Origin of the sequence: Mycetohabitans sp. B2 (assembly GCF_021733735.1) — a bacterium.
Lineage (GTDB): Bacteria > Pseudomonadota > Gammaproteobacteria > Burkholderiales > Burkholderiaceae > Mycetohabitans > Mycetohabitans rhizoxinica.
The window spans coordinates 1-57,671 of sequence record NZ_JAHKSP010000005.1 but is presented as its reverse complement, the minus strand read 5'-3'; the positions used below and the strand labels follow the sequence as shown (position 1 = coordinate 57,671).

The 57,671-nt window shown below is 62.8% G+C and carries 48 protein-coding genes and 1 tRNA gene (1 of these 49 running past the window's edge); 16 read left to right on the top strand and 33 right to left on the bottom strand.

Going from position 1 to position 57,671, the window contains the following annotated elements:
* The 4 genes from KPG66_RS01340 to KPG66_RS01325 all read right to left on the bottom strand — a co-directional run.
* On the bottom strand, positions 1 to 2,921 hold the 5' portion of the coding sequence (locus KPG66_RS01340) for a ribonucleoside-diphosphate reductase subunit alpha (RefSeq protein WP_237069792.1). The gene continues 58 nt to the left of window position 1, outside the view; 2,921 of the gene's 2,979 nt are visible here — the first part of the coding sequence; its start codon is at positions 2,919 to 2,921; its stop codon lies beyond the left edge, outside the window.
* A gap of 346 nt (positions 2,922 to 3,267) precedes the next feature.
* On the bottom strand, positions 3,268 to 3,870 hold the full coding sequence (gene ampD, locus KPG66_RS01335; protein ID WP_237069822.1) for a 1,6-anhydro-N-acetylmuramyl-L-alanine amidase AmpD: 603 nt from the start codon (positions 3,868 to 3,870) through the stop codon (positions 3,268 to 3,270).
* 115 nt (positions 3,871 to 3,985) lie between these two features.
* Positions 3,986 to 4,327, bottom strand: a complete 342-nt coding sequence (locus KPG66_RS01330) for a PP0621 family protein (protein WP_237069791.1) — start codon at positions 4,325 to 4,327, stop codon at positions 3,986 to 3,988.
* Positions 4,328 to 4,387: 60 nt separating this feature from the next.
* Positions 4,388 to 5,317, bottom strand: coding sequence for a cytochrome C assembly family protein (locus KPG66_RS01325; protein WP_237069790.1), 930 nt, complete (start codon positions 5,315 to 5,317; stop codon positions 4,388 to 4,390).
* 128 nt (positions 5,318 to 5,445) lie between these two features.
* Between KPG66_RS01325 and ffh the strand changes: the two genes are divergently transcribed.
* The gene (ffh, locus tag KPG66_RS01320) at positions 5,446 to 6,813 is read left to right on the top strand and encodes a signal recognition particle protein (protein WP_041753000.1); all 1,368 of its coding nucleotides are present in this window, start codon (positions 5,446 to 5,448) and stop codon (positions 6,811 to 6,813) included.
* Between the two features lie 100 nt (positions 6,814 to 6,913).
* Entirely contained in the window at positions 6,914 to 7,462 is a 549-nt protein-coding gene (locus KPG66_RS01315) for a hypoxanthine-guanine phosphoribosyltransferase (protein WP_237069789.1), read from the top strand.
* Between the two features lie 53 nt (positions 7,463 to 7,515).
* Here the strand turns inward: KPG66_RS01315 and KPG66_RS01310 are convergent, their stop codons facing one another.
* On the bottom strand, positions 7,516 to 8,112 hold the full coding sequence (locus tag KPG66_RS01310; RefSeq protein WP_237069788.1) for a MarC family protein: 597 nt from the start codon (positions 8,110 to 8,112) through the stop codon (positions 7,516 to 7,518).
* A 12-nt stretch (positions 8,113 to 8,124) separates the two neighbouring features.
* Positions 8,125 to 9,861: a proline--tRNA ligase gene (locus KPG66_RS01305; RefSeq protein ID WP_237069787.1), complete on the bottom strand. Its 1,737-nt coding sequence runs from the start codon at positions 9,859 to 9,861 to the stop codon at positions 8,125 to 8,127.
* A gap of 112 nt (positions 9,862 to 9,973) precedes the next feature.
* Here KPG66_RS01305 and KPG66_RS01300 point away from each other — a divergent pair, with 112 nt between their 5' ends.
* Complete coding sequence (locus KPG66_RS01300) at positions 9,974 to 10,654, top strand: RNA pyrophosphohydrolase (protein WP_041752996.1); 681 nt, start codon at positions 9,974 to 9,976, stop codon at positions 10,652 to 10,654.
* Between the two features lie 131 nt (positions 10,655 to 10,785).
* Positions 10,786 to 11,388, top strand: a complete 603-nt coding sequence (locus KPG66_RS01295) for a CNP1-like family protein (protein ID WP_237069786.1) — start codon at positions 10,786 to 10,788, stop codon at positions 11,386 to 11,388.
* 72 nt (positions 11,389 to 11,460) lie between these two features.
* Here the strand turns inward: KPG66_RS01295 and proB are convergent, their stop codons facing one another.
* The 4 genes from proB to rplU all read right to left on the bottom strand — a co-directional run bounded on the left by proB (position 11,461) and on the right by rplU (position 14,629).
* Positions 11,461 to 12,579: a glutamate 5-kinase gene (gene proB, locus KPG66_RS01290; RefSeq protein WP_237069785.1), complete on the bottom strand. Its 1,119-nt coding sequence runs from the start codon at positions 12,577 to 12,579 to the stop codon at positions 11,461 to 11,463.
* A gap of 53 nt (positions 12,580 to 12,632) precedes the next feature.
* Positions 12,633 to 13,769 carry an Obg family GTPase CgtA gene (cgtA, locus tag KPG66_RS01285; RefSeq protein WP_237069784.1) on the bottom strand — a complete coding sequence of 379 codons (1,137 nt, stop codon included), beginning with the start codon at positions 13,767 to 13,769 and terminating at the stop codon, positions 12,633 to 12,635.
* 269 nt (positions 13,770 to 14,038) lie between these two features.
* Entirely contained in the window at positions 14,039 to 14,299 is a 261-nt protein-coding gene (gene rpmA / locus KPG66_RS01280) for a 50S ribosomal protein L27 (protein ID WP_013434099.1), read from the bottom strand.
* A gap of 18 nt (positions 14,300 to 14,317) precedes the next feature.
* A complete protein-coding gene (rplU, locus tag KPG66_RS01275; protein WP_013434098.1) occupies positions 14,318 to 14,629 on the bottom strand; it encodes a 50S ribosomal protein L21 in 312 nt (103 codons plus the stop codon).
* A gap of 246 nt (positions 14,630 to 14,875) precedes the next feature.
* Between rplU and KPG66_RS01270 the strand changes: the two genes are divergently transcribed.
* From KPG66_RS01270 to KPG66_RS01225, 10 genes are all read left to right on the top strand, one after another.
* Positions 14,876 to 15,895, top strand: coding sequence for a polyprenyl synthetase family protein (locus KPG66_RS01270; RefSeq protein WP_041752995.1), 1,020 nt, complete (start codon positions 14,876 to 14,878; stop codon positions 15,893 to 15,895).
* A gap of 30 nt (positions 15,896 to 15,925) precedes the next feature.
* Positions 15,926 to 16,002, top strand: a tRNA-Pro gene (locus tag KPG66_RS01265).
* A 492-nt stretch (positions 16,003 to 16,494) separates the two neighbouring features.
* A complete protein-coding gene (locus KPG66_RS01260) occupies positions 16,495 to 16,746 on the top strand; it encodes a hypothetical protein (RefSeq protein ID WP_237069783.1) in 252 nt (83 codons plus the stop codon).
* A gap of 20 nt (positions 16,747 to 16,766) precedes the next feature.
* Positions 16,767 to 18,083, top strand: a complete 1,317-nt coding sequence (locus KPG66_RS01255; RefSeq protein WP_237069782.1) for an HlyC/CorC family transporter — start codon at positions 16,767 to 16,769, stop codon at positions 18,081 to 18,083.
* Positions 18,084 to 18,145: 62 nt separating this feature from the next.
* Entirely contained in the window at positions 18,146 to 19,636 is a 1,491-nt protein-coding gene (locus tag KPG66_RS01250) for a GspE/PulE family protein (protein WP_237069781.1), read from the top strand.
* Between the two features lie 14 nt (positions 19,637 to 19,650).
* Positions 19,651 to 20,877 (top strand): type II secretion system F family protein, encoded by a 1,227-nt coding sequence (locus tag KPG66_RS01245; RefSeq protein WP_041753999.1) that lies wholly within the window; start codon positions 19,651 to 19,653, stop codon positions 20,875 to 20,877.
* A gap of 45 nt (positions 20,878 to 20,922) precedes the next feature.
* Positions 20,923 to 21,915, top strand: a complete 993-nt coding sequence (locus tag KPG66_RS01240) for a prepilin peptidase (RefSeq protein WP_237069780.1) — start codon at positions 20,923 to 20,925, stop codon at positions 21,913 to 21,915.
* A 2-nt stretch (positions 21,916 to 21,917) separates the two neighbouring features.
* A complete protein-coding gene (gene coaE / locus KPG66_RS01235) occupies positions 21,918 to 22,532 on the top strand; it encodes a dephospho-CoA kinase (protein WP_237069779.1) in 615 nt (204 codons plus the stop codon).
* Between the two features lie 141 nt (positions 22,533 to 22,673).
* Positions 22,674 to 23,429, top strand: a complete 756-nt coding sequence (zapD, locus tag KPG66_RS01230; protein WP_237069778.1) for a cell division protein ZapD — start codon at positions 22,674 to 22,676, stop codon at positions 23,427 to 23,429.
* Positions 23,430 to 23,454: 25 nt separating this feature from the next.
* Positions 23,455 to 23,655, top strand: coding sequence for a DNA gyrase inhibitor YacG (locus tag KPG66_RS01225; RefSeq protein ID WP_237069777.1), 201 nt, complete (start codon positions 23,455 to 23,457; stop codon positions 23,653 to 23,655).
* A gap of 3 nt (positions 23,656 to 23,658) precedes the next feature.
* On the opposite strand, the gene KPG66_RS01220 is transcribed toward KPG66_RS01225, so the two are convergent.
* The 4 genes from KPG66_RS01220 to secA all read right to left on the bottom strand — a co-directional run bounded on the left by KPG66_RS01220 (position 23,659) and on the right by secA (position 29,219).
* Positions 23,659 to 24,120: an NUDIX domain-containing protein gene (locus tag KPG66_RS01220; protein WP_049786332.1), complete on the bottom strand. Its 462-nt coding sequence runs from the start codon at positions 24,118 to 24,120 to the stop codon at positions 23,659 to 23,661.
* A 17-nt stretch (positions 24,121 to 24,137) separates the two neighbouring features.
* The gene (locus KPG66_RS01215; RefSeq protein WP_013434086.1) at positions 24,138 to 25,010 is read right to left on the bottom strand and encodes an ATP-binding protein; all 873 of its coding nucleotides are present in this window, start codon (positions 25,008 to 25,010) and stop codon (positions 24,138 to 24,140) included.
* Between the two features lie 43 nt (positions 25,011 to 25,053).
* Positions 25,054 to 26,295 (bottom strand): bifunctional glutamate N-acetyltransferase/amino-acid acetyltransferase ArgJ, encoded by a 1,242-nt coding sequence (gene argJ, locus KPG66_RS01210; RefSeq protein WP_237069776.1) that lies wholly within the window; start codon positions 26,293 to 26,295, stop codon positions 25,054 to 25,056.
* An 89-nt stretch (positions 26,296 to 26,384) separates the two neighbouring features.
* Positions 26,385 to 29,219 carry a preprotein translocase subunit SecA gene (gene secA / locus KPG66_RS01205; RefSeq protein ID WP_041752990.1) on the bottom strand — a complete coding sequence of 945 codons (2,835 nt, stop codon included), beginning with the start codon at positions 29,217 to 29,219 and terminating at the stop codon, positions 26,385 to 26,387.
* A 282-nt stretch (positions 29,220 to 29,501) separates the two neighbouring features.
* Here secA and KPG66_RS01200 point away from each other — a divergent pair, with 282 nt between their 5' ends.
* Positions 29,502 to 29,981, top strand: a complete 480-nt coding sequence (locus KPG66_RS01200) for a DciA family protein (protein ID WP_013434083.1) — start codon at positions 29,502 to 29,504, stop codon at positions 29,979 to 29,981.
* A 7-nt stretch (positions 29,982 to 29,988) separates the two neighbouring features.
* Here KPG66_RS01200 and lpxC read toward each other — a convergent pair whose 3' ends face one another.
* The 17 genes from lpxC to coq7 all read right to left on the bottom strand — a co-directional run bounded on the left by lpxC (position 29,989) and on the right by coq7 (position 49,831).
* Complete coding sequence (gene lpxC / locus KPG66_RS01195; protein WP_013434082.1) at positions 29,989 to 30,906, bottom strand: UDP-3-O-acyl-N-acetylglucosamine deacetylase; 918 nt, start codon at positions 30,904 to 30,906, stop codon at positions 29,989 to 29,991.
* 500 nt (positions 30,907 to 31,406) lie between these two features.
* A complete protein-coding gene (ftsZ, locus tag KPG66_RS01190) occupies positions 31,407 to 32,597 on the bottom strand; it encodes a cell division protein FtsZ (RefSeq protein WP_041752989.1) in 1,191 nt (396 codons plus the stop codon).
* A 111-nt stretch (positions 32,598 to 32,708) separates the two neighbouring features.
* Positions 32,709 to 33,941 carry a cell division protein FtsA gene (ftsA, locus tag KPG66_RS01185; protein WP_013434079.1) on the bottom strand — a complete coding sequence of 411 codons (1,233 nt, stop codon included), beginning with the start codon at positions 33,939 to 33,941 and terminating at the stop codon, positions 32,709 to 32,711.
* Between the two features lie 36 nt (positions 33,942 to 33,977).
* Positions 33,978 to 34,739: a cell division protein FtsQ/DivIB gene (locus KPG66_RS01180; RefSeq protein ID WP_237069775.1), complete on the bottom strand. Its 762-nt coding sequence runs from the start codon at positions 34,737 to 34,739 to the stop codon at positions 33,978 to 33,980.
* A gap of 15 nt (positions 34,740 to 34,754) precedes the next feature.
* Positions 34,755 to 35,696: a D-alanine--D-alanine ligase gene (locus KPG66_RS01175; RefSeq protein WP_237069821.1), complete on the bottom strand. Its 942-nt coding sequence runs from the start codon at positions 35,694 to 35,696 to the stop codon at positions 34,755 to 34,757.
* Between the two features lie 2 nt (positions 35,697 to 35,698).
* A complete protein-coding gene (murC, locus tag KPG66_RS01170) occupies positions 35,699 to 37,090 on the bottom strand; it encodes a UDP-N-acetylmuramate--L-alanine ligase (RefSeq protein ID WP_237069774.1) in 1,392 nt (463 codons plus the stop codon).
* A complete protein-coding gene (gene murG / locus KPG66_RS01165) occupies positions 37,087 to 38,217 on the bottom strand; it encodes an undecaprenyldiphospho-muramoylpentapeptide beta-N-acetylglucosaminyltransferase (RefSeq protein ID WP_013434075.1) in 1,131 nt (376 codons plus the stop codon). Before murG ends, murC begins: the two co-directional genes overlap by 4 nt.
* Positions 38,214 to 39,488 (bottom strand): putative lipid II flippase FtsW, encoded by a 1,275-nt coding sequence (ftsW, locus tag KPG66_RS01160; RefSeq protein WP_013434074.1) that lies wholly within the window; start codon positions 39,486 to 39,488, stop codon positions 38,214 to 38,216. The genes murG and ftsW overlap by 4 nt, the downstream gene beginning before the upstream one ends.
* Positions 39,485 to 41,002, bottom strand: a complete 1,518-nt coding sequence (gene murD, locus KPG66_RS01155; RefSeq protein WP_237069773.1) for a UDP-N-acetylmuramoyl-L-alanine--D-glutamate ligase — start codon at positions 41,000 to 41,002, stop codon at positions 39,485 to 39,487. Before murD ends, ftsW begins: the two co-directional genes overlap by 4 nt.
* Before the next feature lie 23 nt (positions 41,003 to 41,025).
* Positions 41,026 to 42,195, bottom strand: coding sequence for a phospho-N-acetylmuramoyl-pentapeptide-transferase (gene mraY, locus KPG66_RS01150; protein ID WP_041752985.1), 1,170 nt, complete (start codon positions 42,193 to 42,195; stop codon positions 41,026 to 41,028).
* A gap of 11 nt (positions 42,196 to 42,206) precedes the next feature.
* Positions 42,207 to 43,637 carry a UDP-N-acetylmuramoyl-tripeptide--D-alanyl-D-alanine ligase gene (locus KPG66_RS01145; protein ID WP_237069772.1) on the bottom strand — a complete coding sequence of 477 codons (1,431 nt, stop codon included), beginning with the start codon at positions 43,635 to 43,637 and terminating at the stop codon, positions 42,207 to 42,209.
* Entirely contained in the window at positions 43,634 to 45,166 is a 1,533-nt protein-coding gene (locus KPG66_RS01140) for a UDP-N-acetylmuramoyl-L-alanyl-D-glutamate--2,6-diaminopimelate ligase (RefSeq protein ID WP_237069771.1), read from the bottom strand. The genes KPG66_RS01145 and KPG66_RS01140 overlap by 4 nt, the downstream gene beginning before the upstream one ends.
* Positions 45,163 to 46,953 carry a peptidoglycan D,D-transpeptidase FtsI family protein gene (locus KPG66_RS01135; protein WP_237069770.1) on the bottom strand — a complete coding sequence of 597 codons (1,791 nt, stop codon included), beginning with the start codon at positions 46,951 to 46,953 and terminating at the stop codon, positions 45,163 to 45,165. The genes KPG66_RS01140 and KPG66_RS01135 overlap by 4 nt, the downstream gene beginning before the upstream one ends.
* Positions 46,950 to 47,309, bottom strand: a complete 360-nt coding sequence (gene ftsL / locus KPG66_RS01130) for a cell division protein FtsL (protein WP_013434068.1) — start codon at positions 47,307 to 47,309, stop codon at positions 46,950 to 46,952. Before ftsL ends, KPG66_RS01135 begins: the two co-directional genes overlap by 4 nt.
* Positions 47,306 to 48,259 carry a 16S rRNA (cytosine(1402)-N(4))-methyltransferase RsmH gene (gene rsmH, locus KPG66_RS01125; RefSeq protein WP_422392516.1) on the bottom strand — a complete coding sequence of 318 codons (954 nt, stop codon included), beginning with the start codon at positions 48,257 to 48,259 and terminating at the stop codon, positions 47,306 to 47,308. The genes ftsL and rsmH overlap by 4 nt, the downstream gene beginning before the upstream one ends.
* Positions 48,260 to 48,273: 14 nt before the next feature.
* Entirely contained in the window at positions 48,274 to 48,702 is a 429-nt protein-coding gene (mraZ, locus tag KPG66_RS01120; RefSeq protein ID WP_041753994.1) for a division/cell wall cluster transcriptional repressor MraZ, read from the bottom strand.
* Positions 48,703 to 49,201: 499 nt separating this feature from the next.
* Positions 49,202 to 49,831: a 2-polyprenyl-3-methyl-6-methoxy-1,4-benzoquinone monooxygenase gene (gene coq7 / locus KPG66_RS01115; RefSeq protein ID WP_013434065.1), complete on the bottom strand. Its 630-nt coding sequence runs from the start codon at positions 49,829 to 49,831 to the stop codon at positions 49,202 to 49,204.
* Between the two features lie 371 nt (positions 49,832 to 50,202).
* Between coq7 and KPG66_RS01110 the strand changes: the two genes are divergently transcribed.
* Entirely contained in the window at positions 50,203 to 51,387 is a 1,185-nt protein-coding gene (locus KPG66_RS01110; RefSeq protein ID WP_013434064.1) for a porin, read from the top strand.
* A 99-nt stretch (positions 51,388 to 51,486) separates the two neighbouring features.
* Here the strand turns inward: KPG66_RS01110 and KPG66_RS01105 are convergent, their stop codons facing one another.
* Together KPG66_RS01105 and KPG66_RS01100 are read right to left on the bottom strand one after the other, a co-directional pair.
* On the bottom strand, positions 51,487 to 53,202 hold the full coding sequence (locus KPG66_RS01105) for a long-chain fatty acid--CoA ligase (RefSeq protein WP_049786331.1): 1,716 nt from the start codon (positions 53,200 to 53,202) through the stop codon (positions 51,487 to 51,489).
* 297 nt (positions 53,203 to 53,499) lie between these two features.
* Positions 53,500 to 57,621 carry a YadA family autotransporter adhesin gene (locus tag KPG66_RS01100; RefSeq protein WP_237069769.1) on the bottom strand — a complete coding sequence of 1,374 codons (4,122 nt, stop codon included), beginning with the start codon at positions 57,619 to 57,621 and terminating at the stop codon, positions 53,500 to 53,502.
* Positions 57,622 to 57,671 lie beyond the last annotated feature (50 nt).

The following is a 57,671-nucleotide window of genomic DNA, read 5'->3' as shown; positions in this document are numbered from 1 at the left end:
GGTCCCGCGATCTCATCTTGCGATCCCGCATCGGCAGCGGCGTGCACACCGGCGTTGCGCGCCGTCGCGCTGCCCGACACGCCACCCGCGCCATGCATCGCACCCACCCCACCATCGCTGGATGGCACCGCATTGAGCGCGCCGTGCGCAACCGTCGACTTCTCGACGTGCGTCGCGGCGATCGTGCGCAGGTAATACGTCGTCTTTAGGCCGCGCAGCCAGGCGAGCTTGTAGATTTCGTCCAGCTTCTTGCCCGACGCACCGGCCATGTAGATGTTCAACGACTGCGCCTGGTCGATCCACTTCTGCCGGCGCGCCGCCGCTTCCACGAGCCATTTCGGATCCACTTCGAACGCGGTTGCATACGTCTCGCGCAGATCGGCGGGAATACGATCAATGCGCGCCAGCGATCCATCGAAGTACTTCAGATCGGCCACCATCACCTCGTCCCAGAGCCCGCGCGCCTTCAGGTCACGCACCAGGTATTCGTTGACGACCGTGAATTCGCCCGACAGGTTCGATTTCACATACAGGTTCTGGAACGTCGGCTCGATGCACGCAGACACGCCAATGATGTTCGAGATCGTTGCGGTCGGCGCGATCGCGACGCAGTTCGAGTTGCGCATGCCGTGCGTAGCAATGCGCTCGCGCAGCGCGGCCCAGTCCATCGTTTCGGACGAGTCGACCTCGACATACCCGCCGCGCGAGTCGGCGAGCAGCTTCAGCGTGTCCTGCGGCAGGATTCCGCGATCCCACAGCGAGCCGCGGTACGACGAGTACCGGCCGCGTTCGCTCGCCAGTTCGGTGGACGCCCAGTACGCGTAGTAGCAGATAGCTTCCATCGAGCGGTCCGCGAACTCCACCGCTTGCTGCGACGCATACGGCGTGCGCAGCAAGTGCAGGCAGTCCTGGAACCCCATAATGCCCATGCCGACCGGCCGGTGCTTCAGGTTTGAGTTGCGCGCCTTGGCAACCGCGTAGTAATTAATATCGATCACATTGTCGAGCATGCGCATCGCGACGCTGATCGTGCGCTTGAGCTTATCGTGGTCCAGCACATAGCCACCGTCCGCGCCCTGCTTCATATGCGCGACCAGGTTGACCGAGCCCAGGTTGCAGACCGCGATCTCGTTGTCGCTCGTGTTCAACGTGATTTCAGTGCACAGGTTCGACGAATGCACAACGCCCACGTGCTGCTGCGGCGAGCGCACGTTGCACGGATCCTTGAATGTAATCCAGGGGTGGCCGGTCTCGAACAGCATCCCGAGCATCTTGCGCCACAGTTGCGCGGCCGGAATCTTCTTGAACAGCTTCAATTCGCCGCGCGCGGCCTTCTCCTCGTACGCGACATACGCCTGTTCGAACTCGGCGCCGAACTTGTCATGCAGGTCCGGGCAGCTCGATGGCGAGAACAGCGTCCAGTCGCCCCCCTCGATCACTCGCTTCATGAACAGATCCGGGATCCAGTTCGCGGTGTTCATGTCGTGCGTGCGGCGACGATCATCGCCGGTGTTCTTGCGCAGCTCGAGAAACTCCTCGATGTCCAAATGCCAGGTTTCGAGGTACGCACATACCGCGCCCTTGCGCTTGCCCCCCTGGTTGACCGCGACTGCCGTGTCATTGACGACCTTCAGGAACGGCACCACGCCCTGCGACTTGCCGTTGGTGCCCTTGATGTGCGAGCCAAGCGCACGCACGCGGGTCCAGTCGTTGCCGAGCCCGCCGGCGAACTTGGACAATAGCGCGTTTTCCTTCAGTGCCTCGTAGATGCCCTCCAGGTCGTCCGCGACGGTCGTCAGGTAGCACGACGACAGTTGCGAGCGGCGCGTACCAGAATTGAACAGCGTCGGCGTCGAGCTCATGAAATCGAACGTGGACAGCACATTGTAGAACTCGATCGCCCGCGCCTCGCGGTCGATTTCGTTCAGCGCGAGCCCCATCGCCACCCGCATGAAAAAGGCCTGCGGCATTTCAATGCGCTGCCCGTCCACGTGCAGGAAGTAACGGTCGTACAGCGTCTGCAGCCCGAGGTAGCCGAATTTCAGATCGCGCGACGCATCCAGCGCGTCACCCAACTTCTTCAAGTCGAATTGCAGCAGCTTCTCGTCGAGCAACTCAGCCTCGACGCCTCGCTTCAAGAATTGCGGAAAGTACTCTGCATAGCGCGCGCCCATCTCGGACTGCAGCACCTCTTCACCCAGGATCTCGCGGCGGATTGTATGCAGCAGCAGCCGCGCGGTGACCTGGCTGTAGGCCGGCTCCTTCTCGATCATTGTGCGCGCAGCGAGGATTGCCGAGTCGTAGACCTGCGACAACGGCACGCCGTCGTAGAGATTCTTGACCGTTTCGGCAACGATCGGCTCCGCGCTGACCGCTTCGCCGAGCCCGTCGCAAGCGGCCGTGATCACGTTGCGCAACGCGGCAAGGTCCAGCGGGCGCACGATGCCGTTGTCATTGACGTTCAACCCGCCTTGTGCCGGTTGCTGCGCCACCTCGTGCGCGCGCTCCGCAGCGCGTTTCTCACGATACAGCACATAGGCGCGAGCGACATTGTGCTCGCCGGCCCGCATCAGTGCGAGTTCGACCTGGTCTTGAATGTCTTCGATATGGAACGTGCCGCCGTTCGGCCGGCTACGCACGAGCGCGCGCACGACCGCCTGCGTCAGCGTCTCAACCGATTCGCGCACGCGTGCCGACGCGGCGCCCTGACCGCCATTGACGGCGAGGAAAGCCTTGGTCACTGCGATCGCGATCTTGGACGGCTCGAACGACACCACACTCCCGTTGCGGCGAATGACCTTGTAGTCGGCAAGCGTCGCCTGCGGCGCCAATGCGCGCGCGCCGTGCGCAGCGCCACCGCCATGCGGCAAGCCGGCTGCGGCACTGGGCTGTTGGGACGTGACGTTCTCGGTGGTTTGCATGGGCAAAGCTCCTGATCTTGTGTCGTGCGGTGAATCCGCGTTCTTGAAACGAGCGGGGCGTGGCACAGCGTATTGGCGCCGTGCCGCGGCGCCCCGAAAAACGATGTCTGAGAAGGCGTTGCGGCGCTGTCGCTGGAAATGAAGCGACGCAGAAAACCACAATATCTAGTAGCGGCACTGCCGCCTCACACCAACTATAGTGGAAATTTGCCCCAGATTCCACGAATAAATTTGCATCCGGAGACTTGACTTTTCGGCATGCGCCGCCGGTTGCGGGCTCGCCGCCACGCAAGCGCAGACGCGCCGCACGCCCTGCCGTCGCGGTGTGCAACCGCGCGCAACACGTTCAGCGCAGATAGGGAAAAAACGTCGCTGGCAGCGCAAGCTGCGCGCGCAACCGATGCCAGTCGAAATGCGGCCCCGGGTCGGTCTTGCGACCCGGCGCGATGTCCGCATGGCCGGCCAGCGCGGTGATGGGATAACGCTCGCACAGTGCAGCGCACAAGCGCGTCAGCGTGTCGTACTGCGACGCCTCGAACACGTGCTCGTCCGAGCCCTCTAGTTCAATACCGATCGAAAAATCGTTGCAGCGCTCGCGGCCGGCGAAAGTCGACGCGCCAGCATGCCACGCGCGCTCATTGCACGAGACAAATTGCAGCAATTTGCCGTCCCGCCGCACGAAAAAGTGCGCCGATACGCGCAGCCCGCGCAGTCGCGTGTAGTACGGGTGCGCGTCGCAATCGAGTTGGTTGAGGAACAGCGCCGCCACCGCGTCACCGCCGAACTGTCCCGGCGGCAAACTAATGTTGTGCACCACCACGAGCGTCGGCTCAACGCCTGTGGGGCGCGCATCGCAATTCGCGCATGGCGTGTGCTGGGCGGGCCGAGCCCACCCTAGCCCATCGACCACGATGCGCGCCGGCACTGCGGCGCCCTCGCCCGGCGGCATGCCCGCCGCCGGGCCAGTCATCGGGCCAGTCATCGAGGCAGTCGTCGGACACGCCGCGCAGCTCGTTGCCGCCGCGTCGTCGCTCACGGATCGCTGCGTCGCGCACATCGCCCGCTCACCGCGCATTATCGCGCCTGGCTGACCGAGCCGCGTAGCGGGCAGCATGCTCGTTGGAACAAAAGAGCTGGCCCTCTACCGACACCGTCTCGCTCACCGGTACGTGTACGCCGCACTGTGCGCAGCGCACGATGGCCTCTGGCAGCGCGCCGCCACCGGCGCCGCCGGTGTGCCGCGTGCCGGTCGCGCCATCGGCGCGACTACGGTTGGCCTGCGGGCGCGTGGATTCCCGTCCCGCCTCGGATCCGTGGCTGACGTGCGCCCGATCACGACGCGCGACCTGGCGCCACAGCCACTGGATGGCGAGAATCACAAAAAGCCAAAAGAGAATGCGGGCCATGACGAACGAATAAGCACACAGGAAACGATTCGAATGTCCGACGCGAGCCGACTGCGTCAATCAGACCACCGCGCGATGCAACAGCACTTCCAGCACGAAGCGGCTGCCGACATAGGCGAGCAGCAGCGCCGCGAACGATGCCAGCACCCAACGCAACGCGGTGCGACCGCGCCAGCCGCGCCGATGCCGGCCCACTAGCAACGCGCCGAACATGATCCACGACACGAACGCGAACACGGTCTTGTGATCCAGCTTGATGGCCTGGGCGATCAGTTGCTCGCTGAACCACACGCCGCTGATCAGCGCCAGTGTTAGCAGCACGAAACCCGCGGCGATCAGGCGGAACAACAACTTTTCCAGCGTCAACAACGGGGGCAGCGTATCAAACCAACTCGATAACCAGTCACGCGCGGGCGGCCCCGGCGTGCGCCGTCCGGCCACGCCGCGCAGTGCGTGCAGCCGGCGCTCGACCAGCAACATCAGGATCGCATGCAACGCGGCGATCGCCAGCAATCCATACGCGACATTAGCCAACACAAAGTGGACCTTGAACAGCGGGTCCGCCGCATAGGCCAATACATGGACGCCGCCGAACAGCAGTGGCAGCAGCGTAGCCACGCAGGCAATCGGCATCAGCAGCAAGCGCAGCCCGTCGAGCCGAAAAAAGAAACTCTCGATCCAGTAGATGCCCGCGCCAAGCCACAGCATCGCCGACAACGCGAATGCGAAGCCGAACACCATCGCGTCGGCCGGGAAGATCGTCATATGCAGCAGCACCCCGTGCAGCACCAGCGCGGCGAACAGCATCGCGCGCGCCACCGGTGACGTGCCGGTGCCAGCGACGCGGCCGGGCGCCGCCGCCAACGCGGCTGCCGGCGCCGTGGCCAGCAGCGTGCCGTGCGGATCGCGCGCGTGCCGATACGACCGCCAGGCGGCGACGCCAAGGCCGCCATACAGGAGCGCAGTGAGGGCATACAGTACAATGTGCATAGTTATTCAGTTTACACCAGCGCCCCGCCGCCGGCCCGGATCCCGCTGCCCCCGTGCGTCTTGATGCACCCGGACCGCGTCACCCGCCCGGGCTCGCGTCGAGGCGCGGCGAATCGCACGTCACTTCCATGCTCGACAATCTCACACAACGTATGGCGCGCGTCGTGAAGACGCTACGCGGCGAAGCCCGGCTCACCGAGGCCAACACGCAAGAGATGCTGCGCGAGGTGCGCCTGGCCTTGCTCGAGGCAGACGTCGCGCTGCCGGTCGTGCGCGAGTTTATCGCGAAGGTTCGGGAAAAGGCGCTCGGTGAGGAAGTGATCAGCAGCTTGACCCCCGGCCAGGCGCTGGTCGGTGTCGTGCAACGCGAACTGACCGCGGTGATCGGCGGCGACTACGAAGGCAAAGCGGCCGAGTTGAACCTGGCAGTCACGCCTCCAGCAGTGATCTTAATGGCGGGCCTGCAGGGCGCCGGCAAGACCACGACGGTCGGCAAGTTGGCCAAGCTGCTGCGCGAGATGCAGAAGAAGAAAGTCCTCACCGTGTCGTGCGACGTCTACCGACCCGCGGCGATCGCGCAGCTGAAAACCGTCACCGAGCAAGTCGGCGCGGATTTCTTCCCGTCCCAACCTGACCAAAAGCCGCTGGATATCGCGCGGGACGCATTGGACTGGGCCAAGCGGCACTACCATGACGTATTGATCGTGGACACGGCGGGCCGGCTCGGCATCGATGAGGCGATGATGCAGGAAATCGCCGCGTTGCACGCGCAACTCAAGCCGGCCGAGACGCTGTTCGTCGTCGATGCGATGCTCGGCCAGGACGCGGTCAATACCGCGAAGGCCTTCAATGACGCGCTGCCGCTCACCGGCGTCGTGCTGACCAAGCTCGATGGCGACTCGCGCGGCGGCGCGGCGTTGTCAGTGCGCCACGTGACGGGCCGGCCGATCAAGTTCGTCGGCGTCGGCGAGAAACTCGATGGCCTAGAGACGTTCTACCCGGAACGGATGGCCAACCGGATCCTGGGCATGGGAGACATCCTGGCGCTGGTCGAGGAGGCGCAGCGCGGCGTGGACGTGCAGGCCGCGCAGAAGCTCGCCGAAAAGGTGAAGAAAGGCGGCGCTTTCGACCTGAACGACTTCCGCGCCCAACTGTCGCAAATGAAGAAAATGGGCGGCTTATCGATGCTGATGGACAAGCTGCCGGCGCAATTCCAGCAGGCCGCTGGCAACGCCGACATGTCTCAGGCCGAAAAGCAGATGCACCGCATGGAAGGCATCATCAATTCGATGACGCCGGCCGAGCGCGCCAAGCCGGAACTGATCAAAGCAAGCCGCAAGCGACGCATCGCCACCGGCGCCGGCGTGCAGGTGCAGGAGGTCAACCGGATGCTCAACCAGTTCGAACAGATGCGCGGCATGATGAAGAAGCTCAAGGGCGGCAACTTGCAAAAAATGATGCGCGGCATGAAAGGCATGTTGCCCGGGCTGCGCTGAGCCAAGCCGCCACGGCGGCTACCATCGCGGGCTTTCTCTGCGGAGCCCGCGCCGTTTTTTGATTCACACACTCTCTATTAGGCCCCTCGCCAAGATCCCGATGAACCGCGAAGAAGCCCTAGACATTTTCCGCCACTCCGAGGAGATCGTATCGTCCGCTGACGTGGCGGCGTCGATCCAGCAGATGGCCGTTGCAATCCACGACGCAATGCGTGACGAGTTCCCGCTTGTGCTGTCCGTGATGGGCGGTGCCGCGGTGTTCACCGGCATGCTGCTGCCGCATCTGAACTTCCCGCTCGAGTTCGACTATATCCATCTGACCCGCTATCGCAACACGACGCGCGGCCATGATATGCAGTGGCGCGTGGCACCCGCCGAATCAGTCAAGGACCGCGTTGTGTTGGTGCTCGACGACATCCTGGACGAAGGCGAAACGATGGCGGCGATCCGAGACCGGATCATCGAGAAGGGCGCGCGTCGCTTCGCCAGCGCGGTGCTGTGCGAGAAGCTCATTGCGAAGCCCAAGCCGCTGCGCCCCGATTTCTGTGGTGTTCAAGTACCGGACCGCTATGTGTTCGGCTGCGGGATGGACGTCAACGGGTATTGGCGCAACCTGTCCGCGATCCGCGCGCTGAAAGGCAACGCCTAAGCCCAGTGCCGGCCACCGCGTCGGCCCGCCTGTTTCGCGCCGGACCGCGACTCTTAAAGCTGTCGCGCAAAGATCCGGATACCCTCGAGGATCATCTCCACCGAAATCGCGACCAACACAAGCCCCATCAACCGCTCGAATGCTGCAACGGTGCGCACGCCGATCCATCGCTGGATCTTCTCGGCCAGCAGCAGCACGATCGCGCACACGGCCATCGTCACCGTAAGCGCGCCGATCCATTCAAGCATCTTGCCCGGCGCATGCGACGTCAGCAGCATGACGGTCGCGATGGCTGACGGTCCCGCCAGCGCCGGAATCGCAAGCGGCACGATCAGCGGCTCGCTGAGCGGCTCGCTGCCGGATGGACCTTCCGCGTGCGGGAAAATCATTCGAAGCGCGATCAGAAACAGCACGATCCCGCCCGCCAGCCGCAACGACAGATCCGTCAGGTGCATCATGCGCAGGAACGCGTCGCCGGCGATCATGAATACCAGGAGGATAACGAACGCGATCGTCACTTCGCGCACGATCACCTTCGGGCGCCGCTGCCGCTCAACCTTGCGCAACACGTTGATAAATAATGGGATATTGCCCAGCGGATCCGTGATCAGGATCAGCAGGACCGTCGCGGATAAGAATGTATATTGCACAGTTGCAGTCCGTTAACGTGCCAGTGCCGCGCGCACCCGCTCGACCACCCACGCTGCCGCCTGTTCAAGCGGCAATAGCGTCGGCTCCACATCGCGGCGGCCCTGATACTCGATCTTGCCCTCCTTGAGGCCGCGCTCGCCAATCACGAGCCGGTGGGGCACGCCGATCAACTCCCAATCCGCGAACATCACGCCGGGACGCTCGCCCCGGTCGTCCAGAATCACGTCCATACCCGCGCCGAGTAATTCGTCATAGAGCTTGTGCGCCTGCTCGCGCACTGCGTCGCTGCGCTCGTAGCCCATCGGGCACAGCACCAGATGAAATGGCGCGATGGCCTCCGGCCAGATGATGCCGCGCTCGTCGAAGTTCTGCTCGATCGCCGCGCCGAGGATCCGCGTGATGCCGATCCCGTAGCACCCCATCATCATCGGTGCCGGCTTGCCGTTCTCGTCCAGGAACGTCGCGCCCATGGCTTCCGAATACTTTGTGCCAAGCTGGAACACATGCCCGACCTCGATGCCACGGCATAGGTCCAGCTCGCCGCGGCCATCCGGCGATGGGTCACCCTTGCGCACGTTGCGCAAGTCCGCCACTTCCGGCTCCGGCAGGTCACGGCCCCAATTGACCCCCGTCGTGTGGTAGCCCATCTCGTTCGAGCCGACGACGAAGTCGCTCATGTTTGCCACGGTACGATCCGCGACCACCCTCACCGGCTTGCGCGTGTTCAGCGGCCCCAAATAGCCGGGGGGCGCGCCGAACCAATCGACAATCTCCTGCTCGGTGGCGAACCGATAGCCGGCCAGCCCCGGTATCTTGCCAGCCTTGATCTCGTTCAGTTCATGGTCGCCGCGCAGCAGCAGCAGCCAAATCGTCGGGTCGGCGCCCTCGTTGTCCACGGCCAGCGCGATCGACTTGATCGTGCGCTCCAACGCAATACTCAGATAATCGGCCACCTGCTCGCATTTCGCCTGACCCGGCGTGGCCTTCTTCGTCAGCGGCTCGCTCGGCGCCGCGCGTGACGCGATCAATGACACGGCTTCGGCGGCCTCGACATTGGCCGCATAATCCGAGCCCGGGCAATACGCGATCGCATCCTCGCCGGTCGCGGCAATCACATGGAATTCGTGCGATCCGGTGCCACCGATCGCGCCGTTGTCGGCTGCCACCGCACGGAACTCGAGCCCCAGGCGCGTGAAGATCCTCACGTACGCGTCGTACATCTTCTGGTACGACAGCTGCAGCCCAGCACGGTCGCGATCGAATGAATACGCATCTTTCATGATGAACTCGCGCCCCCGCATCACGCCGAACCTAGGGCGGATCTCATCGCGGAACTTGGTCTGCACCTGGTAAAAATTCACCGGCATCTGGCGGTAGCTCTTAATCTCCTTGCGCGCGATATCGGTGACCACTTCCTCATGCGTCGGTCCGACGACGAAGTCGCGGTCGTGGCGGTCCTTCACCCGCAGCAATTCGGGGCCATATTGCTCCCAGCGGCTGGATTCCTGCCATAGCTCAGCCGGCTGCACCGCTGGCATCAACAGCTCGACAGCACCCGCGCGGTTCATCTCCTCGCGTACGATCGCCTCCACCTTGCGGATCGAGCGCAACCCGATCGGCATGTAGTTGTAGATACCGCCGGCGACGCGGCGAATCATCCCCGCCCTGACCATCAACTGATGACTGACGATCTCGGCATCGGCCGGCGCTTCCTTCAGCGTGCCGATGAAAAAACGCGAAGCTTTCATTCTTGAGGGGTTCCAAAACGAGGGCGCCGGCATACCCGACTCCAGCCGGGTCGCACGGCGCCCATTAACTGTTTATAATCAAAGCAATTTTAAAGGATTCGAAGGTGGTTGTATGCTGGATCGTGAAGGCTTTCGCCCGAACGTCGGCATCATCCTCTTGAACGCGCGCAACGAGGTGTTTTGGGGCAAACGGCTGCGTGAGCATTCCTGGCAGTTTCCGCAAGGCGGCATCAAGTACGGTGAGACGCCCTTGCAAGCGATGTTTCGGGAGCTGCGCGAAGAAACCGGTTTGAGACCCGAGCATGTCAAGGTCATCGGTCGCACGCGCGACTGGTTGCGTTACGAGGTGCCCGACAAGTACATCAAGCGCGAGGTCCGCGGTCACTATCGAGGACAAAAGCAGATTTGGTTTCTGTTGCGCATGATCGGACGCGACTGCGATATCTGCCTGCGCGCGACCGATCATCCGGAGTTCGACGCGTGGCGCTGGAACAGCTACTGGGTGCCGCTGGACGCCGTGATCGAGTTCAAGAGAGATGTGTACCAGATGGCGCTGACCGAGCTTTCCCGCTTCGTGCGACGGCAGCCCGGACGCCATGCACGTTCTGCTTTGCACCATGGTGCCCGCCCTTCAAAGGTGAAGGCAAAAGTGGTAACGGTATCGATCGAGACGGTATGTTCGAACATCGAGCCCGGCGCCGAGCTTGACTGCGGCCGCGCGGCGACCGCAGTGCTGGACGTGGCCGCCGCGACGCTGGTCGTCGAGCCGGTCAGCACCAAGCCACGACCATGATTGCCGCATCGGTTTGCCTGGCGGCACATCGCCGCGTTGGCAGACCGCCGAGGGCCGCGCTCCGGAGATTCGCATCCGGATCCCGGCCCTTGTGCTTTAATACACCACCTTTTGTGCCAGGAACCCGTCTCTTGAAACGCGTCTGCCCGTCTGCCCGTCCATCGCGCCCAAGTTCGCGCCGCATCGCCACCCTGATCGGCACGATCGCCGCCGCCGCGCTGCTCGGCGCGTGCTCGTCCCCGTCGCCAGACCAGGGGCCCAAGCCCGGCCAGGACTTTATCTATCTGCTAGAGCGCACGCAGAACTGGGTCGAGACCCAGGTCGATAAATTGCCGCCGATGCCACGCGCCGCGGACCTGCTGCCATTCGAGGTCTCCGCGATGACGAACTTGCGGTTTGCCGTCGACGCGGCGTCCGTGTCGGTGGGCACCGACGGCGTCGTACGCTATACGATCGTGATCACGAGCCCGCAAGGCGCACGCAATGTCTATTACGAGGGCTTGCGCTGCGAAACCTATGAGTGGCGCCGTTATGCGGCCGCCGACGACAGTGGCAAACAATGGGACCGGGGCGCGGCAAACGGCTGGCGGCGCATCGAGAATAGCCAGTTGAACGCATACCAGGCCGCGCTATACCAAGATTACATGTGCGCGAACAAGATCCCGCAGGGCAATGCCTCGTCGATCGTGCAAAATATCCGTTATAAACGGATCGCCGCATCGCGCTATCAATAGCGAACGCCCAAAACAAGCCTAACCGGTTTCGCGCATCGCGGGTCCGTACGCGATGCGTGCACCTTGCCGACGCTACAGCATCACCAGGTTGTCCCGGTGGATCAATTCTGGCTCGCGCATGTAACCGAGAATCGACTCGATCTGCGCACTCGGATGGCGGCGAATCAGCCGCGCCTCGGCGCTACTGTAGTTCGTCAACCCACGCGCCACCTCGCGGCCCGCTTCGTCCAGGCACGCAATCACCTCGCCGCGGGCAAAAATGCCTTGCACATCGACGATGCCGATCGGCAACAGGCTCTTGCCGTCGGAAGTCAGCTTCTCGACCGCCCCCGCGTCGATCACGACATGGCCGCGCACTTGCAGTTGGTCTGCCATCCATTGCTTGCGCTCGGCCATGCGGGCGGTCCGCGCAATGAGTTGCGTGCCGATCGGCTCCGCCGCCGCCAGCCTAACTAACACGTGCGGCTCACGACCGCTTGCGATCACCGTATCCGCGCCGCTGTGCGCGGCGCGCTTGGCGGCCAGGATCTTGGTCAGCATCCCGCCCCGACCGATGCTTGTGCCAGCGCCACCGGCCATTGCCTCCAACGCGGGGTCGCCCGCGTCGGCCTGTTGCACCAGCGTCGCGGCAGGATCCTTACGCGGATCGGCCGTGTACAAGCCACGCTGGTCGGTCAGGATCACCAGCGCGTCCCCTTCGATCAGGTTCGCCACCAACGCGCCCAATGTGTCATTGTCGCCGAACTTGATCTCATCCGTGACGACCGTGTCATTCTCATTGATGATCGGCACCACGCCGAGCCTGAGCAACGTGAGCAGCGTCGAGCGTGCATTCAGGTATCGCTCGCGATCGGCAAGGTCCGCGTGCGTGAGCAGGATCTGCGCCGTGCGGATCGAATACTCGGCAAAGCGGCTTTCATAGACCTGCGCCAACCCCATTTGGCCGACTGCGGCCGCGGCCTGTAGTTCGGCGATCTCGCGTGGACGCCGGCTCCAGCCCAGTCGCTGCATCCCCTCGGCGATCGCGCCGGAACTGACCAGCACCACGTCCTTGCCCTGCTGGCGCAAGGCGGCGATTTGCGCGGCCCATCGCCCGATCGCGTCATGATCCAGCCCACGCCCGTCATTGGTGACCAGGCTTGAGCCTACTTTCACAACCAGCCGCTTTGCATCAGCAATGATCGAACGCATCGTTGCGCCGTCCCTGTGTTCCCGTTTGGCATCGTGTTGCTCGGCGGCGGCAATCACTGTGTATCGGCGCCGGGGGGTGTCGCGTCGTCGGGCACCTGTGCATCGTCGGACACCTGTGCATTGTCCCGGAACCGCACGTCGGCCGCCAGGTCCTCGGCATGCTTCACGCGCGCCGCCTGCCCGGTTTCGCTCAAGTAGTCGTAGACCGCATAACACAGATTCTCACAGCCCAGGCCGGTGAGCGCCGAGATCTGGAATACCGGTCCCTGCCAACCGAAGCGCTTGACGAAATCAGCCACTCGGGCCTCGCGCTCGTGCTCTGCAATCATGTCGACCTTGTTCAATACCAGCCACCTGGGCTTACGGTAAAGCGCCTCGTCGTACTTGCGCAGCTCGTTGACGATCGCGCCCGCCTCCGCGACCGGATCGACGCCGTCGTCGAACGGTGCAAGATCGACCAGATGCAGCAATATGCCGGTGCGTTGCAGATGCCGTAGAAACTGGTGCCCCAGCCCGGCGCCTTCGGCGGCGCCCTCGATTAGGCCCGGGATATCCGCAATCACGAAGCTCTTCGCCGGTCCGGCCCGCACCACACCGAGATTCGGCGCAAGCGTCGTGAACGGATAGTCGGCAATTTTCGGTTTCGCGTTCGACACCGACGCGATAAAGGTCGACTTGCCCGCGTTGGGCATGCCCAGCAGGCCGACATCGGCCAGCACCTTCAACTCAAGCCTTAGCATGCGGCGCTCACCCGGTTTGCCTTCGGTTTTTTGCCGTGGTGCCCGGTTCGTGCTCGACTTGAAGTGCAAGTTGCCGAGCCCCCCGGCGCCGCCCTTGGCGAGCAGCACGCGCTGATCGTGCTCAGTTAGGTCGGCGATCAGCTCACCGGTATCCCTATCCGTGATCATCGTGCCGACCGGCATCCGCAACGTGATGTCTTCGCCGGCCTTGCCGTAGCAGTCCGAGCCGCGCCCGTTCTCGCCGTTGCGCGCTTGGTGCTTCTTCGCGTACCGATAGTCGATCAGCGTATTGATGTTGCGATCCGCGACAGCATAAACGCTGCCACCGCGCCCGCCATCACCCCCATCCGGCCCGCCGAACGGAACAAACTTCTCACGGCGCATCGATGCGCTGCCATCCCCTCCGTCACCGGCGATGACCTCGATCCTCGCTTCGTCAATGAACTTCATTCCAATTGCTCCGTTCGGCTTGCGCCGTTTGCCTGCTGCCGCCGGCCCGCCGAGCGTGCCGCTGTCGCCGCGATTTTTTTAGCGCTCACACCATGCGTTGCCAGCACTCACCTTCTATTTTGCCAGCACCAACAAAAAGGCCCCGCGGATTGCGAGGCCTTTTGCTTCGTCACGCTTGCCCTGCATCGGCAGCCCGGGGCAACGTCACCGACGCGAGCCCAGCGGGTTGCCGAATCGGGTCAGCCGGTTCGCGTGGTGACTACCGGGTATTAGGCAGCCGGGACCACGCTGACGATGTGCTTCTTCGCCGCGCCCTTGACCGCAAAGCGGACATGACCGTCGGTCAGCGCAAACAGCGTATGGTCCTTGCCAATCCCGACGTTGTCGCCAGCATGCATCCGCGTGCCGCGTTGACGCACAATGATGCCACCCGCATTGATTGCCTGGCCGCCGAACACCTTGACGCCGAGGCGCTTGCTTTCAGAATCGCGGCCGTTCCGGGACGAGCCGCCTGCCTTTTTGTGTGCCATCTGTGGACTCCCTGCGCGTTACGCGTTGATCGCGTCGATGCGCAATTCGGTGTAATTCTGGCGATGACCGCCATGCTTCTGGTAGTGCTTCCGGCGACGCATCTTGAAGATCGTCACTTTCGCATGCCGTCCGTGCGATACCACGGTAGCCTTGACGGAAGCCCCACCCACCAGCGGCGTACCGAACTTGATCGATTCGCCCTCGCCGACTGCGAGCACCTGGTCGAGCGTGATTTCAGCGCCAATGTCTGCCGGTATCTGTTCTACTTTCAATTTTTCGCCGGCAGCGACCTTGTACTGCTTGCCACCGGTTTTTATGACCGCGTACATTGTTGAACCTCACTTGAAAAGCGGCCCGGATCCGGACCCCTTCATTTGTTTCGAACACGCGTTTCGCGCGCTTCGTGCATTCCTGCGCACCACGCACAGAAACGCTTGATTATATAGAGGTTTTTTAGGCAAGTCAAAACCTGCTGCGGATCGCAGCGCACACGGGCGGGCGCGCTGTGCAACCGTGATCTATAAGGTGGCGGCAAAGTGCGGTCGACCGCTCCAGTACCTTATAATTCGCCTGTTTTGCTCCGCCCACCCTTTTTCCGGTTTACGTCGTTGACAGCCACCACCACCCCGTCCGCGGCCGCCACGCTTGCGCCGATCGCCGACGACATGCAACAAGTCAATCGCGTGATCCGCACGCGGCTCGCATCGGACGTCGTCCTGATCAACCAGATCGCCGAATACATCATCGGTGCGGGCGGCAAGCGCCTGCGCCCCGCCCTGCTGTTGCTGGTGGCGAACGCACTGGGAGAGCGCAGTGGCCAGCGGCACGAGCTCGCGGCGGTCATCGAGTTCATCCACACGGCGACGCTGCTCCATGACGACGTGGTCGATGAATCACAGTTGCGGCGCGGCAAGCAAACCGCCAATGCGCTGTTCGGCAACGCAGCTAGCGTGCTGGTCGGCGATTTCCTGTATTCGCGTGCGTTCCAGATGATGGTCGCGTGCGACAACCTGCGCGTGATGCAGATCCTGTCGGACGCCACCAACGTGATTGCGGAAGGCGAAGTATTGCAGTTGCTGAATATGCATGATCCGGACGTGGATCAAGCGCGCTACATGCAGGTGATCCGTTACAAGACCGCCAAACTGTTTGAGGCAGCGGCCCAGTTGGGCGCGGTCATCGCCGGCGCGCCACCCGCGCTGGAGGCGGCCGCGGCTGAGTTTGGCCGCACGATCGGCACCGCCTTCCAGATCATGGACGACTGGCTCGATTACACAGGCACGCCCGAGTCAATGGGGAAGAATGCCGGCGACGACCTGCGCGAAGGCAAACCGACGCTACCGCTGATTTACCTGATCGAGCACGGTACCGCCGAGCAGGCGCAGTTGGCCCGAGACGCCATCGAGCACGGCGGCACCGACCGATTCGACACGATTTTCACCGCCATCAACGAGTCGGGTGCGCTCGAGCACACGCTGCGTTGCGCCGAAGCAGAGGCACAGGCTGCGGCACGCGCCATTTTTTCATTTCCAGATTCCCAATTCAAAGAATCGCTGCTAGAATTATGCTCTTATTCAGCGTCACGCCAGTCTTGAAAAAGACGGAAATGCTGAAGTAATCCAACTCGGGGTGTAGCTTAGCCTGGTAGAGCGCTACGTTCGGGACGTAGAGGCCGGAGGTTCGAATCCTCTCACCCCGACCAAAATATCTCCACAAGGATCAACGATTTATCGGTCCTTTTTTCACTCGATGCGCCTATCGAGATAGAGTCAATCCTACATCAGGTTGCCTTAAGGATGTCCCGTCAAGTTGGCGGGACATTTTCTTTTTTACTCTTCACGTCAGCATTCATGGCTGCAAGCTTCATGGCCAGAAACGCTGGATTCGCGGCTAACGTTCTGGGTTGCCGCGATGCGTTCTGGGTTGCCGCGATAACGCGGGAACATCGAGTGAGCAACCACCCTTCGTACTTGCGTGACAAACGCGAAATACCGCCGCCCGATCCCTCGGCTCTCAAGGTGCCTCATAGCCGACGGCTGTGTTGGTACGAGCGCGGGGTTCTCGCGCGAATCGATGCCAACCGGGAACCTCCGCCCCCGGCTGCTCGGCGCCCGCGCGGCTGCCCTACAAAAGCGCAGCACACAGCCTGGCAGCAGCAAGCGCCGGCGCCACTCCCGCACGCGAAGGGGATGCGATGACAATCGGCGTGCAGATCGATCCCCAAGCGTGGCGTGCCGGCGTCGATGCGGACGATGCGGGTCACGCCATGACACCGTGCCCCGCCGGTCTCGGCCCACTCTCCTACTTTTCGGGCTGGATTGAAAGGGATGCCAAGCATCAAGGGAATGCAAACAACCGACCGGGCGCCGGCGCCAGTATGCTGCCCACCGGGCTACAGCACGGACGCCATCGGCGCTCTGATATAGTTGACTTCATCGTCTATTAGCCGGCATCCGGCTTTTTCGCGTGGAAACTCTCCCTCTTTGGGCGCAAATTAGCGCCGTAGTCGTGCTACTGCTCATATCGGGCTTTTTTTCGATCTCGGAAACCGCGATGATGGCGTTGAACCGTCATCGGCTCAAGCACTTGGCGGGCAAGGGCGTGATGGGTGCAAAGACAACGCAGGGCTTGCTCGCGCACACCGACCAGTTGCTGTCCGTGATTCTGATCGGCAACAATCTGATGAACGTCATCATCCCGGTGCTCACGACATCGATCGCGCTGCACACGTTCAGCAACCACAGTGCGGTGCTATCGATCACCACCGGGATCGTCGCATTTCTGATCATCGTGTTCGCCGAGATCACGCCGAAGATCGTCGGCGCGACCTATCCCGAAAAGATCGCGCTGCCGGCCAGTCTCGTTATCAAGCCGCTGATCACCCTCGCCCGCCCGCTGGTCTGGTTCGTCAATACGCTGGCTAACGGTATCTTGTTCGTGCTGCACATCAATACGAAAGGCGCACGGGAGGACCTGCACATGTCCAACGACGAGTTGCGCAGCGTCGTACTGGAATCGAGCAGCTTCATGCCAAGCAAGCACCGCAGCATCCTGCTGAACCTGTTCGACCTGGAGAGTATCTCGGTCGATGACGTCATGATCCCGCGCCGGCGCATCGAGGCGCTGGACTTCGATGCGCCGTTCGACCAGTTGGTCCAGCAGTTGGAAACCTGCTATCACAACAAGTTGGTCGTCTATCAGGGCGACATTGACCGCGTGCTCGGCATGCTTCATGTGCGCAAGACCCTGGCCGCGCTGCACAACCAGGAATTTAAGCGCGAAAAGCTGCGCGAGTTGCTCACACAGCCCTATTTCGTACCCAGCGGCACGCCGGTTTTCCAACAGTTGCAGTACTTCCAGGAGAACCGGCACCGGATGGCGCTGGTCGTCAATGAATATGGCGAAGTCCAAGGACTCGTGACGCCGGAGGACATCATCGAAGAGTTGATCGGCGAGTTCACGACGACATTGCCACGCACGGCAAGCGGCGCGGCAGGCGGCTGGAACACGCAAGGGGAATGCATCGTTGCGGGCAGCATCCCGTTACGGGAGCTGAACCGTCGGCTTGGCCTGCGGTTGCCGCTCGATGGTCCCAAGACGTTGAATGGGCTGATTCTAGAACGACTGGAAGCCATCCCGGAAGGCGACGTGAGCCTAGTGGTCAGCGACACGCGCATGGAGGTCATGCAGATCGACAACCAAGCCATCCGCACGGTGAAACTATTCCGGCCCGCGCGGTTGGACGCCGCGCACGCTGCAGCGGCGCGGCAGCACGCCCGCTAGCCTATCGGCAAAAACGATACGCCGACCCGGCAGTACGCCAACGCGATTCGCCGTTCGGCCGAATGGCGCGGGCGCTACAAGCGCGCGACGATACGCGGGTATCCATCGTATTGCGCTGCCCGCGCATCGCCAGCATGCCCCATCACACGTTGTTTGCGGCCGTGCCGCCATCCACGCCGGCACACGGCGCCGATCTCACCCCTATGCAGCCCTCGGCTGCGCAGGCCGTGCCGTGCGGACCCGATGCGCACGCACCTTCCCGTTCCACGGAGCCGGTACGCTGCGCCGCGGCGCCAATTGCCACCGTGCTGACGCCGCGTATCGCGCAACGTGCCCGCGCCAACGCTCACGCGCGGCCATCAGACGACACTGACGCGCCAGCAGTACGCCTGCTGGACGATCTATTCGCACAAGCCAGTGCGTGTCGCGCCTCGGATATCCATATCGAGCCAGGCCGACACCAATGGCACATTCGGCTGCGGATCGACGGCCGGCTACATCGCCTCGACAATCCGCCCGCGCACCTGCGTGACGCCGTCACCACACGGATCAAAGTGCTGGCGCGGCTGGACATCGCGCAGCGGCGCGCGCCCCAAGACGGCCGGTTGCGCATCGCGGTGTCCGGCGCCGGATTCGATGAATTCCGCGTGTCGACGCTGCCCACGGTATTCGGCGAAAAAGTGGTGCTGCGCCGCCTTGATGCGCTGCCCGATGGGTTGGATCTGACAGGACTGGGCTTTGATGCGACCCAGTTGTGCGCCGTACAGCATGCGTTGCGCGCCCGACAAGGCATGGTGCTGGTCACCGGGCCCACGGGCAGCGGCAAGACGCTGACGCTCTATACCTTCATGCGCGAACTCGATCGCGATGCGTTCAATCTTTGTACGATCGAGGACCCGTCCGAGATCGAGCTTGCCGGCATCAACCAGGTGTCGGTCAACGACCGGGCAGGCCTGGGTTTCGCAGCGGTGCTGCGCGCGTTGCTGCGACAAGACCCGGACGTGATCATGGTCGGCGAGATCCGCGATACGGAAACCGCCTCGGTCGCCATCAACGCCGCACAGACCGGGCATTTGCTGCTTGCTACGCTGCACACCAATGATGCGCCGGCGACGCTCGCGCGACTCACGGACCTGGGCGTGGAACCGTACAACGTGGCGGCAGCGGTCAAGCTGATTACGGCGCAACGGCTGGTGCGGCGGTTATGCAGCGCGTGCCGACTCGCCGATACGCCCGACCCCGTCGCGCTGCGTGCAGCCGGCATGACGGCCGCGCATGTTGACCAAGCGTTGGCGGGCTGTTGGCAATCCTATCGACCGGTTGGCTGCACGGCATGCCGCGGCACCGGCTTTGCGGGTCGCTGCGCCATCCATCAGGTAGTACCCGTGACCGCCGCACTGCAACAGCGCATCGCAGCACGGACGCCGACCCATGCGCTGGCAGACGCGATGCGCGCAGCCGGCCTGCAAACATTGCGGCAATCCGCACTCGCGCGCGTGCGCGATGGAACGACATCGCTGCATGAAGCCCTTGCGGTGACGGACGACGCGTGATGGACTGGCGCGCGATGCAGCCCCCGATTAAAGCCGCTTCGCCCCGTCGGCCGGCGATGTCTCGCTTCCATTGGCGAGGCATCGGCGCCGACGGCCGCCGCCGTCGCGGCACGCTCGTGGCGCTCGACGCGCGTTCGGCACTCGAGCGTATTCGGCGCGACAGGATTGTCGCGGTCGAGCTTATCGAGGTCCGCGCACGGTGGAGCCCACGCGTACGCCACGCCGATCTGACGCGCGCCACGCGACACCTAGCCATGCTGCTGCGCAGTGGACTGTCGCTGCAACCCGCGTTGGCGCTGGTGGCACAGCACGCGGGCATGCCGCTGAAACCCCTATTCGAAACAGTGCTGCGAGACATCACAGAAGGCAGTACGCTGTCCAGGGCGCTGCAACGCCACGACCGTGTGTTTCCGGCCGCGTACTGGCGGCTAGTCGAGCTTGCGGAACACACCGGCTCGCTCGATACGATCCTCGCTCAACTGGCGGACACCCGGGATCGCGTGGCCGCACAACGTGCGCGGCTGCGCAACGCGCTATGGTATCCGACGCTAATCCTCGCGCTGGCACTGGGCCTGTGTGCGCTACTGCTGGCCTGGGTGGTACCGACATTCGAACGGGTGTTCGCCGGATTCGGATCGCAGTTGCCAAGGCCCACGCGGATCGTGGTCGCGCTGTCCCGACAGTTGCTGACGCACGGCCCGGCAATGGTTGCGGCGGGAGGACTCGGAATCGCGTGCGGCATGCTTGCCTGGCAACGCTCGCCACGATTTCGCCTGCACCTGCATGCACTGCTGTTGCGTGCGCCGCTCGTGGGCCCCATCGTACAGCGCGTGGCCATCGCGCGCTGGAGCCATGCGCTGGGCCAGGTTCTCGATGCCGGCATCGCCCTGGCCGACGGGTTCGACGCCGTGGACGGCATCAGCGGCAATGCCGCGATGGACGCGGCAACATGCGACATCGCGGCTCGCGTGCGCGTCGGCGCAAGCCTGGCCGATGCCATGCGTGCCAGCACCTGCTTTCCGCCCGACGTTGTGGCCACGATCGCGCTTGCCGAACAAGCCGGCACGCTCGGCACGACGCTGGCCGATATCGGCGCTTGGAATGACCGGCTCGTGGCGGAACGAATCGGCCTGCTCGCACAACTGGCCGAACCGCTTATCATTGTCGGGCCCGGTGCGCTGATTGCCGCGCTCGTGGTCGCCATGTATTTGCCCATTATCGAGATGGGCAACATCATGTGATTTCAATCAGGTAGCATCGCGTACCGTTCCTCGCTGGCCACCGACATGCATTCGTTTTCTGTCATTGCCCCACACGGCCCCGGCCACTGGATCGCCGGCTTCGCCGACGCCTTCTTGATGCTGCCGGTTGCTTGGCAGTATGCTTTCGCATGCGTGCTCGGATTGGTCATCGGCAGTTTCCTGACCGTCGTCGTACACCGCGTGCCGCAGATGCTTGAACACGCATGGCAGCAAGAACTGGCCGGCTACCTGCCGCAAAATGCCCAGCACGCGTTGAGCGCAGAAAGCGATGGGCACGATGCCGTGCCCAATCCGGCGCCCGAGCAAAGGCCCGCCCCGTTGTCGCAGACCGATTTACCACGTCGCTATAACCTGTGGGTGCCACGCTCGGCGTGTACTGCATGCGGACATACGCTGCGCTTGCACGAGAATATCCCGTTGCTCAGCTTTATCGCATTGCGCGGACGATGCTCGGCATGCAGCACGCGGATCCGTTGGCGCTATCCGTTGATCGAATCTGCCTGTGCACTGTTCGCGGCGCTCTCGCTCGCGGCGTTCGGCCCCACGCCTACGGCGCTTATCGCCTTTGCGTTCTGCGCCGCACTGCTCGCGATGAGCGCCATCGATCTGGAAACCAAGCTGCTGCCCGATTCGCTGACGTTGCCGCTGCTCTGGGCGGGGCTGCTAATCAATCTACATGCCGTATTCGCGCCCCTGGACGCGGCCGTGATCGGTGCGGCGGCCGGGTATTTGTCGCTGTGGGCCGTCTACTGGCTGTTCAAGCTCGTGCGCGGCGCTGAGGGTATCGGCTACGGCGACTTCAAGTTGTTTGCCGCCATTGGCGCCTGGTTCGGCTGGAGCCCACTGTTGCAAGTGATACTGGTTGCCTCGGTGTGTGGCGCGATCGTCGGCCTTGGCGCCACGCTTGCCAAGCGGATGCGCCTGGAGGAGCCGTTGCCGTTCGGTCCGTTTTTGGCGGGGGCAGCGGTGCTCACGCTGTTCGGCGGCACACCGCTCTATCGGCTGCTCGGAGGTTGACGATGTTCAAGGTGGGACTCACGGGCGGGATCGGCAGTGGCAAGACAACGGTCGCCAATGCTTTCGCCGCCTATGGCGTGCCGATCGTGGACACTGATCTGATCGCGCATCGCGTCACCGCGCCAGGCGGCGCGGCGATACCCGGCATCCGGACACAGTTCGGTGCCACCTTCATCACGGCGCAAGGCGCACTGGACCGCGCGCGGATGCGCGAGTTAGTGTTCAGCAACACGCAAGCGAAGCAACAGCTCGAAGCGATCGTGCACCCACTGATCCGCATCGAGACGGAACGCGAAATGCAAGCGGCGAGCGGTCCCTACGTGATCTGTGTCGTGCCGTTGCTGGTTGAGGCAGGCCATTGGCGCGAACGTGTTAATCGCGTGCTGGTGGTGGATTGTGCGGTGCAGACGCAGGTCGAGCGCGTCATGCGGCGCAATGGTTTCACGCGCGAACAGGTGCAAGCCATCATTGCACGTCAGGCCACGCGGCAGACGCGGCTCGCGGCCGCAGACGATATCATCGTCAATGAGGCCGACACCATCGAGCCACTGCTGCCGGAAATCGCATTGCTGCATCAGCGCTATTTGTCATTGGCGCGCGATAGTGCACCATCGTAAATCGGCGTGCACCGGTGGCATGCGACGCAGCACGACTTTCGTGGCGCATTTCGTGGCGATTGCTAGGGGAATTCGCGCGCATTAGAATGGGCGCAAATTGCCGTCCCTGTCCGGCATTTTCAAAGTGAAAGGCACCTACGCTTGATTCTCTACGAGTATCCATTCAATGAGCGCATTCGAACACTGTTGCGCCTCGAAGATCTGTTCGAGCGCTTTACGTTTTTCCTGACTCAAGAAGACCCGAGAGAGCACCACGTCGCACTGACCACGCTGTTCGAGATCGCGGAAGTGACGGGCCGCAGCGACTTGAAGTCGGATCTGATGAAGGAGCTTGAGCGCCAGCGCCAGGCCTTGGCACTGTTTCGCGGCAATCCCGGGATCGAACAAGGCGCGCTCGAGACCGTCCTCGCGGAAATCGAGCAAACGCTGGCCGGCCTTGCGCAGATGCAAGGAAAAACGGGTCAACATCTGGCCGACAATGAATGGCTAGCCAGCATCCGCAGTCGGGCCATCATTCCCGGCGGAACTTGCCGCTTCGATCTGCCGTCGTATTACGCATGGCAGCACAGCGCTGCGGAGCAGCGCCGCGCGGATATCATGAAATGGGCAATGCCGTTGTTGCCGCTACGCGACGCGACAGTGATCGTACTGCGGCTTGCCCGCGAATCGGGGCAAGCTGCGAAGGTCATGGCGATGCAGGGCAGCTATCAGCAAATGTTGTCAGGGCGAACCTATCAATTGATGCAAGTGCGTGTGGCGTCGGACCTGCGGGTCATTCCCGAGGCCAGCGCCAACAAATACATGCTGTGGGTGCGCTTCACTGCGCAGGACGGCGACATGCGACCGCGCGCTGTCGATGTCGATGTGCCATTCCAACTGACGCTGTGCAACCTGTAATCCGAATAATCCAACCCTTGCCGATATGACGACCGTCGTCAACTGCCCGACTTGCGGCAAAAAGGTCGAATGGAAGCCGGAAAGCCGGTTCCGTCCTTTTTGTTCCATGCGCTGCAAACAAATCGATCTCGGCGCGTGGGCAACCGGGAAATACACGATCGGCGGCGATGAGCGCCCGGCCGATAAGCCGCATGGCGACCCGCAGAAGCCGGGCGGGCTGAACTGAGGCTTAACCCCGTTCAGCGTCGAGCCAGTCGATCACCGGCAACGCCGCCGGCAGCAGCGGCGCAACCTGGACCGGGGGCGCCTGCCAGACAAACGCCTGCCCTTCTCGACCGCTCGGCTCACCGCTCCACCGAGTCACCTTGCAGAAGAACAACCGCACGTAAGCGTGCGGGTAGTCATGTTCGAGGATCCGCCAGCGCACGCAGTCGGCAATCGTCACGCCGAGTTCCTCATGCAACTCGCGCGCCAATGCGTCCTCGACGCTTTCGCCCGGCTCCAGCTTGCCGCCCGGAAATTCCCAGTAGCCCTCGTATGGCTTGCCGGCGGGCCGCTGCGCGAGCAGGAAACGCCCATCCTCGTGCAGCATCACGCCGACGGCCACTTCGGTGATCCGGCGCCCATCAGCAGTATGCGTAGCGGCGTGCGCCTGCGGCACATCGTGCGGTGCGACCGTATCCGGCGTCATAGTCGGGCGCTCCGAGGTCATTGGGCTTGCTGCCGCCGGCCGGACCAGTCCCGAGCAAACTGCCACGCCACCCGACCCGAACGCGAGCCGCGCTCCAGCGCCCAGACCAGCGCGTCGCCCCGCGCGGCATCGATCTGCGCATCACTGCACGCAAAATGCCTGAGCCAATGCGCGACGATCGCCAGATAGTCGTCCTGCTTAAACGGATAGAAGCTGACCCACAGCCCGAAGCGCTCGGACAGCGAAATCTTCTCCTCGACCACTTCGCCCGGATGGATCTCGCCATCCGTCGTGTGTCGATAGGTCTCGTTGTCGCGCATGTACTCGGGCAGCAAATGACGACGGTTCGACGTCGCGTAGATCAGCACGTTATCGGACTGGGCCGCAATCGAGCCGTCCAAGGCCACCTTCAACGCCTTGTAGCCGGACTCGCCTTCCTCGAACGACAGGTCATCGCAAAACACGACGAACCGCTCCGGGCGCGAGGCAATCTGCTCGACGATGTCGCCCAGATCGTGCAGATCGTCCTTGTCGACTTCGATCAGGCGCAGGCCTTCGGGCGCGAACCGGTTCAAGCAGGCTTTGATCAGCGACGACTTGCCGGTGCCGCGCGCGCCCGTCAGCAGCACGTTGTTCGCCGGCAGGCGCCGCACGAACTGACGGGTGTTCTGCTCGATCAGCGCCTTTTGCCGGTCAATGTTTTGCAAGTCGGACAACTGGATCGTCGGCGGATGGGCAACCGGCTGCAAAAAACCCCGCCCCTGCCGCGAGCGCCAGCGGAACGCAATGGCCGCGTCCCAGTCGGTAGCCGGCGTGGCCGGCGGCAACACGGCCTCCAGGCGCTCGAGCAGCGCCTCAGCGCGCGTCAAAAATTGTTCAAGCTTGTCCATCGCAATCGATCTCCAGCGGTACGGTCATGTCCCTCAGTGGGGGTCAAGAGCGGTAATCGGCATTGATGGACACGTAGTCGTGCGACAGGTCGCAGGTCCAGAGGGTCGCCTGAGCATCGCCGCGCGCCAAGCACACGCGAATCGTGATTTCGCTTTGCTTCATCACGCGCTGGCCGTCCTCCTCGCGATAGTCGGGATGGCGGCCGCCGGCCTTGGCCACCAGCACGTCGTCCAGGTACAGCTCAATGCGGCTCACATCCAGGTCAGCAATGCCGGCGTAGCCGATCGCCGCCAGAAGCCGGCCCAAGTTGGGGTCGCACGCATAGAAAGCGGTCTTGACCAGCGGCGAGTGGCCGATCGCATAGGCCACTTGCCTGCACTCGTCGACACTGCGGCCCGCCTCGACGCGCACCGTCATGAATTTCGTCGCCCCTTCGCCGTCGCGCACGATTAATTGCGCAAGGGTCTGCGCGAGCTGCGTCAGCGCGTCGCGCAACGCGCAGTATGCAGCACTTTGCGTGGACGTGATCACCGGCAGCGTCGAGCGGGCGGACGCCACGACGATGAACGAGTCATTCGTCGACGTATCGCCATCAACGGTAATGCAGTTGAACGATTGGTCGGCCACGTCCTTGACCAGTGTGTCCAGCACGGGCTGGGTAATCGCTGCGTCGGTCGCGACGAACCCTAGCATCGTGGCCATGTTCGGCTTGATCATTCCGGCGCCCTTGCTAATCCCGGTCAGCGTGACCGTATGGCCGTCGATGTCGAGTTGCCGTGAGGCGACCTTGGGCAGCGTATCGGTCGTCATGATCGCCTGCGCGGCTTCGTACCAGTGCGCCGGCGCGAGTTGCGCAACGGCTTGCGGCAATCCTGCCTTGAGCCGCTCGATCGGTAGCGGCTCAAGGATCACGCCAGTGGAGAACGGCAGCACCTGCTGCGCGTCGATGCGCAGCAGCCGCGCCAATTCCGCACAACTGTCGCGGGCATGCGCCAAACCCGGCTCACCGGTCCCGGCGTTCGCATTGCCGGTATTGACGAGCAGTGCCCGAATCGGCGCGGCGCCGCCACGCGCCAACGCGAGATGTTCACGACACACGGTGACCGGCGCAGCGCAAAAGCGGTTCGTGGTGAACACGCCGGATACCGTGGCGCCATCATCGACGGCGATCACCAGTACATCCTTGCGATTCGGTTTGCGCAGATTGGCTTCGGCCCAGCCAAGCGTGACGCCGGGCACGGGATGAAGCGACGCGGGATCGATCGAGGGAAAATTGACGGCCATGATTGCAAGCGCTGGTCAGAGAAAAAGCCGCCCGCGGGCGCGGCGGGCAGCATCGGACAGGAACGGGACCACCCCGCCCGCGGAGCACATCACGCGAGCCGACCGTGGCACTGCTTGTACTTCTTGCCACTGCCGCACGGACACGGATCGTTGCGGCCGACCTTTGGATACGGATTGTCGCGCGCGGCCAACGACGACTGGCCGGCGGCGAAGTCCAGTGACAATCCGGGGGTCGCATGGGGCCCGGGCACCATCGGTGACACGCGTGGCAGCGCATCGGCGAGCGCGGCCTCAGCACCGGTGGCCTGGGCAAAGTCGGCGTGTCGGAACTCAACGTTCGCCAAATGGCCCGCCTGCTCTTCATATTGTTCGGCCGCCGCTTCGAGTTGCTCCGGTGTCTGAATCTGCACGTTCATCACAATGCGCGTGACCTCGTGCTTGACTGCGTCCAGCATTGCGGCAAACAGCTCGAATGCCTCGCGCTTGTATTCCTGCTTCGGATTCTTCTGCGCATAGCCGCGCAGGTGAATGCCCTGGCGCAGATGCTCGAGCGCGGCCAGGTGCTCGCGCCAACGCGAGTCCAGCGTCTGCAGCATCGCCGAGCGCTCGAAGCCGCTGAACGCGTCGCGGCCGACCTGCGCGACCTTCGCCTCGTACGCTTCGTCACTCGCCGCGATCACCGCGTCGAGTACCTCGTCGGCCTCGATTGTGTCCGCCTCGTTCACCATCTCCTGCAACGCGAGATCGAGCTGCCACTCGTTGCGCAACGCCTCCTCGAGCGCCGGCACATCCCACTGCTCCTCGATGCTACCCGCCGGCACATAGGTGCGCACCACCTCAGTCAGCACACCATGCCGCATCGCGCCAATCGTCTCGTGGATGTCCTGCGCCTCCAACAACTCGTTGCGCTGCTGGTAGATCACCTTGCGCTGGTCATTGGAGACGTCGTCATACTCGAGCAATTGCTTGCGGATATCGAAGTTACGGGCCTCGACCTTGCGTTGCGCCGATTCGATCGACCGCGTCACGATGCCAGCCTCAATCGCCTCACCTTCCGGCATCTTCAGCCGGTCCATGATCGCGCGCACACGGTCACCGGCGAAGATGCGCAGCAACGGGTCCTCGAGCGACAGGTAGAAGCGCGATGAACCGGGATCGCCCTGGCGACCCGCCCGTCCGCGCAACTGGTTGTCGATCCGGCGGGACTCGTGCCGCTCGGTGCCGATGATGTGCAGCCCACCGGCCGCCTTGACCTGCTCGTGCAGCGTTTGCCATTCGTCGTGGATCTGCTGGATCCGACGGCGCTTCTCGTCGTCGCTGATCGACGCATCGGCTTCGATCAGCGACGCCTGCTTGTCCGGATTGCCGCCGAGCACGATGTCGGTGCCGCGGCCCGCCATGTTGGTCGCGATCGTAATGCGCTTCGGACGGCCAGCCTCGGCGACGATCGCCGCCTCACGCGCGTGCTGCTTCGCGTTGAGCACCTCGTGTGGCAACCCGGCCTGCTTGAGCAGGTGCGACAGCAGCTCGGAATTCTCGATCGACGTGGTGCCAACCAGCACCGGCTGTGCGCGCTCGTAGCAGTCGCGGATATCGCGGATCACCGCGTCATAGCGCTCCTTCGCGGTCTTGTAAATCTGGTCCTGGCGATCCGCGCGCTTGGACGGCCGGTTGGTCGGGACCACGACCGTCTCGAGTCCATAGATCTCGTTAAACTCGTACGCCTCGGTGTCTGCCGTACCGGTCATGCCGGCCAGCTTGGCGTACATCCGGAAGTAATTCTGGAACGTGATCGACGCCAGCGTCTGATTTTCCGCCTGGATCTTCACATGCTCCTTCGCCTCGACAGCCTGGTGCAGGCCGTCCGACCAGCGCCGGCCCGGCATCAAACGTCCGGTGAACTCATCGACGATGATCACCTCGCCGTTCTGCACGACATAGTGCTGATCGCGGAAGAACAGCGTATGCGCGCGCAGCGCCGCATACACGTGATGCATCAGCGTGATGTTCTGCGGTGCATAAAGACTTTCGCCATCGCCAATGAGGCCCCATTCGGCCAACAGCCGCTCGGCCTTCTCGTGACCCGATTCAGTCAGGAATACCGAGCGCGCCTTCTCGTCCAGCGTGTAGTCACCCGGCTTTTCGACGCCGCTACCATCGGCCTTTTCCTCGCCAATTTGGCGCTCCAGCAATGGCGGCAACGCATTCATCCGCACATACAGCTCGGTGTGATCCTCGGCCTGCCCCGAAATAATCAGCGGCGTGCGCGCCTCGTCGATCAGAATCGAGTCGACCTCATCGACAATCGCGAAATTCAGCCCGCGCTGTACACGCGCATCGGTCTCGTAGACCATGTTGTCGCGCAGGTAGTCGAAGCCGAATTCGTTGTTCGTGCCATACGTGATGTCCGACGCGTAAGCTTGCTGCTTCTGGCCGTGCTCCATCTGCGACAGGTTGATGCCGACGGACAAGCCGAGGAAGTTGTAAAGCCGGCCCATCCATTCCGCATCGCGCTGCGCGAGATAGTCGTTGACCGTCACCACATGCACGCCGCGCCCAGACAGCGCGTTCAGGTACGCCGCCAGCGTGGCCACCAGCGTCTTGCCCTCGCCGGTGCGCATTTCGGCGATTTTGCCGTAGTGCAGCGCCATGCCACCGATCAGCTGTACGTCGAAGTGTCGCATCTTCAGCACGCGGCGGCTCGCTTCCCGACACACCGCGAATGCCTCCGGCAGCAGCTTGTCGAGCGACTCCCCAGCCGCCACGCGCTGCCTGAACTCGTCGGTTTTCGCGCGCAATTGCTCGTCCGTCAGCTTTTCGATCTGCGCCTCCAGCGCATTGATCGTCGTGACAGTCTTTTGATACTGTTTGATCAGCCGCTGGTTGCGACTGCCAAAAATCTTTTGCAGAAAACCGGTGGTCATCGGATCGGGATCTCGAGTCGGCACGCGACGCTGGATCGGCGCGACTCTCGCACGACCCGTTGGCGAACGGCGGTTCGACGGCTGTGTCCAGTTGGATTCAAAGGCGCGATTTTATCACGCCGACTGTGTACTGCCCGCGTCAGGGAGCGCTCGCGCGCGGTTGTCAACCCGTGCGGCCGATCAGCGGCGCGATATCGTCGAAGCCGGTCACCAGCGGCTACAATGGCGTAGATACGTCGACTCCCCGACGACCGCGAGCCGCAAGTCCCCTGCACGAGTGCCATGAGCCGCTATTCGCCCTATCCGTTGCCGCGCAAGCCGTTCACGCCCCGGCCACTCACCGAGTTGATGTCGTCCAGCGCCGAGTTGGCCGCGCTGCAAGCCGGCGTGCGACAGGTAGCGGCGCTGGAAGCGGCGCTGCAAGCCGTGCTGCCCGGTTATCTGGCCAGCCATGTGCATGCCGGTCCGATCAAGGATCAGGCATTGACCCTTTTTGCAGCCCACAATGCGTTGGCCGCTCGGTTACGCCATCTGGAGCCCACCGTGCTGACCGAGTTGCAGCAGCGCGGTTTCGCACTGCGCGCGATCAAGATCCGCGTGCGCCCGCAAGCGCCGGCCGCTGCTGCGCAGATCAAGCAAGCCCGGGTTTCAGTAGCCGGCGCTGATTGTCTTCGCGAGTTGGCCGACGCATTGGAGCCTTCGCCGCTGCAGCAAGCCGTCGCCCGCATGGCGCAGCGGCATACAGGCCGCCGCCGCGCTTAGCGCAACTTCATGCGTACACCGCCTGCGGATCGTAGGCAAAGCCCCGCGGCGCCGCTTTCTGGTCGGCAAACGTGACGATCTCGTACGCGTCCTCGTGGGCGAGCAATTCGCGCAGTAGCGCATTGTTCAAGCCATGACCGGACTTGTATGCGGTATACGATGCCAGCAATGGATAGCCGACCACGTACAGATCGCCGATTGCGTCTAGCATCTTATGTTTCACGAACTCGTCGCCATAGCGCAGGCCGTCGTTATTCAACACGCGGTACTCGTCTAGCACGATTGCGTTGTCCATGCTGCCGCCTCGAGCCAGACCCAACTCGCGCATCATTTCGACTTCGTGCGCGAAGCCGAATGTGCGAGCCCGCGCGATCTCGCGCACATAAGACGTGTCGGCAAAATCGACCTCCAGTTCCTGGCCGGTCTTGTCCACCGCCGGGTGACGGAAGTCGATCGTAAACTTCAGCTTGAAACCGAAGTATGGCTCCAGCCGGGCGAACTTGTCCGCATCACGCACTTCGACCGGCCGCGTGACCTTGATGAACTGCTTGGCGGCAGCCTGCTCGTCGATCCCGGCCGACTGGATCAAGAACACGAACGACGCCGCGCTGCCATCCATGATCGGGATTTCCTCAGCCGTCACGTCGACATACAGATTATCAATCCCGAGCCCCGCGCAGGCCGACATCAAGTGCTCGACGGTCGATACCCTCGCGCCGTCCTTTTCCAGCACCGACGCAAGGCGCGTATCGCCAATCGACATCGCGCTGGCCGGAATATCAACCGGTACGGCCAAGTCGGTGCGACAAAACACAATTCCGGTATTGGCAGCAGCCGGACGCAGCGTCAACTCGACCTTGCGCCCGGAGTGCAGGCCGATGCCAACCGTCTTCACGATCGATTTGATGGTCCGCTGCTTCAACATCGTCTTGACTCTTAATAGGTTATTCTAATCGCAGGTTTTAAACCCATAGCTATTAGTATACTCGACTTGCGAAACGCCCGCTTTTATCAACCTGTATGAAACTGTTTCCCGTTGTTACGGTTTCCGCATTGAGCGGAGGATAAAGCGGCCCGATACCTGGAAGGAGGCGGTTCCCAGGCACCGGGCCGTGTGACAGCAGTGCGAAAAACACTCGCGCGCGCGTTGCCAGCACGCAACAGCGGTCGCTATCGCGCCTCAGCTGCACCGTCGGTGAACCACACGCCCTGCCCGGGGCGTGCTATCACTGCTGCACTTGCACCTCTTTGTCGGCCAAGCGCCGACAGTCGCGATCAGCGTCCGTCATGCCACCAGAGCGCAACGCCGCATCCGCTGTTTCTTCAGCGGGCAGCAAGCGGGGCCGGGCATCTGGCGGGATGCCAACCTTGCGCGTCCAGCCAGCGCGGTCCGCGTCGCTGCGACGCCCGCGTCGGACGCTCGGATCAATCAGCTTGCTTGCGCAGGAATGCCGGGATGTCGTACGTGTCCACACCCTTTTCTTGCAAAGCCTGCACGTGCGATGCGGCGGTTTCCCGCGAGCTGCGCCACACCGCCGGCGTATCCAGCGCGCCATAATCGGTCGCGCCCGGCGCGGCGGCATAGCTAACCGGCTGCGCAGCGATCGGATGATTATCCGTGCCGGTGCGCAGCAGCGTCATCGGCGCCGCCTGCTGCTTCTTGACGGCGCGACCAAGACCCGTCGCCACTACGGTGACCCGCATCGCATCGCCCATCGCGTCGTCATACACCGCGCCGAAAATCACCGTCGCATCGTCGGCCGCGTAGCTCTTGATCGTGTTCATCACCTCGCGGGTTTCCGACAGGCGCAGCGAGCGGCTCGACGTGATGTTGACCAGCACGCCTCGCGCGCCGGACAGGTCCACGCCCTCGAGCAGCGGGCTGGCCACGGCTTGTTCGGCCGCCAGCCGCGCGCGATCGACGCCGGCCACCGTCGCGGTGCCCATCATCGCCTTGCCCTGCTCGCCCATCACGGTCTTGACGTCCTCGAAGTCTACGTTCACGAGGCCATCGACGTTGATGATCTCGGCAATGCCGGCCACCGCGTTATGCAACACGTCGTCCGCGCACTGGAAGCACTTATCCATCTCAGCGTCGTCGCCCATCACGTCGAACAGCTTGTCATTGAGCACGACGATCAGCGAGTCAACATGCGATTCAAGCTCCTGCGAGCCCGCTTCGGCCACCCGCATGCGCTTGCCGCCCTCAAACTCAAACGGCTTGCTCACGACACCTACCGTCAGGATGCCCATCTCCTTGGCAATTTGCGCGACCACAGGCGCGGCACCGGTACCGGTGCCGCCGCCCATGCCCGCCGTGATGAACACCATGTGCGCGCCGCGCAGCGCATCGGCAATCCGCTCGCGAGCCTCCTCAGCGGCGGCGTGCCCCATGTCGGGTTTCGCCCCGGCGCCAAGACCGGTTTTACCCAGTTGGATTACGGACGGTGCCTTGGAGCGGTTCAGCGCTTGAGCATCGGTATTCATTACGATGAAATCGACGCCCTGCACGCCACGGTTGATCATGTGCTGGACGGCATTGCCGCCAGCGCCACCGATCCCGACGACCTTGATGATCGTGCCGTTGGTTTCGGTTTCCAGCATTTCGAATTCCATTAGTGCCTCCGTCAAGTATTAAGCGACTTCGCTCGGCGTTACGCAGTGGCGAAATCGGGCAATTCCGTCACCGTGCACTGGCCGCCGCCGCCAGCGCGTTGCGAAACGACTTCAAAAATTACCTAGGAACCATTCCTTCATTCGGGACCACACCTGCGTGGCAGAACCGGACTGTGTGGCGACCTTGCGCCCACGCATGCGCTGTGAACGTCCCTCCACCAGCAGTCCCATCGCGGTCGAATACCGCGGGTTGCGCACCACGTCCGCCAGGCCGCCGGCATATTCCGGCACGCCGATGCGCACCGGTTTGAGAAAGATGTCCTCGCCCAGTTCAACCATGCCGGCCATCATCGCCGCGCCACCGGTCAACACCACGCCGGAACTCAGCAACTCCTCGTAGCCGGACTCGCGCACGACTTGCTGGACAAGCGAAAACAGCTCCTCCACGCGCGGCTCAATCACCGCCGCCAGTGCCTGGCGAGACAGCACCCGCGGGCCGCGCTCACCCAGCCCCGGGACCTCGATCATCTCGTCCGGATCGGCCAGTGCCTGCTTGGCGATCCCGTAGGTTACCTTGATATCCTCCGCGTCCGGCGTCGGCGTGCGCAGCGCCATCGCGATGTCGCTGGTGACTTGATCGCCCGCAATCGGGATCACGGCGGTATGGCGGATCGCACCCTCGCTGAAAATCGCGATGTCGGTGGTCCCGCCGCCGATGTCAACCAGCACGACACCAAGCTCCTTCTCGTCCTCGGTCAGCACGGCCAGGCTCGACGCGAGCGGCTGCAGGATCAAATCGTTGACCTCCAGTCCGCAGCGACGCACACATTTGACGATGTTCTGCGCGGCCGAGACAGCGCCCGTCACGATGTGCACCTTCACCTCCAGCCGGATGCCGCTCATGCCAATCGGCTCGCGCACGTCTTCTTGGCCGTCAATGATGAATTCCTGCGTCAGGATGTGCAGCACCTGCTGGTCAGTCGGAATATTGATCGCCTTCGCGGTCTCAATCACGCGCGCGACGTCCGCCTGCGTGACCTCCTTGTCCTTGATCGCCACCATGCCGCTTGAATTGAAGCTACGAATGTGGCTGCCGGCGATGCCGGTGAACACGTTGGTAATCTTACAGTCGGCCATCAGTTCGGCCTCCTCCAGCGCGCGCTGGATCGACTGAACCGTCGCCTCGATATTGACGACCACGCCCTTTTTCAGACCCTTCGAGTCGCTTTGCCCAAGCCCAATCACTTCATAGCGGCCCTCGCCCTTCAACTCGGCGACAACGGCCACCACCTTCGACGTCCCGATGTCGAGGGCAACCAGCAGGTCCTTGTAGTCTTTGCTCATAGCGTGCTCAATTGCGAGTGTTGTCCGTTCATTGCGTCATGGACGCAGCTTTTTCGCCTTCGGCTCGTCAGGAATGAAGCGCATCCCTGCAGCACGGATCGCGAACCCGTTCGGGTAGCGCAAATCCACATATTCAATGTCGTTGCCCCAGCGCTGCGTGACCATCGGCCAGGCAACCACGAGCCGACGCGCACGGCTGGCCAGCGTATCCTTGTTGCGCTCGCGCCCCAGCTCCACCCGCATGCCATTGGTCAGCTTGATGGTCCAGGCGTAGCGCGGCGACAACGTGACCTCCTCCGGCTTCGCACCCAACGGCTCGAACCAGTTCTGGAAATCGTGGTATCGGGCCACGACGTCGCGCTCTGAGCCCATTGGGCCGGCAAACACCGGCAACTCGGCATCGGCCTCGGCCTGGTTGGCCGTGAAGACCTCGCCATCGACGCTGACGAACTGGTCGCTGCCCCACGTACCCAGGGGCTTGTACTCCTCGAGCGTGACCGCCAGCGCATTTGGCCACACGCGACGCACGCTTGCGTGTCGCACCCATGGGATCTGCTCGAACGCAGCACGCGCGCCGTCCAGATTCACCGTGAAGAAATTGCCGTGTAGCTTGTCCAGCACGTTCGCGCGCACTGCCGGCCGATTGATGTGCTCGGTATCGCCATCGATCAGCAGCGTGCGCAGCGCGAAGGCCGGCCGCTGCAGCAGCCACAGGCCGGCACCGGCGAGCACGATTGCCAGCAGTGCGGCATGCAGCGCGCTGGTAATCATGTTGAGCTGGCGCGGATTGTTCCACATGTCGGTAGCCGGGCGTCAATCCTTCAGCGTGAGCGCAAGCACGTTCACGAGCAGTTCGCTATACGAGATGCCGACCGCACGCGCCGCCTTCGGTGGCAATGAGTGATCGGTCATACCGGGCGAGGTGTTGACCTCCAGGAAATAGGGGTTGCCATCGCTGTCGAGCATGAAGTCAGCACGTCCCCAGGCGGTGCATGCGAGGACCTCGAACGCGCGGCGCGCGAGCGCCGTTAGTCGCTGCTCGTCGGCATCGCTCAAGCCGCACGGAATCAGGTACTGGGTATCGTCAGCGACGTATTTCGCATGGTAATCGTAGAACTCACCAGCCGGCACGATCCGGATCAGCGGCAACGGCAACGAGCCGGCGATGCACGCGGTGTATTCTCCCCCACCGTCGATGCTCTTCTCCACCAGCACGACCGGATCATGCCGCGCGGCCTGCGCCAGTGCATGCGGCAAATTGTCGGCCGCCTTGACCTTGAACACCGCGACGCTTGAGCCTTCGGTCGCCGGCTTGACGAACAGCGGCAACCCGAGTTTCGCCACGATCTGCTGCGCCCGCATGTCGTAGTCCTCGCCACGCAGTACCGTGTCGAACGGCGGCGTCGGGATCCCGAGCTGCTGCCAAATCAGTTTTGTGCGGAACTTGTCCATGCCCAGTGCCGAGCCGAGTACGCCCGGGCCGGTGTAGCGGATCCCGTAGAAGTCGAGTGCGCCCTGGATCTGGCCGTTTTCGCCATATCCGCCGTGCAACGCAATGAACGCGCGCGCGAACCCTTCGTCCTTAAGCGCCGACAAGGGCCGCTCCTTCGGATCGAACAAGTACGCGTCCACGCCGGCGTCGCGCAGTCCCTGGCACACCAGCCGACCGGACACGAGCGACACGTCGCGCTCGGACGACTCACCGCCATAGAGCACCGCCACTTTACCGAATGCCTTTGGATCAATCGCGCGCATCTTCATGCCCTTTGCTCCTGCGTGAGCCGCGCCGGCACGCCGCCGATCGAGCCCGCCCCCATCGTCATCACGACGTCGCCGTCGGCGACCATCGCCGCCAGCGCGTCCGGAATCTCGTCGAGGGTGTCGACAAACACCGGTTCAACCCTGCCAGCCACGCGGATGGCCCGCGCCAGCGCGCGACCGTCCGCGGCCACGATCGGTGCCTCGCCGGCCGCGTAGACCTCGGTCAGCACCAGCGCGTCCACCGTCGAGAGCACCTTGACAAAGTCCTCGAAACAATCGCGCGTGCGCGTGTAGCGGTGCGGCTGGAACACGAGAACCAACCGCCGGTCCGGAAATGCGCCGCGCGCCGCGGCGATCGTCGCGGCCATCTCGACCGGATGGTGGCCATAGTCGTCGATCAACAAGTACGCACCGCCGCGCGTGAGCGGCACTTCGCCATAACGCTGGAAACGCCGGCCCACGCCGTTGAATTCAGCGAGCGCCGACTGGATATCGGCATCGGCCACCTCCAGCTCAGTGGCGATTGCAATGGCCGCAAGCGCGTTCTGCACGTTGTGCGTGCCGGGCAAGTTCAGCACGATGTCCAGCGGCGCCGCGTCGGCGCGATGGACGGTGAAATGCATCCGTCCGTCCCTGGCGCACACATGGGTGGCACGCACATCCGCCTCCTGCGCGAACCCATAGCGGATGATCGGCTTGGACACGAACGGCAGAATCTCGCGCACGTTCGGGTCGTCCACGCACAGCACCGCGATGCCGTAGAACGGCAACCGATGCGTGAACTCGATAAACGCCTGCTTGAGCCGGGCGAAGTCATGGCCATACGTATCCATGTGGTCGGCATCGATGTTCGTGATGACTTCGATCACCGGGAACAGGTTGAGGAACGATGCATCCGACTCGTCGGCCTCGGCCACGATGAAATCGCCCGTGCCAAGCCGTGCGTTTGCGCCCGCGCTGATGAGCCGCCCGCCGATCACAAAGGTCGGATCCAGCCCGCCGGCCGCCAGCACGCTGGCCACGAGACTGGTCGTCGTGGTCTTGCCGTGCGTGCCGGCAATCGCGATGCCTTGCTTGAGTCGCATCAACTCCGCGAGCATGAGGGCGCGCGGCACGATCGGAATATGTCTGCGGCGTGCCTCAAGCACCTCGGGGTTGTCGGCGTGCACCGCCGTGGAGATGACGACCGCATCCGCGCCGTCGATATGCCGCGCGTCGTGACCGAACATGATGTGGGCGCCGAGCCCGCTCAACCGGTCGGTGACAACCGAGCGGCTCAGATCCGAGCCGCTGACCTGGTAGCCCAGGTTGACGAGCACTTCGGCGATACCGCTCATCCCGGCACCGCCGATCCCGACAAAGTGAATATGCTTAACGATGTGTTTCATTGCTTTCCTTGCGCACCGTGCCGCGACGCGTGCGATGCGTCTGCCACATCGCGCGTGACGAGCGACGCGCACACTTGTGCGACGCGCTCGGCGGCATCGGGCTTAGCCAGTTCGCGCGCGCGGGCCGCAACGCATGCGAGCGACGCGCGCGTCTGACCGCCAATCCAGTCCGCGAGTTTCTTCGCGGACAATTCATTTTGTTGCATGACGCTCGCCGCGTGATGCGCGACGAGAAATGCCGCGTTGCTCGTCTGATGGTCGTCGACGGCAAACGGGAACGGCACGAACAGCGCCGCCACGCCCACAGCGGCGATTTCCGAGACCGTCATCGCCCCGGAGCGACAAATCACGAGGTCGGCCTCGGCATAGGCGCGCGCCATGTCGTCGATAAACGGAACCAGCTCGATGCCGTCGCCCTGCACCAGTCCCGCGTCCGCGTAATGCGCACGCAACGCTTCGATATGCTTGGCACCGGCCTGGTGCACCACGTGTGGACGCTGCGCCGGATCGAGTAACGCCAACGCGCACGGCACCGTTTTGTTGAGCGCCGCGGCGCCGAGGCTGCCGCCGACCACCAGCACGCGCAACGGGCCAGTGCGCGCCGCGTAGCGCACCTCGGGCGGGGCCACGGCGGCCAGTTCCGCGCGGATCGGGTTACCAGTCCAGTGCGCGCCAGGCAGCGCGTCGGGAAAGGCGACCAGCACGCGGCGCGCGAGCCTGGACAACAGCTTGTTGGCCAGGCCCGCAATCGAATTTTGCTCGTGTAGCACCAATGGAATGCGCGCAAGCACGGCCATCACGCCAGCCGGAAACGTGATGTAGCCGCCCATGCCGAGCACGACGTCGGGCTGCACGCGGCCGAGCACCGCGCGACTTTGCAGGCACGCGCGCAGCAGGTTCAGCGGCAAGCGCAGCTTCGTGGCAATGCCCTTGCCACGCACGCCGCCAAAGCGCACGAACTCGACCGCAATGCCGTACTTGGGCACCAATGTCGCTTCCATTGCGTTCGGATTGCCAAGCCATACGACCCGCCAGCCCTGTGCCTGCATCCGCTGCGCGACCGCCAGCCCGGGAAACACATGGCCGCCGGTGCCACCCGCCATCACAAGCAGCGTGCGTGCGCTCATACCTTGCCTCCGCGCATCAGCACCCGGTTCTCGTAATCGACGCGCATCAGCAGCGACAGCGCCACGCAGTTGAGCAAGATCCCAGAGCCGCCATAGCTGACTAGCGGCAGCGTCAACCCCTTGGTCGGCAGCAGGCCGAGGTTCACCCCCATGTTGATGAACGTCTGCGCGCCGACCCATAGGCCGATGCCTTTCGCGACCAATCCGGCGAACGTGCGATCCAATGCGAGCGCCTGGCGGCCGATTTCGAACGCGCGCCGCACGATCCAATAAAACAGCAAAATCACGAAGACCACGCCGACAAAGCCAAGCTCTTCCCCGATCACCGCAAGAATGAAGTCGGTGTGCGCCTCAGGTAAATAGTTGAGCTTCTCGACGCTGCCGCCCAGGCCGACTCCGAACCACTCGCCGCGTCCGAATGCGATCAGCGAATGGGTGAGCTGGTACGCCTTGCCTTGCGCATAGCGGTCGTCCCACGGATTCAGGTACGCAAAGATGCGCTCGCGACGCCACGGCGAGGCCCAGACCAGCATGGCGAACGTGCCAATGGCGGTCAGCGCCAGGCCGCCGAACAGCCGCCCGCTCACACCGCCCAAGAACAACACGCCCATCGCGATCGCCGCGATCACCATGAACGCGCCCATGTCCGGCTCCAGCAGCAGCAGCGCGCCGACTACGCCGACTGCGAGCGCCATCGGCAGGAAGCCCTTTGTGAACTGGTGCATGTACTCCTGTTTGCGGACCGTATAGTTGGCCGCGTAGATCGTCACCGCTAACTTCATAATTTCCGACGGCTGCATATTCGTGATACCCAGTGGGATCCACCGGCGCGCGCCGTTCACGCCCTTGCCCAGGTGAGGTATCAGCACGATCACCAGCAACAGCAACGCGACAAGAAAGAAACGCGGCGCGTACTTGTCCCAAGTCTTGACCGGAATACGAAACGCCACCAGCGCGCAGAGCACACCGGTCACGAGCGACACAACGTGCCGCACGAGGAAATGGTATGGCGTATAGGCCGAGTACTTGGGCGAGTCGGGCAGCGCGATCGACGCTGAATACACCATCACGAGTCCGAGCGACAACAGCGCGATCGTCACCCAGAGCAGCGAGTGGTCATAGTCACGCATGCGTGAGCGCAACGGGCGAATGCCGCTGACCGCACTCGCCAGCCCCACGCCGCGTGCCGGGGTGGCGGCGCCGACTCCGTCGCTAGGCACTGCGTAGCGGCACCCAGCGAGCCTTGCTGCGATCCGCTGCGCCCGGCTCATAGCACCCCTCCCTTATCGGCAGCGATGTCCTCGATCTCGCTGCGGAACACCTGCGCGCGCTGCGCATATCCGGAAAACATGTCCAGGCTTGCGCACGCGGGAGACAGCAGCACCGCATCCCCGGGCTGGGCGACGGCTGCCGCGGCACGCGTCGCCGCCTGCAGGCTCGGATGCAGAGCCAATTCGACGCCGGTATCGGCCAGTGCTGCGCGCAGCGCCGGCGCATCGCGGCCGATCAGCATCACAGCCCGGCACCAGCGCGCCACTGGCGCCGCAAGCGGCGCAAAATCCTGGCCCTTGCCGTCACCGCCCGCGATTAATACGATCCGCTGCGCGAGGCCGTCGAGCGCGGCCACGGTCGCGCCGACGTTGGTACCTTTGCTGTCATCGATATAGTCGACGCCGTCGATCGATCCAATCCACTCGACGCGATGCGGCTCGCCGCGGTACTCGCGCAAGCCGTGCAGCAACGCGGCGAGCGGCAGGCCAATCGACTGTGCCAGCGCAAGCGCGGCCATCGCATTGGTCGCGTTATGCAAGCCGCGAATGCGCAGGGCATCGACAGGCATGAGCCGCTTAAGCGCGATATCGGGCGCGAGCCCACCACTCTTGCGACGGCGATGCATCGCGCGTTGTTCGGATGCGTCGTTGCGCTCATGTGCCTGGACCAGCCATGCGATGCCGCCATCGCGTTGGATACCGTAGTCGCCATCGTTCTGCGGCACGTTGAGTCCAAAGGTCCAATACGGCGCAATGGCATCGCCGGCCGGCACGCATGCCATCACGCGCGCATCATCGCGGTTCAATACGCGCAGCGTACGCAGCCCGAAGATCCGCCCCTTTGCAGCAGCATAGGCGTCCAGTCCGCCATGCCAGTCCAAATGGTCCTGCGTGATGTTGAGGATGACAGCTGCATCAGGTTCGAACGTGTGCGATGTCTCGAGTTGGAAGCTAGACAGCTCCAACACCCAGACGTCAGGCAGCTTCGCCGCGTCGATGGCCTCGGCCAGCTTGTCCAGCATGGCCGGACTGATGTTGCCGGCCACCGCGACGCTCCTGCCGGCCCGCTCGCACAGTAACCCGGTGAGCGCCGTGGTCGTCGTCTTGCCGTTCGTGCCCGTGACCGCCAGCACCTTGGGCTGGTAACCGTCAGTAGCCAGTGCGCGCAACGCCTGCGCAAAGAACTCTAGCTCGCCCCACACGTCAATGCCGCGCTCGCGGGCCGCGCCAATCAGTGCAGCCAGGTCCGCACCAAGCGGCGACAAACCGGGACTGATGGCCACTAACTCGATACCGCCATCGAGCAGCACGGGACTGAACGCACCGCCGACGAATTCCGCGTCGATGCCCAGCGCCGCCCATTGCGACAGGTTCGGCGGCGCGGCGCGGGTATCGGCCACGCGCAAACGACAACCGTGGCGCGCGCACCAGCGCGCCATCGCCAGCCCCGATTCGCCGAGCCCCAGCACGAGCGTCGTCGGGCGTTGCCGTTCTCCGAACTTCTCACCGAACATCGTTTCGTTTCCTCAGTTTCCAGTTACCGTAATTTCAGCGTGGACAGACCAAATAGGCACAGCATCAGCGTGATGATCCAGAAGCGCACTACCACCTGGGTCTCCTTCCATCCGGACAACTCAAAATGGTGGTGCAACGGTGCCATCTTGAAGATGCGCCGGCCCTCACCATAGCGGCGCTTCGTGTAGCGGAACCACGTGACTTGCAACATCACCGAGACAGTCTCGGCGACAAACACGCCGCCCATGATGAACAGCACGATTTCCTGCCGCACGATCACCGCGATCGTGCCCAGCGCGCCACCAAGCGCGAGCGCGCCAACATCCCCCATGAATACCCGCGCGGGGTACGTGTTGTACCAAAGGAACGCGAGTCCCGCGCCGCCCATCGCCGAGCAGAAGATCAGTAACTCACCCGCGCCGGGAATATGCGCAAACAGCAGGTACTTCGAATAGACAGCGCTGCCCATCACATACGCGAACACGCCGAGCGCTGCCCCGACCAGCACGACCGGCATGATCACCAGTCCGTCCAGCCCGTCGGTCAAGTTCACCGCGTTACTCGAGCCGACGATCACGAAATAGGTCAACGCAATGAATCCCCAGACGCCGAGCGGATAGCTGATCGCTTTCAGGAACGGCAGGGCCAGATCAGCACGCGCCGGCAAACCGATTGAGAACCCGCTGCGCACCCACGCCATGAACAGATCGAACACACGCGCGTTATTCGCCTCGGATACCGAGAACGCGAGGTACACGGCGGCGAATAACCCGATCACCGATTGCCAGAAGTACTTTTCGCGCGAGGACATGCCGCGCGGGTCCTTGTAGACGACCTTGCGATAATCGTCGACCCAGCCAATCACGCCGAAACCGAAGGTGACCAGCATCACGATCCAGATGAAGCGATTGGTCAGATCGCTCCACAACAGCGTCGACACGGCAATGCCAATCAGGATCAGCACGCCGCCCATCGTCGGCGTGCCGGACTTGATCAAATGCGTCTGCGGTCCGTCCTTGCGCACGGCCTGCCCCATCTTCAGCGCGGTGAGCTTGTGAATCACCGCGGGGCCGCAGATAAGGCCGATCAACAGCGCGGTGATGGTCGCCATCACCGCACGAAACGTCAGATAGTTGATCACACGCAAATAGCTTGCATCGCTTTGCAGCCATTGCGCCAGCGCCAATAGCATTCGAGGTCCTTTCAATGCGCGCCGGTCCGGGCCGGCGCATCGGTTGCAGTGGGGAGGGTCAGAGCCTGGACCACGCGCTCCATGCGCATGAAACGCGAACCCTTGACCAAGATCGTCGCGCCGGCGGCGCGCTCCGATGCGACGGCGTCCTGGCGGAGCAGCGCGCAAATGAGTGCCTCGGCTGAATCGAAATGATGGGCATGCGGGCCGAACGCGGTGCACGCATCGCGACTCGCATCACCGAGCGCGTACAGTGCATCGAGCCCGCGTTCGCGCGCATAGGCGCCGACTTCGCGATGAAACGCGGGGCCGTTGTCGCCAACTTCTCCCATGTCGCCCATCACCAACACGCGCGGCGCCTGACGCATGGTCAATACGTCGATCGCCGCGCGCATCGAATCCGGATTGGCATTATAGGTATCGTCGATCACCGTTGCGCCGGCCCATGGCATCGCTTGGGCGAGCTTGGCCTGCAACCGTCCATTGACCGGCTCGAAGGTCTCGAGCCCGCGCCGTATCGCGTCCAGTCCGACGCCGGCGGCAAGCGCGGCTGCGGTGGCGGCGAGCGCATTGCGCGCATTGTGCTCGCCGGGCGCGCGCAACGATACCTCGAGTGCGCCGGCGCGCGTCTCGATTCGCAATGCGCCGGTGTCCGTGGTCGTGCCTTGGACCGCCGCGTCGCTATTGGCACCGGGCCGGCGCAGCGCGAAGTCCACGATCCGGTTGTCGGTGGCCGCCACCCGCCAGATGCCGGCATACGGATCGTCGGCGGGAAACACCGCCGTGCCGTCCGGCGGCAGCGCATGGATCACACTCGCATGCTCCAGCGCCACAGCCTCGACTGTCGCCATAAATTCCTGATGCTCGCGCTGGGCGTTGTTCACCAGCGCAATGGTGGGTCCGGCAATCCGGGCTAGCTGTTGCGTTTCGCCAGGACGGTTCATGCCAAGCTCGACGACCGCGAGCCGATGCTGCGGCGCGAGCTGCAACAACGTGAGCGGCATGCCGATGACGTTGTTTAAGTTGCCCTGCGTCGAGAGCCGCTGCGCATGACCGACGGCGGCGGCAAAGATCGACGCGATCATTTCCTTGACCGTAGTCTTGCCGTTACTACCGGTCACCGCGACCAGCGGCAACGCAAACCTGCGACGCCAGCCAGCCGCGAGCGCGCCGAGCGCGGCCCGCGTGTCGGCCACGCGGATCGCCGGCACACGCCAGTCACCGGGGCTGCGCGACACCAATACAGCGGCCACGCCGCGCTGCGCGAGATCCGGCAGGAAATCGTGCGCGTCGAAACGCTCGCCCTTGAGCGCGACGAACAGGCTTGCCGGCCCGCAACTGCGACTGTCGGTCGAGACTTGATCAAAAGCGACCGTATCGTCGCCCAAAACCGTGGCACCGTCGATCAATGCAGCCGCCTCGCGCAGCGTCAACATCGTCATTCAGCTTCTCCGCGAGGTTGCGTGACGCGCGACGCGAGCGCGAGGTGTGCATGATCCTGATCCGAAAACGGCCGCTTCTTACCCATCACTTCCTGTGTTGCCTCATGTCCCTTGCCGGCGATCAGCACGACGTCGGCGGCCGACGCGCCACGCACCGCCTGCAGGATCGCGCCAGCGCGATCCTCGATGGTGCGCACGCGTGCCGGCTCACGCATCGCACTGACGATCTGGCCGATGATTGCCAGCGGCGGCTCGCTACGCGGGTTGTCACTCGTCACGACGACGCTGTCGGCGAGCCGCTCGGCAATCGCCCCCATCAGCGGCCGCTTGGTCGCATCGCGCTCGCCCCCACAGCCGAACACACAGACGAGCTTGCCGCCCCGCTGCGTGGCGATCGGCCGCAGTGCGTCGAGCGTTTTTTCCAATGCGTCCGGCGTATGCGCGTAATCGACGACCACCAGCGGCTCGTCCACTTGCGGCCGCCCGCCGAGCTGCTGCATCCGACCGTTGACCGGTTCCAACCGCGTGATCTGAGACAGCGCCGCATCGAATGGCACGTCGGCGGCCAGTAGCACGCCGAGGACGGCGAGCAAATTGGCGACATTGAACAGGCCGAGCGTGCCCACCTCGAGCTCGGCGTGCCCCCAGTCGGATACCACCGTGAAGGCGGTGCCGGTGGCGGTCGCGCGGATCGCCATCGCATGCAGCGAAGCGTCGCCGCGCGGCCTAGTCGACGCGATGCCGTACGAAATCGTGCGCACCCGCGTGGCCAGATGCCCGATCAGCCTGCGCCCGGCCTCGTCGTCGCGATTGATGACTGCCGCGCGCAAGCCCGGCCAGTCGAACAGCCGCGCTTTGGCGGCCTCGTACGACGCGAGGTCCTTGTGATAGTCGAGATGGTCCTGCGTCAGGTTAGTGAACACCGCGATGTCGAACGCGACGCCATTCACGCGCCCCTGGTGCAGTGCGTGCGAGGACACTTCCATCGATACCGCGCTTGCGCCGTGCGCACGCAGCGCCGCCAGGCTGTGGTGCACCTGCGGCGCGTCGGGGGTCGTGAACCCGGTGGGCGAAAGCTGCCCCGGCAGTCCGGTGCCCAACGTGCCGATGATCGCGCAACGGGTGCCGCTGCCGCTCAACGCGCCCGCGACCCAGTGGCTGGTAGTGGTCTTGCCATTGGTGCCCGTGATGCCGACCATCAGCATGTCGCGACTCGGCTCGCCATACCACGCACTAGCAATGTGGCCCGCAAGCTGATCGAGTTCAGGGACCTGGAGCACCGGTCCGCCGCCCGGGAACTCACCGCCGGCCTGGACCAGCACGGCTGCCGCGCCACGCTGCAACGCATCGGCGATATACGCACGACTGTCTGCGCCGTCCACCGCATACGCGACGAACGCGTCGCCAGCGCGCACCGCGCGGCTGTCCGCCCGCAATTGCGCATGCGGCGCAAGCCGGGCGCGCAGCCACGCGAGCACCTCGGCCCGCGCGCGCTCGATTTGTTCGGGCGTCAGTGGCGAGCGACTCATCGCACGGTCCTCTGCGTCGCGCTCACATTGATGATGGACTTAGCGTCGTCGCTGACCACGAGCTGCTTGACCGGCATGTCGGGCGGCACATTCAGCGAGCGCAGCGTGTCGCCGGCAATTGCCGAGAAGACCGGACCGGAGACCTGTCCGCCGAAGTGACTGCCCGCTGTCGGCTCATCGACCGACACTGCCACCACGATGCGCGGATTCGGCATCGGCGCCATGCCGACGAACGACGCCCGATACTTACCGCGATCGTAGCCGCGTCCCACGTGCTTATATGCGGTGCCGCTCTTGCCGCCGACGCGGTAGCCCGGCACCGCCGCGTCGGGCGATGTACCGCCCGGCTGCGTGACGGATTCCAGCATCGCGCGAACCTGCCGCGCCGTGGTGGCCGAGAACACCTGCGTGCCTTGCGGCTCATCGCCGTTGTTGCCCCTGATCAGCGTGAGCGGAATGATGCGGCCATCATGCGCGATCGCGGTATAGGCCCGACCAAGCTGGAACAGCGACGCGGACAAGCCGTAGCCATACGACATCGTCGCCTGCTCGATGCGACGCCAGCTCTTCCAAGGGCGCAACCGTCCAGCCGCCGCGCCGGGGAAGCCGACCTTCGGCGCCTGGCCTAGTCCGATGCTCGTATACATATTCCACATTTCCTCGGGCCGCAACTGCATCGCAATCTTTGTCGCGCCGATGTTGCTGGACTTCTGAATAACGCCGCCAACGGTCAACACGCCAAAGCCGGCGTCGTCTGTGATCGTCGCGCCATCCAATGTGAAGCGGCCCCCGCCGGTATCGACCAACGTCGTGGGCAACACGCGGTGCAGATCCAGCGCGAGCGATACAGTAAACGGCTTCATGATCGAGCCAGGCTCAAACACGTCGGTCAGCACACGATTGCGCAACTGCTCGCCGGTCAGGTGCGAACGGTTATTCGGGTTGTACGTCGGATAGTTGACCAGCGCGAGCACCTCGCCCGTCTTCACGTCGATGACGATTGCCGCGCCAGCCTTCGCTTTGAACCGGTCGACCGCCGCCTTCAGGTTAGCGTACGCGATGTACTGGATCTTGCTGTCCAGCGACAACGCAATGTCCTGCCCATCGCGTGGCTTGACCCACTCGTCGACATCCTCGACGATGTGCCCGATCCGGTCCTTGATCACGCGGCGGCTGCCCGGCACGCCGGCCAACGCCTTCTGGTCCGCCAGCTCGATGCCTTCCTGCCCCTCGTCCTCGACGTTGGTGAAGCCGATCATGTGCGCGGTGATCTCGCCTTCCGGATAAAAACGCTTGTATTCAGGACGCGCGTAGATGCCGGGGATGTCCAGTGCGGCCACTTTCTGCGCGACATCCAGCGGTACTTGCCGCTTCACGTAGACGAACGTCTTGTCCTGCGACAACTTTGCGCGCAGCGCCTTCTCACCCATCGATAACAGCTTCGAGAGCTCCGCCAGCTTGCCGGCACCCAGATCGTCGGGCACCGATTCGGGAATGGCCCAAATCGCGCGCACTGGCAAGCTGGTGGCCAACACCAGCCCGTTGCGATCTAGAATCTTGCCGCGCGTGGCCGGCAACTCAATGGTGCGCTGGTAGCGGCTTTCGCCCTGCTTTTGATAAAACGCGTTGCCCGGCCCCTGGATCCAGAATGCACGCGCCGCCAGTGCGATGAACGCGACGAACAGCAGAAACACGATGAGCTTGGAGCGCCACATCGGCAAGTGCACCGACAGCACCGGGCTCGATGAGAACGGTACATGACGACGGTGATGAGTTGAGCGCCTCATCGGGCCGCTCCCGCCGTAGTGCCCGGCGACGCGGAGCCAGATGCGCCGGCCCCCGCGTCGCTGGCCGGCGGCGTATCGGCCGGCACGCTCGCCGGGTCAACGCTCAGATACTGGGTACGCCCCGGCACCACCGGCTGCATCTTCAGGTCGGCAGTGGCCATACGCTCGATGCGCGAGGTCTTCGACAATGCGCCTTGCTGGTATTGCAACTGCGCATAGTCCAACTGTAGCTGATGCTCTTGCGACTGAGCGCGCTGAAGATCGATGAACACCTCGCGCTGCCGGTTCGTCGCGTTGACGACCGACAGCGCGCAGCCCAACACAACGAGGAGCAGGAAAATGTTGAGCCGGCTCATGCAAGCACCCGCTCGGCGATGCGCATCACGGCGGAGCGGGCACGCGGGTTGGCCGCCACTTCCGCTTCGCCAGCAAAGATACGCCCAAGAATGCGCAACGGCGGACTGGGCAAGTCCGCCGCGCGAATCGGCAGGCGCCGGTCTACGGCCGGCGCGCGCGCGTGCGATTGAAAAAATCGCTTGACGATGCGGTCTTCTAGCGAATGAAAGCTGATGACCACCAACCGGCCTCCCTGCTCCAACGACTCCAATGCAGTTTCAAGAACTACCGGCAACTCCGCAAGCTCTTGATTGATGTGAATCCGTATAGCTTGAAAGGTGCGAGTGGCCGGGTCCTGGCCCTTCTCGCGGGTCTTGACGGCGCGAGCCACGATCTCGGCAAGCTCGCGTGTGCGCACGATAGGCCCAAGACGCCCGGATTCTGCCCGGCGAGCAACAATCGCCTTTGCAATCTGAACAGCAAACCGTTCTTCCCCATAATCCCGTATCACCTCTATCAATTCCCGCTCGTCCACATGCGCGAGCCATTGTGCGGCGGACTCGCCGCGCGTCGGATCCATGCGCATATCCAGTGGGCCATCGTGGCGAAAGCTAAAACCTCGCGCCGGATCGTCGATTTGCGGCGACGACACGCCCAGATCCAGCAATACGCCCGATACGCGCACACCGCCACGCGCAGCCAGCACGTCGCGCAGTTGCGCGAAGCTGCCATGCACAACATTCAGCCGTGGATCGGCGATCCCGCGCGCCACCTCGATCGCCTGTGGGTCTTTGTCGAACGCAATTAATCGGGCGGCAGGCGCAAGCCGCGCGAGCACCGCGCGACTGTGACCGCCCCGGCCAAATGTGCCATCGACATAGATTCCATCGGCGCGCGTGATCAGCGCATCGACCGCTTCGTCCAGCAGCACCGTGCGATGCTGTCCCGGCTTTTCCATCGCGGATGCCATTCGATGCTCCGCAATCAGAAAGTAAAGTTTTTCAGTGCGTCGGGCATGCCTTGCGCCATCGCGGCCTGCTCCTTCGCGGCATACGTTTGCGCATCCCACAACTCGAAGTGGCTGCCCATGCCGAGCAACATCACTTCACGCTCCAGGTTTGCAGCGGTGCGCAATTCGGGCGAGACGAGCACCCGGCCCGCCGAATCCATCTCGACGTCCGACGCATTACCGAGGAAGATCCGTCGCCACCAGTGCGCATCCATCGGCAACGCGGCAATCTTGTTACGGAACGCCTCCCACTCGGGCTGTGGAAACAGCAACAGGCAGCCGTCCGGGTGCTTGGTGATGGTTACCCGGCCCTGCGCCTGTCCTAACAGCACTTGCCGATAACGCGAGGGCACCGACATCCGGCCCTTCGCATCCAGCGTTAGCGCCGACGCCCCCTGAAACACGTGCCATCTCCCTGTCACCGGCATGCGCCGCGCATGCCCTCCGAACCCACATCATCGCCCTAGCCGTGTGGATAGCACACAAAAATACACTTTTTCACACTGGCCCCCACTTTAGAGGAACGCCCGGCAGGGGTCAAGGGCGCAACTGCGGTTGTTCACGCGAATTCATTTGATAGAACAAAGACTTAGCGCGCCCCGTTAAAGCGGGTTCCAATAAGGATTTTTCAACCAAATGAAGGGATTGTCTGCGCTTTTAAAAGTAATACGTGAGGATTCGGCAATTTTTTCGCTGCACTGCGGGATTCGCGGGTCGGCAGAGGGTCATTTTTGCGACACGATAGCGGCGCCACGCCGGGTCGGGCGAGTTGACCCGGTAGCCCGCAGCGCCGACGCGATCGGATCGCCGGCAGTCGCACCGTGTCAACCCGATCGGCATTGGAGAGGCGACGCCTGCGGCTGGTCCCACGCCTAGCAGACCGAGGTAGCGCTTGCGATGGTGCTAGATATAGTACGCAGTACGGGTCATCACGCGCGCGGCCATGCGCATCAGTGCGGTCACCGGGGCGGCAAGCTCCACGCCGCCGGCGTCCGACGCGGCGCGCGCATGCGCCATCTCATCCGTGCGCATCTGCATGACAATCGCGCGTGACGCGTGGTCGCCCGCCGGCAGCCGGTCCAGATGGCCATCCAGATGCTGCTCAACCTGGCGCTCCGTTTCAGCCATGAAGCCAAGACTGACGCGATCGCCAAACCGGCCGGCGACAAAGCCGATGGCAAGCGAGCCAGCGTACCACAGCGGATTGAGCAAGCTCGGCCGCGAGTCCAGTTCGCGCAACCGATGCGCGGTCCACGCCAAGTGGTCCTCCTCCTCGCGCGCAGCCCGCTCGAACGCTTGCTTCAGCCGCTCGGAGCGGGTTGCCAGCTTCTGCGCCTGATACAGCGCCTGCGCGCACACTTCGCCCACATGGTTCACCCGCATCAGCGCCGCCGCATGACTTTGCTCGGCCACCGTCATTTCACTGTCGTCGGCCACTACATCGGGCTGCGGCACCGGCCGGCTCATTCTGGCTACCCCTGTGATTGAGCGCAAGCCACGGTCAAACTCCCCGATCAACTCGTCGAGCAACATTTCAATACTCCTTTATCCATACGTCACCACCACTGGACGCGATACCCGGCACCACTTGCACGCACCGACACCCGGCAACCGTCGTGCAACGGTTTGCGCGGGCATGCCTTAACCGATTTCGCCATCGCATCAATCACAAGTCATTGACGTAGAGGCATTTTTTTATGACATGGCTGATCAGCGATGGCTTTTGGCCGGCTGTTGCGTAAAAGTGACAAAGGATGTGTAAAACCCGGACAAAACTGGGCTTTTCCTTGGTCGATACGGACCCTTTTGCTACATTAGGGTCCAACTTCTCGTGAAGTTACAAAGCAAGGAAATTATCACACTGACTTTGCCTATAAGTCAGACAATCTCTGGAGATCATTTCGATGAAAAAGTCGCTTCTCGCTCTCGCGGCATTGGGCGCTTTCTCAGGTGTTGCCCATGCGCAAAGCAGCGTGACTCTGTACGGTATCATTGACGAAGGCGTGAATTACACGAGCAACAGCGGCGGCCACACGCTGTGGAACCTGTCCAGCGGTGTGATGCAAGGCAGCCGTTGGGGCCTGCGTGGCACCGAAGACCTGGGCGGTGGCTTGACGGCGATCTTCACGTTGGAAAACGGTTTTGACGTCAACACCGGCAAGTCTGGCCAAGGCGGCCTCGAGTTCGGCCGTCAAGCGTTCGTCGGCTTGTCGTCGAGCGGCTTCGGTACGGTCACGCTGGGTCGTCAATACGACTCCGTGGTCGACTACGTCGGCCCGCTGGAAGCCGGTGACCAATGGGGTGGCTACATCGCCGCTCACCCGGGCGACCTGGACAATTTTAACAACGCCTATCGCATCAACAACTCGATCAAGTACACGAGCCCAAACTTCGCGGGCTTGACTTTCGGCGGCTTGTACAGCTTGGGCGGCGTGGCTGGCGACTTCTCACGCAACCAAGCGTTCTCGCTGGGCGCCGGCTACACGAACGGCCCGTTGGTGCTGGGCGTCGGCTACTTGAACGTGCGTAACCCGAACGTCAGCTTCTTTGGCAACAGCACGTCGGGCACGATCAACGCTGGCGTATCGAACGTAACTTCGTCGGTCTACGGCGGCTACGGCTCGGCCCACACGTACCAAGTGATCGGTGCGGGCGGCGCGTACACGTTCGGTCCGGCAACGGTCGGTATTACGTACTCGAACACGAAGTTCTACAACTTGGGCAGCACGTACGCATCGGCTTTCGCCGGCAGCACTGCGACGTTCAACAACGCCGAAATCAACTTCAAGTATCAGTTGACCCCCGCGTTGGTGCTCGGCGCAGCGTATGACTTCACGAAGGGCAGCTCGGTTAACGGCCAGTCCGGTGCGAAGTACCATCAAGGCGCGCTGGGCGCGGACTACTTCCTGTCCAAGCGTACTGACGTGTACCTGATCGGTGTCTACCAGCACGCGTCGGGCAATACGGTGTCGACTTCGTCGAGCGGCGTGGATTCGGTTGTTGCAGCCACCGCCAACATCAGTGGCCTGTCACCGTCGACGACGAACAACCAAGCCACGGTTCGCGTCGGCATCCGCCATAAATTCTAATAACACACTTTGCAACAGTTGTAGCCTTTAAAAAGGCGCCTTCGGGCGCCTTTTTTAATGCGCTGCCACGCTGATATCACGGCAGGTTCGACGTAGCAACTAGCTCAGCGTCCCGGCGAGATCAACGTCAGGGCAAGCTCGATGTTGAGGCGCGTCGCGCAGCTCGCGCCGCAGGATCTTGCCGACGTTCGTCTTCGGCAGTTCAGCCCTAAACTCGACCGCTTTCGGACGCTTATAGCCAGCCAGGCGCGCCCTACAAAACTCGATAACAGCCTGCTCGGTGAGCGCCGGGTCTTTCTTCACGATGAACAGCTTCACCGCCTCGCCGGAATGCGGATTGGCCACGCCCACCGCGGCGACCTCATAGACACCCGGCATCTTCGCGACCACGTCCTCGACCTCGTTCGGATAAACATTGAAGCCCGACACCAGGATCATGTCCTTCTTGCGGTCGACGATTTTCACGTAACCACATTCATCGATCACGCCGACGTCGCCGGACTTGAAGAAACCATCCGCCGTCGTCGCGTTGGCCGTCTCATCTGGGCGGTTCCAGTAACCGGCCATGACCTGCGGGCCGCGAATGCAGATCTCGCCGGGCTGCCCCAGCGGCAACTCGTTACCCTCGTCATCGCGGATCGACACTTCGGTGGACGGCAACGGCAAGCCGATCGTGCCTGTATACTCGGTGCAGGTCGCCGGGTTGCACGTCACGCACGGTGACGTCTCGGACAAACCATAGCCTTCGATGATCGGCACGCCGGTCATTTCGTACCACCGCTTCGCCACCGCCTCCTGCACGGCCATCCCCCCGGCGTTAGCCACCACCAGTTTCGAAAAGTCTAGCTTGCCGAAGTCGGGATGATTGAGCAGCGCGTTGTACAGCGTATTGACCGCGGGGAACATACTGACCGCGTACCCCTTCAGTTGCTTGATCGTACCGGTAATATCGCGCGGGTTTGGAATTAATACCCCGAGCCCGCCGGTACGAATCGTCAGCAGTGCGCAAACGGTCAACGCATAGATGTGATACAACGGAAGCGCGATCACCGTAGTAAATTGCGTGAATTCTGCATGCGCGCTACGCGCCGGATTGAGCCAAACTTCCGATTGCAGTACGTTCGCAACGATGTTCCGGTGCAGCAGCATCGCCCCCTTCGCAATACCCGTCGTACCTCCGGTATATTGCAGGAAGGCAACATCATCCGGTCCTTGCCGCACGGGGCGGAACGTGCTTCGCTTGCCCTGCGCGAGCGCATCGTTAAAGCGCACCGAGCCCGGCAGCGACCAGGCCGGCACCCTCTTTTTCACGTGCCGCACGACCCAATTGACCAGGCAGCCCTTCACGCCCATCAAGTCGCCCAACGCGGCCACGATAACGTGCTTGACGTCGGTGTTCGACACGACCGCCTGCAGCGTCGTTGCAAAATTCTCGAGTAGGATGATTGCCTGTGCGCCACTGTCGCGTAACTGGTGTTCAAGCTCGCGCGGCGTGTATAGCGGATTGACGTTGACCATGACATATCCGGCCCGCAATACGGCCGCGATCGCAACGGGATACTGCAGCACGTTCGGCATCATCACTGCGACGCGAGCGCCCTTGACCAGACCCTTGCATTGCAAATAGGCGGCCAATGCCCGCGACAGCCGATCCAGTTCTCCATAGGTCAACACCTGCCCCATGCAGGCAAACGCCGGCCGCTCAGCAAATTTGACGAAGCTCTCCTCGAGCAGTAGCGTCACCGACGCATAGATCGACGGATCGATATCCGCTGGCACGCCGGCGGGATATGATTTAAGCCAGATGCGTTCCATGCGGCACCTCCTCCGATTGATTTCGAATGATCGTGCTAAGAATGGCATGCTAGCCGCAACGGCGTCCCCGGACAATCGCTTTAGACGACCTCTTCAATTAGAGTTTTTTAGGCGACGAACCGCGTGGCAAGGTGCGTTGCATAGTCTGCTTAAACGTGCGAATGCCTCTACTGAACCATTCGCGCTGGGTTTATGCCGTTTCAAATGACCGGGTGCCTATACACGAATATTGCCTTACATCCGGTTCTGCAGCGTCATTGCCGCATTGCAAAATCGCAGACGGCTAAGGCGGACCTATCACCATTGAAAGCCTCCCGATACAGCGGCGCCAAAATAACCGCGACCGTTCGCGTTTGCGGCCAGCTTGAAAACCCAACGATTATTCGGTGTGATGTGCGATATGCCAAGCGCAGCGCCATACTGGCCGCGGTACGTCGCACCCGCAAACGTCGCCAGACTCTTTCCGGGCAACGTCGGTTGTGGCAATCCCGCCACTGCCATTGCCGCTGCAATGCCTGCTGACGCGTCGCGATCGACACGCGCGACGGCTTCGTCCAACTGAGCTTTGTTGACTGCATCGGTCGGTGCAGTGCCGCGTGCGACATGCGTGATCTTGCGCTCGTGGCCAGGCGTGCCGACCGATACGTGGGCTTCGTCCACGCTAATACCAAGTTGCTCGTTCATGACCGACGGCAGCTCTGCCGCGATCGCCTTGCGCAGCCACCCATGACGCATGTCTTGCTCGGGAGCGGCGTCACGTGGCGTAGCGGCCGCCATACTTGGACCGGGCCGTGTCAAGGACGTCATTTCTGTCGGCTCAGAGTTTTGTTCTTGATCGGTTTGCCCTCTACTCGGAACATTTGAGGAACTGCTAGCAACCGGTTCGGGGATGTTCTCACCTACTTGAGCCGGCTTTTCCTTACCCGTCTTCGACATTAAATCGGCTTGACCGACCGAAAGCGGATCTACACCGGCATTCCCTTCCAAGTTGTCGGCATTCCTTTGGTCAGCATACGCAGCCAAAGCATTCGTACCATCCGATTTCTCCGGATTCGTGAGTGCGGCCCGTGCCGGCGACGTTTGTTCAGTCGGACGCGGGCGTCCATCGCCGTCCAGGATAGCCGTTGTTAGTGTCATCACAGCCGATTTCATGCCGCTTGGCTTTTGCTCCACGGCAGAAGGCAGGTCAGAGTTGAGGGACCGATTCGCGCCTGCACTCTCGGTCGGTGGCAACGGCAGTGTGCGCTCGCGCTCGTCTGCCATCATGCTATTGATAGTGCTCGTAGTTGACGCGCTACCTCGGCGCGATGCCGAGTGTGCCGCCGACATGGTAGCGCTCGCATTGTAGCCGGTGGCCCATTCCTGTTGAACCGACGCTTCACTCACCTGCAAAGCCGGCGCTTCGTTCACTTGCGCAACCTTCATCTCCTTAGACGGGGCTGGGCCGCTTTGCCAGATACCATGCTCCAAGCCTGCCGCATCCAAGCCGCCCAATCCGAGTCGGTCTTCACTGCTGGATCGCACCCGCTTAGCCACCTGAGGCTGCGACAACACTGCCGATTTGGATCTTCCCCTGTTGCCCGGCGCAGCGTCTAGCACCTTGTCAGCCACTGTCGTCTGCTGCAAGGTAGGGGAGGCTTCCAGTGTCTGGGGCGGGAGCTGATTGCTGCTCTCGCCAGCGGACTGTGTTGACCTACCGTCGATACTGGTGCCAGCATCGCTCGCAGTCGATGCGCTACCTCGGCGCGATGCCGGGTGTTCCACCGATATGGTGGCGCTTGCATCGTAGCCGGTGGCCCATTCCTGTTGAGCCGACGTTTCACTCACCTGCGAAGCCGGCGCTTCGCTCACCTGCGCAACCTTCATCTCCTTAGATGGGGCTGGGCCGCTTTGCCAGATACCATGCTCCAAGCCTGCCGCATCCAAGCCGCCCAATCCGAGTCGGTCTTCACTGCTGGATCGCACCCGCTTAGCCACCTGAGGCTGCGACAACATTGCCGATTTGGATCTTCCCCTGTTGCCCGGCGCAGCGTCTAGCACTTTGTCAGCCACTGTCGTCTGCTGCAAGGTAGGGGACGCGTTGGCCTCCAGTGTCTGAGCCAAGAGCTGATTGCTGCTCTCGCCAGCAGACTGTGTTGACCTACCGTCGATACTGGTGCCAGCATCGCTCGCAGTCGATGCGCTACCTCGGCGCGATGCCGGGTGTTCCACCGATATGGTGGCGCTTGCATCGTAGCCGGTGGCCCATTCCTGTTGAGCCGGCGCTTCGCTCACTTGCGTCACCTTCATCTCTTTAAATGGGGCCGGGCCGCTTTGCCAGATACCATGCTCCAAGCCTGCCGCATCCAAGCCGCCCAATCCGAGTCGGTCTTCACTGCTGGATCGCACCCGCTTAGCCACCTGAGGCTGCGACAACACTGCCGATTTGGATCTTCCCCTGTTGCCCGGCGCAGCGTCTAGCACCTTGTCAGCCACTGTCGTCTGCTGCAAGGTAGGGGACGCGTTGGCCCCCAGTGTCTGGATCGGGAGCTGATTGCTACTCTCGCCAGCAGACTGTGTTGACCTACCGTCGATACTGGTGCCGGCATCGCTCGTAGTCGATGCGCTACTTCGGCGCGATGCCGAGTGTGTCGCCGAGATTCTGGCGCTCGCATTATGACCGGTTTGCCGCACCTGTTGGACCGGCGGTTTACTCGGCTCACCCGCCTGCGCAACCTTCATCTCCGTTGACGGGGCTGAGTCACTTTGCCATTCGTCGTCGTACTTATCCACATCATACGGTTTCACACCATCAGATTCAGTCAACGTCCCCTGTTCTTTGCTTCTTGAGTTCGACGGGATGACCATAGCCGTGTCAGTCCTTGTCCCATTCTCGGGGATGGACCCACTGGTTCCCAGGATCGACGTGTGCGTATTGCCACCTGCGTCACGCAATACAACAGCCTCGCTACCCACCACGTTGCTATCTATGCCAGAGTCAGCAGTCGGCGTGGTAGCGGTCACACTTGTAACGGTCTGTCCTGGTGGGATAGGCAGCAAGATGGGAAATGTGGTTTCGGGAGGAACGGCGACAGTACTTTCGTATGTCAATGCCGCGCCGGTCGGCGGTACATTGGAAAACACAGACTGAGGCCAAGCCGGTTCGGGCGACCTAATCTGTTGTAAGCCATCCCAATCCCCGTCACCGCCATCGGGCGAGGGCGAAAGAACGAACAGCGGCGTATCAACTTGCAAACGGCGTTGTTCCAGCCCTGGCGATAATACTGGTAGCGACTGAGACCTCTGGCGCGTCCGGTTAGCTCCCTTGCCAGGTACCAGCGCAATGCCGCTGTCGGTAGTAGCCTTTCCCGTAATGTCACCGAACTGTGGTTGTTTAAGCGATGGGCGCAATCTCCCCGTGTCAATTTGATCAGCGGTGCCCTTCTGCGAATCGCCGGACTTCCCACTGCCTTTTTGGGGAGCTATGACAAATAGTGATTCATCGGCCTGTCGGATTCTTTTCGAAAAACGGTCTGCCTCGCTTGGCGAAGACTCACTTGGCAAAAATATTGGGACCGAATGGGACCGCTCGCGCATCCGTTTTTTTCTTTGTACACCAACCTCCATTGGTGTTTCAGGCGTCACGTCCAGTTGCTGTTTCCACTTCCCTTTTGAAACCAGCGTATTTTCCGTATCGGACACGGGCGTGGACGGCTTCACATCTAATCGCGATTCCCGCACCTTGGGCTGCCTCGAACCCTGATCGTGTGATGCGGTTTCGTCTATCAGCATATCGTGCGTATTGGTCGGCGGCACACCAGAAACCGCAGACTGAGCCCAGGCCGGCTCGTGCAACCTAATCTGTTGCAAGCTATTCCAATCCCCGTCACCGCCATCGGGCGAGGGCGAAAGAATGAACAGCGGCGTATCAACTTGCAAACGGCGTTGTTCCTGCTCTGGCGATAATGCTGATAGCGACCGAGATCTCTGGCGTATCCGGTTAGCTCCTTGCACGCTAGGTAACGACGCAATACTGCCGTCGGTATAGCCTTTTCCCGTAACCGGTGGGTGCAATCTCCCCGTGTCGATTTGATTAGCCGTGTCCTTCTGCGAGTCGCCGGACTCCCCCCTGTCTTTTTGGGGAGCTATGACAAATAGTGATTCATCGGCCTGTCGGATTCTTTTCGAAAAACGGTCTACCTCGCTTGGTGAAGACTCACTTGGCAAAAATATTGGGACCGAATGGGACCGCTCGCGCATCCGTTTTTCTCTTCGTACGCCAACCTCCGTTGGTTTTCCATCCGTCACGTCCGGACGCTGTTTCCGCTTCGGAGCCAGCTTATCTTGCATATCGGACGGTTTCACATCCCAACGCGATGTTTCCCGCACCTTAGACGGGATCGCCCCCTTACCATGCGGCGCGCCTTCATCTACCGACATATCATCTTGCATACCGGGCGGCTTTACATCCCAGCGCGAGGCTCTCCGTG

Coding starts and splice junctions, on each gene's coding strand:
- ampD (WP_237069822.1), bottom strand. CDS start 3,870: ATGCCGCCGGGCGAGGGCGCCGCAGTGCCGGCGCGCATCGTGGTCGAT.
- KPG66_RS01330 (WP_237069791.1), bottom strand. CDS start 4,327: ATGGCCCGCATTCTCTTTTGGCTTTTTGTGATTCTCGCCATCCAGTGG.
- KPG66_RS01325 (WP_237069790.1), bottom strand. CDS start 5,317: ATGCACATTGTACTGTATGCCCTCACTGCGCTCCTGTATGGCGGCCTT.
- ffh (WP_041753000.1), top strand. CDS start 5,446: ATGCTCGACAATCTCACACAACGTATGGCGCGCGTCGTGAAGACGCTA.
- KPG66_RS01315 (WP_237069789.1), top strand. CDS start 6,914: ATGAACCGCGAAGAAGCCCTAGACATTTTCCGCCACTCCGAGGAGATC.
- KPG66_RS01305 (WP_237069787.1), bottom strand. CDS start 9,861: ATGAAAGCTTCGCGTTTTTTCATCGGCACGCTGAAGGAAGCGCCGGCC.
- KPG66_RS01300 (WP_041752996.1), top strand. CDS start 9,974: ATGCTGGATCGTGAAGGCTTTCGCCCGAACGTCGGCATCATCCTCTTG.
- proB (WP_237069785.1), bottom strand. CDS start 12,579: ATGCGTTCGATCATTGCTGATGCAAAGCGGCTGGTTGTGAAAGTAGGC.
- cgtA (WP_237069784.1), bottom strand. CDS start 13,769: ATGAAGTTCATTGACGAAGCGAGGATCGAGGTCATCGCCGGTGACGGA.
- rpmA (WP_013434099.1), bottom strand. CDS start 14,299: ATGGCACACAAAAAGGCAGGCGGCTCGTCCCGGAACGGCCGCGATTCT.
- rplU (WP_013434098.1), bottom strand. CDS start 14,629: ATGTACGCGGTCATAAAAACCGGTGGCAAGCAGTACAAGGTCGCTGCC.
- KPG66_RS01260 (WP_237069783.1), top strand. CDS start 16,495: ATGACAATCGGCGTGCAGATCGATCCCCAAGCGTGGCGTGCCGGCGTC.
- KPG66_RS01250 (WP_237069781.1), top strand. CDS start 18,146: ATGGCGCGGGCGCTACAAGCGCGCGACGATACGCGGGTATCCATCGTA.
- KPG66_RS01245 (WP_041753999.1), top strand. CDS start 19,651: ATGCAGCCCCCGATTAAAGCCGCTTCGCCCCGTCGGCCGGCGATGTCT.
- KPG66_RS01240 (WP_237069780.1), top strand. CDS start 20,923: ATGCATTCGTTTTCTGTCATTGCCCCACACGGCCCCGGCCACTGGATC.
- coaE (WP_237069779.1), top strand. CDS start 21,918: ATGTTCAAGGTGGGACTCACGGGCGGGATCGGCAGTGGCAAGACAACG.
- KPG66_RS01225 (WP_237069777.1), top strand. CDS start 23,455: ATGACGACCGTCGTCAACTGCCCGACTTGCGGCAAAAAGGTCGAATGG.
- KPG66_RS01220 (WP_049786332.1), bottom strand. CDS start 24,120: ATGACGCCGGATACGGTCGCACCGCACGATGTGCCGCAGGCGCACGCC.
- KPG66_RS01215 (WP_013434086.1), bottom strand. CDS start 25,010: ATGGACAAGCTTGAACAATTTTTGACGCGCGCTGAGGCGCTGCTCGAG.
- argJ (WP_237069776.1), bottom strand. CDS start 26,295: ATGGCCGTCAATTTTCCCTCGATCGATCCCGCGTCGCTTCATCCCGTG.
- secA (WP_041752990.1), bottom strand. CDS start 29,219: ATGACCACCGGTTTTCTGCAAAAGATTTTTGGCAGTCGCAACCAGCGG.
- KPG66_RS01200 (WP_013434083.1), top strand. CDS start 29,502: ATGAGCCGCTATTCGCCCTATCCGTTGCCGCGCAAGCCGTTCACGCCC.
- lpxC (WP_013434082.1), bottom strand. CDS start 30,906: ATGTTGAAGCAGCGGACCATCAAATCGATCGTGAAGACGGTTGGCATC.
- ftsZ (WP_041752989.1), bottom strand. CDS start 32,597: ATGGAATTCGAAATGCTGGAAACCGAAACCAACGGCACGATCATCAAG.
- ftsA (WP_013434079.1), bottom strand. CDS start 33,941: ATGAGCAAAGACTACAAGGACCTGCTGGTTGCCCTCGACATCGGGACG.
- KPG66_RS01180 (WP_237069775.1), bottom strand. CDS start 34,739: ATGTGGAACAATCCGCGCCAGCTCAACATGATTACCAGCGCGCTGCAT.
- KPG66_RS01175 (WP_237069821.1), bottom strand. CDS start 35,696: ATGCGCGCGATTGATCCAAAGGCATTCGGTAAAGTGGCGGTGCTCTAT.
- murC (WP_237069774.1), bottom strand. CDS start 37,090: ATGAAACACATCGTTAAGCATATTCACTTTGTCGGGATCGGCGGTGCC.
- murG (WP_013434075.1), bottom strand. CDS start 38,217: ATGAGCGCACGCACGCTGCTTGTGATGGCGGGTGGCACCGGCGGCCAT.
- ftsW (WP_013434074.1), bottom strand. CDS start 39,488: ATGAGCCGGGCGCAGCGGATCGCAGCAAGGCTCGCTGGGTGCCGCTAC.
- murD (WP_237069773.1), bottom strand. CDS start 41,002: ATGTTCGGTGAGAAGTTCGGAGAACGGCAACGCCCGACGACGCTCGTG.
- mraY (WP_041752985.1), bottom strand. CDS start 42,195: ATGCTATTGGCGCTGGCGCAATGGCTGCAAAGCGATGCAAGCTATTTG.
- KPG66_RS01145 (WP_237069772.1), bottom strand. CDS start 43,637: ATGACGATGTTGACGCTGCGCGAGGCGGCTGCATTGATCGACGGTGCC.
- KPG66_RS01140 (WP_237069771.1), bottom strand. CDS start 45,166: ATGAGTCGCTCGCCACTGACGCCCGAACAAATCGAGCGCGCGCGGGCC.
- KPG66_RS01135 (WP_237069770.1), bottom strand. CDS start 46,953: ATGAGGCGCTCAACTCATCACCGTCGTCATGTACCGTTCTCATCGAGC.
- ftsL (WP_013434068.1), bottom strand. CDS start 47,309: ATGAGCCGGCTCAACATTTTCCTGCTCCTCGTTGTGTTGGGCTGCGCG.
- rsmH (WP_422392516.1), bottom strand. CDS start 48,259: ATGGCATCCGCGATGGAAAAGCCGGGACAGCATCGCACGGTGCTGCTG.
- coq7 (WP_013434065.1), bottom strand. CDS start 49,831: ATGTTGCTCGACGAGTTGATCGGGGAGTTTGACCGTGGCTTGCGCTCA.
- KPG66_RS01110 (WP_013434064.1), top strand. CDS start 50,203: ATGAAAAAGTCGCTTCTCGCTCTCGCGGCATTGGGCGCTTTCTCAGGT.
- KPG66_RS01105 (WP_049786331.1), bottom strand. CDS start 53,202: ATGGAACGCATCTGGCTTAAATCATATCCCGCCGGCGTGCCAGCGGAT.
- KPG66_RS01100 (WP_237069769.1), bottom strand. CDS start 57,621: ATGTCGGTAGATGAAGGCGCGCCGCATGGTAAGGGGGCGATCCCGTCT.